General features: G+C 74.2%; 42 protein-coding genes and 1 rRNA gene (1 of these 43 running past the window's edge). 11 read left to right on the top strand and 32 right to left on the bottom strand.

The annotated features are described in order from the left end of the window. The 5 genes in view from ACFVVU_RS32805 to ACFVVU_RS32785 are tightly spaced (at most 15 nt apart) and all read right to left on the bottom strand, a layout consistent with a single transcriptional unit that may run on beyond the window. Positions 1–199: the beginning of an ATP-dependent DNA helicase gene (locus ACFVVU_RS32805; RefSeq protein WP_380684122.1), read on the bottom strand. It extends 1,934 nt beyond the left edge of the window; only the first 199 of its 2,133 coding nucleotides appear in the window; its start codon is at positions 197–199; its stop codon lies off the left edge, out of view. A gap of 12 nt (positions 200–211) precedes the next feature. Next, on the bottom strand, positions 212–2,038 hold the full coding sequence (locus ACFVVU_RS32800; protein WP_387793763.1) for an IucA/IucC family protein: 1,827 nt from the start codon (positions 2,036–2,038) through the stop codon (positions 212–214). Next, on the bottom strand, positions 2,016–3,404 hold the full coding sequence (locus tag ACFVVU_RS32795) for a lysine N(6)-hydroxylase/L-ornithine N(5)-oxygenase family protein (protein ID WP_387793762.1): 1,389 nt from the start codon (positions 3,402–3,404) through the stop codon (positions 2,016–2,018). The genes ACFVVU_RS32800 and ACFVVU_RS32795 overlap by 23 nt, the downstream gene beginning before the upstream one ends. Positions 3,405–3,419: 15 nt before the next feature. Beyond that, positions 3,420–4,034 carry a GNAT family N-acetyltransferase gene (locus ACFVVU_RS32790; RefSeq protein WP_380684125.1) on the bottom strand — a complete coding sequence of 205 codons (615 nt, stop codon included), beginning with the start codon at positions 4,032–4,034 and terminating at the stop codon, positions 3,420–3,422. Then, entirely contained in the window at positions 4,031–5,866 is a 1,836-nt protein-coding gene (locus tag ACFVVU_RS32785) for an IucA/IucC family protein (protein WP_387793761.1), read from the bottom strand. Before ACFVVU_RS32785 ends, ACFVVU_RS32790 begins: the two co-directional genes overlap by 4 nt. A gap of 329 nt (positions 5,867–6,195) precedes the next feature. Between ACFVVU_RS32785 and ACFVVU_RS32780 the strand changes: the two genes are divergently transcribed. Further along, positions 6,196–7,386, top strand: a complete 1,191-nt coding sequence (locus ACFVVU_RS32780) for a trypsin-like serine peptidase (protein WP_380684127.1) — start codon at positions 6,196–6,198, stop codon at positions 7,384–7,386. A gap of 107 nt (positions 7,387–7,493) precedes the next feature. Here the strand turns inward: ACFVVU_RS32780 and hflX are convergent, their stop codons facing one another. The 5 genes from hflX to miaA all read right to left on the bottom strand — a co-directional run bounded on the left by hflX (position 7,494) and on the right by miaA (position 14,406). Then, positions 7,494–9,002 carry a GTPase HflX gene (gene hflX, locus ACFVVU_RS32775; protein ID WP_387793760.1) on the bottom strand — a complete coding sequence of 503 codons (1,509 nt, stop codon included), beginning with the start codon at positions 9,000–9,002 and terminating at the stop codon, positions 7,494–7,496. A 151-nt stretch (positions 9,003–9,153) separates the two neighbouring features. Next, positions 9,154–11,466, bottom strand: a complete 2,313-nt coding sequence (locus ACFVVU_RS32770) for a RelA/SpoT family protein (RefSeq protein WP_387793759.1) — start codon at positions 11,464–11,466, stop codon at positions 9,154–9,156. 205 nt (positions 11,467–11,671) lie between these two features. Further along, positions 11,672–12,583, bottom strand: coding sequence for a diaminopimelate epimerase (gene dapF / locus ACFVVU_RS32765; protein ID WP_380683092.1), 912 nt, complete (start codon positions 12,581–12,583; stop codon positions 11,672–11,674). Between the two features lie 80 nt (positions 12,584–12,663). Then, positions 12,664–13,218: a hypothetical protein gene (locus ACFVVU_RS32760; RefSeq protein WP_380683093.1), complete on the bottom strand. Its 555-nt coding sequence runs from the start codon at positions 13,216–13,218 to the stop codon at positions 12,664–12,666. 228 nt (positions 13,219–13,446) lie between these two features. Then, complete coding sequence (gene miaA, locus ACFVVU_RS32755; protein WP_387793758.1) at positions 13,447–14,406, bottom strand: tRNA (adenosine(37)-N6)-dimethylallyltransferase MiaA; 960 nt, start codon at positions 14,404–14,406, stop codon at positions 13,447–13,449. A 138-nt stretch (positions 14,407–14,544) separates the two neighbouring features. Here miaA and ACFVVU_RS32750 point away from each other — a divergent pair, with 138 nt between their 5' ends. After that, positions 14,545–14,844 carry an antitoxin gene (locus tag ACFVVU_RS32750; protein ID WP_387793757.1) on the top strand — a complete coding sequence of 100 codons (300 nt, stop codon included), beginning with the start codon at positions 14,545–14,547 and terminating at the stop codon, positions 14,842–14,844. A gap of 86 nt (positions 14,845–14,930) precedes the next feature. Here the strand turns inward: ACFVVU_RS32750 and ACFVVU_RS32745 are convergent, their stop codons facing one another. Continuing rightward, positions 14,931–15,629: a class III extradiol dioxygenase subunit B-like domain-containing protein gene (locus tag ACFVVU_RS32745; RefSeq protein WP_380683096.1), complete on the bottom strand. Its 699-nt coding sequence runs from the start codon at positions 15,627–15,629 to the stop codon at positions 14,931–14,933. A 95-nt stretch (positions 15,630–15,724) separates the two neighbouring features. Further along, positions 15,725–17,227 (bottom strand): tRNA (N6-isopentenyl adenosine(37)-C2)-methylthiotransferase MiaB, encoded by a 1,503-nt coding sequence (miaB, locus tag ACFVVU_RS32740; protein WP_380683097.1) that lies wholly within the window; start codon positions 17,225–17,227, stop codon positions 15,725–15,727. A gap of 73 nt (positions 17,228–17,300) precedes the next feature. On the opposite strand from miaB, the gene ACFVVU_RS32735 reads away from it, so the two are divergent. Continuing rightward, positions 17,301–18,308, top strand: coding sequence for a TAXI family TRAP transporter solute-binding subunit (locus ACFVVU_RS32735; protein WP_380683098.1), 1,008 nt, complete (start codon positions 17,301–17,303; stop codon positions 18,306–18,308). A 10-nt stretch (positions 18,309–18,318) separates the two neighbouring features. Here ACFVVU_RS32735 and ACFVVU_RS32730 read toward each other — a convergent pair whose 3' ends face one another. Then, positions 18,319–19,755: a sensor histidine kinase gene (locus ACFVVU_RS32730; RefSeq protein WP_380683099.1), complete on the bottom strand. Its 1,437-nt coding sequence runs from the start codon at positions 19,753–19,755 to the stop codon at positions 18,319–18,321. Between the two features lie 6 nt (positions 19,756–19,761). After that, positions 19,762–20,511, bottom strand: coding sequence for a response regulator transcription factor (locus tag ACFVVU_RS32725; RefSeq protein WP_380683100.1), 750 nt, complete (start codon positions 20,509–20,511; stop codon positions 19,762–19,764). A gap of 440 nt (positions 20,512–20,951) precedes the next feature. On the opposite strand from ACFVVU_RS32725, the gene ACFVVU_RS32720 reads away from it, so the two are divergent. The 5 genes from ACFVVU_RS32720 to ACFVVU_RS32700 all read left to right on the top strand — a co-directional run bounded on the left by ACFVVU_RS32720 (position 20,952) and on the right by ACFVVU_RS32700 (position 26,200). Continuing rightward, on the top strand, positions 20,952–21,725 hold the full coding sequence (locus ACFVVU_RS32720) for an amino acid ABC transporter ATP-binding protein (RefSeq protein ID WP_380683102.1): 774 nt from the start codon (positions 20,952–20,954) through the stop codon (positions 21,723–21,725). A 140-nt stretch (positions 21,726–21,865) separates the two neighbouring features. Beyond that, on the top strand, positions 21,866–22,771 hold the full coding sequence (locus tag ACFVVU_RS32715) for a glutamate ABC transporter substrate-binding protein (RefSeq protein WP_387793756.1): 906 nt from the start codon (positions 21,866–21,868) through the stop codon (positions 22,769–22,771). A 59-nt stretch (positions 22,772–22,830) separates the two neighbouring features. Continuing rightward, the gene (locus ACFVVU_RS32710) at positions 22,831–23,481 is read left to right on the top strand and encodes an amino acid ABC transporter permease (protein ID WP_380683104.1); all 651 of its coding nucleotides are present in this window, start codon (positions 22,831–22,833) and stop codon (positions 23,479–23,481) included. Continuing rightward, on the top strand, positions 23,478–24,329 hold the full coding sequence (locus tag ACFVVU_RS32705; protein ID WP_387793755.1) for an amino acid ABC transporter permease: 852 nt from the start codon (positions 23,478–23,480) through the stop codon (positions 24,327–24,329). Before ACFVVU_RS32710 ends, ACFVVU_RS32705 begins: the two co-directional genes overlap by 4 nt. 134 nt (positions 24,330–24,463) lie before the next feature. Next, on the top strand, positions 24,464–26,200 hold the full coding sequence (locus ACFVVU_RS32700; RefSeq protein WP_380715408.1) for an FAD-dependent monooxygenase: 1,737 nt from the start codon (positions 24,464–24,466) through the stop codon (positions 26,198–26,200). A gap of 46 nt (positions 26,201–26,246) precedes the next feature. On the opposite strand, the gene rny is transcribed toward ACFVVU_RS32700, so the two are convergent. The 7 genes from rny to ACFVVU_RS32665 form a co-directional block, all read right to left on the bottom strand. Continuing rightward, complete coding sequence (gene rny, locus ACFVVU_RS32695) at positions 26,247–27,698, bottom strand: ribonuclease Y (protein ID WP_380689944.1); 1,452 nt, start codon at positions 27,696–27,698, stop codon at positions 26,247–26,249. A 220-nt stretch (positions 27,699–27,918) separates the two neighbouring features. Further along, positions 27,919–28,920 (bottom strand): recombination regulator RecX, encoded by a 1,002-nt coding sequence (recX, locus tag ACFVVU_RS32690; protein WP_387793754.1) that lies wholly within the window; start codon positions 28,918–28,920, stop codon positions 27,919–27,921. Positions 28,921–28,924: 4 nt separating this feature from the next. Further along, entirely contained in the window at positions 28,925–30,040 is a 1,116-nt protein-coding gene (recA, locus tag ACFVVU_RS32685; protein WP_380685276.1) for a recombinase RecA, read from the bottom strand. A 225-nt stretch (positions 30,041–30,265) separates the two neighbouring features. Beyond that, complete coding sequence (locus ACFVVU_RS32680) at positions 30,266–31,570, bottom strand: AI-2E family transporter (RefSeq protein ID WP_380685278.1); 1,305 nt, start codon at positions 31,568–31,570, stop codon at positions 30,266–30,268. A gap of 78 nt (positions 31,571–31,648) precedes the next feature. Continuing rightward, a complete protein-coding gene (locus ACFVVU_RS32675) occupies positions 31,649–31,843 on the bottom strand; it encodes a DUF3046 domain-containing protein (protein ID WP_380685280.1) in 195 nt (64 codons plus the stop codon). A 43-nt stretch (positions 31,844–31,886) separates the two neighbouring features. After that, positions 31,887–32,435 (bottom strand): GNAT family N-acetyltransferase, encoded by a 549-nt coding sequence (locus ACFVVU_RS32670; RefSeq protein WP_380685282.1) that lies wholly within the window; start codon positions 32,433–32,435, stop codon positions 31,887–31,889. A gap of 56 nt (positions 32,436–32,491) precedes the next feature. After that, positions 32,492–34,072, bottom strand: a complete 1,581-nt coding sequence (locus tag ACFVVU_RS32665) for a S8 family serine peptidase (protein WP_387793753.1) — start codon at positions 34,070–34,072, stop codon at positions 32,492–32,494. A 199-nt stretch (positions 34,073–34,271) separates the two neighbouring features. Between ACFVVU_RS32665 and ACFVVU_RS32660 the strand changes: the two genes are divergently transcribed. Further along, positions 34,272–39,002, top strand: a complete 4,731-nt coding sequence (locus ACFVVU_RS32660; protein ID WP_387793752.1) for an ATP-dependent helicase — start codon at positions 34,272–34,274, stop codon at positions 39,000–39,002. A 97-nt stretch (positions 39,003–39,099) separates the two neighbouring features. Here ACFVVU_RS32660 and ACFVVU_RS32655 read toward each other — a convergent pair whose 3' ends face one another. From ACFVVU_RS32655 to ACFVVU_RS32615, 9 genes are all read right to left on the bottom strand, one after another. After that, complete coding sequence (locus tag ACFVVU_RS32655; protein WP_387793751.1) at positions 39,100–39,351, bottom strand: hypothetical protein; 252 nt, start codon at positions 39,349–39,351, stop codon at positions 39,100–39,102. A gap of 103 nt (positions 39,352–39,454) precedes the next feature. Then, positions 39,455–39,823 (bottom strand): helix-turn-helix transcriptional regulator, encoded by a 369-nt coding sequence (locus ACFVVU_RS32650; protein WP_350551437.1) that lies wholly within the window; start codon positions 39,821–39,823, stop codon positions 39,455–39,457. Between the two features lie 387 nt (positions 39,824–40,210). Next, a complete protein-coding gene (locus ACFVVU_RS32645) occupies positions 40,211–40,750 on the bottom strand; it encodes a CinA family protein (protein WP_387793750.1) in 540 nt (179 codons plus the stop codon). Between the two features lie 94 nt (positions 40,751–40,844). Next, positions 40,845–41,483, bottom strand: a complete 639-nt coding sequence (gene pgsA / locus ACFVVU_RS32640) for a CDP-diacylglycerol--glycerol-3-phosphate 3-phosphatidyltransferase (RefSeq protein WP_380685692.1) — start codon at positions 41,481–41,483, stop codon at positions 40,845–40,847. After that, positions 41,480–42,952 (bottom strand): 30S ribosomal protein S12 methylthiotransferase RimO, encoded by a 1,473-nt coding sequence (gene rimO, locus ACFVVU_RS32635; protein ID WP_380685694.1) that lies wholly within the window; start codon positions 42,950–42,952, stop codon positions 41,480–41,482. The genes pgsA and rimO overlap by 4 nt, the downstream gene beginning before the upstream one ends. A 96-nt stretch (positions 42,953–43,048) precedes the next feature. After that, positions 43,049–43,921 carry a helix-turn-helix domain-containing protein gene (locus ACFVVU_RS32630; protein ID WP_380685696.1) on the bottom strand — a complete coding sequence of 291 codons (873 nt, stop codon included), beginning with the start codon at positions 43,919–43,921 and terminating at the stop codon, positions 43,049–43,051. A gap of 283 nt (positions 43,922–44,204) precedes the next feature. After that, positions 44,205–46,892 (bottom strand): DNA translocase FtsK, encoded by a 2,688-nt coding sequence (locus ACFVVU_RS32625; protein ID WP_387793749.1) that lies wholly within the window; start codon positions 46,890–46,892, stop codon positions 44,205–44,207. A 121-nt stretch (positions 46,893–47,013) separates the two neighbouring features. Continuing rightward, positions 47,014–47,652 (bottom strand): response regulator, encoded by a 639-nt coding sequence (locus ACFVVU_RS32620; RefSeq protein WP_344332370.1) that lies wholly within the window; start codon positions 47,650–47,652, stop codon positions 47,014–47,016. 344 nt (positions 47,653–47,996) lie between these two features. After that, positions 47,997–52,571 carry a HAMP domain-containing protein gene (locus ACFVVU_RS32615; protein ID WP_387793778.1) on the bottom strand — a complete coding sequence of 1,525 codons (4,575 nt, stop codon included), beginning with the start codon at positions 52,569–52,571 and terminating at the stop codon, positions 47,997–47,999. A 572-nt stretch (positions 52,572–53,143) separates the two neighbouring features. On the opposite strand from ACFVVU_RS32615, the gene ACFVVU_RS32610 reads away from it, so the two are divergent. Both ACFVVU_RS32610 and ACFVVU_RS32605 read left to right on the top strand, forming a co-directional pair. Continuing rightward, on the top strand, positions 53,144–55,702 hold the full coding sequence (locus ACFVVU_RS32610; RefSeq protein WP_387793748.1) for a SpoIIE family protein phosphatase: 2,559 nt from the start codon (positions 53,144–53,146) through the stop codon (positions 55,700–55,702). A 299-nt stretch (positions 55,703–56,001) separates the two neighbouring features. Next, positions 56,002–56,565 (top strand): acetate uptake transporter, encoded by a 564-nt coding sequence (locus ACFVVU_RS32605; RefSeq protein WP_380685960.1) that lies wholly within the window; start codon positions 56,002–56,004, stop codon positions 56,563–56,565. An 81-nt stretch (positions 56,566–56,646) separates the two neighbouring features. Here ACFVVU_RS32605 and ACFVVU_RS32600 read toward each other — a convergent pair whose 3' ends face one another. After that, entirely contained in the window at positions 56,647–57,483 is an 837-nt protein-coding gene (locus ACFVVU_RS32600) for a phosphatase PAP2 family protein (protein WP_355365239.1), read from the bottom strand. 95 nt (positions 57,484–57,578) lie between these two features. Continuing rightward, positions 57,579–57,671: ribosomal RNA gene (rrf, locus tag ACFVVU_RS32595) — 5S ribosomal RNA — on the bottom strand; the annotation flags it as partial.

Here is a 57,671-nt window from a genome sequence, read left to right as displayed (position 1 = left end):
CGTTGTTGTCGACGGCGTCGGCGACGGCCTCGGCCATCCGGAGCTGGCCGGGGCGCTCGACGCCGCCGACGGCCTCGACCGCGGCGTGCAGCAGCTCGGGGACGCGGGCACGGGGGACGGCCTCGACCGGGGCGTCCGCGGAACTCCCGGCCGGGTCGGCGTCCTCGGCGGGGAGCTGGGATTCGGAGTCGTTCGTCATGACCCTCCCACCCTACGGGGCGGGGGTGACAATCCGGTCCCGTCGGCCGGGCAGCGGCACTTTCCCGTCCGCGGCGAGCGGGTTGGGCACGGTGCCGTGCCGGGCGGCGTGCGGGCGGTGCGGGCGGTCCCCGTAGCCGTCCAGCAACAGCCGGTTGCGGTTCAGGCAGAGCCGGTCGATCCGCGGCCGGAACAGGTCGAACAGCGCGAAGCGGTCGGCGAGTTCCGGGAAACGTGCCTGGTGGCGCAGCACCTCGGCGCGCAGCAGCGCCCAGAACCGCGCCTCGGCCAGACCGGTCCGCGCCTCCAGCAGCGGCGCCAGGTAGCGGTACACGCCGATGAAGAGCCCGGAGTGCAGGAACTGGCACAGGCCCTGCGGGTCCTCGCGCAGCAGCACCGAGTCCACCTCGGCGGGCAGGCCGCGCAGCTCCGGCAGGTCCTGGTCGCTGAGGTTGACGTCGTCGACGAAGTCCTTGACCGCCAGCCGCACCGGCACGTCCCGCTCGTCGAAGACGACGATGGCGTTCTCGCCGTGCGGGGAGAACACCAGCCCGTAGCGGTAGAGGAAGTGCAGCAGCGGCGGCAGCATCGCGGCGAACAGCCGGGCGGTCCACTCGGCGGGCGCGAGCCCGGAGCGGGCGATCAGCTCGGCGGCGAGCGGCCGTCCGTCGCTGCCGGTCTGCAGCAGGGCGGCCAGGGTGCGGGCGCGCTCGCCGGGGGCCAGCGCGGGGCCGAGCGGCTCGCGCCAGATCGCGCCCAGCAGCTCCTTGTACTGGTACGGGGCCTCGGGCAGCTCGCGGTAGAGCGGGTGGTCGACGGTCACGGAGGCGATCTCGCCGAGCAGCACCACCCGGCACTCGTCGCGCAGGAACGGGTCGGCGTCGCGCAGCCCGTGGATCCAGGCGGTGACGGCGGGCGCGGCGAGCGTGCGCTCGGTGGGCAGGCCGCGCCAGACCAGGGTGTTGAGGATGGCCAGCGGCAGCTTGACGGTACAGCGCTCCGGGTGGCTCTCGTTGAAGAACGAGCGGATCGACTGCTGGGGCAGCCGCAGGTCGCCGTCGGTGCCGAGCGGGACGATCTCGCCGGAGGCGATCCACGGGGCGAACAGCGGCAGCACGGTCTCGTCCCACTGCCAGGGGTGCACCGGCAGCAGCAGGTAGTCGTCGGCGGCGGCGCCGAGCGGGGCGCGCAGCGCGTCCGGGTCGTCCAGCTCGCGGCGGTACAGCTGCGCGGGGTCGGTGAGCCCGGCCACGCCCCGGTACTCGGCGAGCCGGCGGTGCACGGCGATCCAGGGCAGCGGGCGCGGGGCGCGGGCCTCGGGCGCCCAGCGGGCGGCGTCGGCGGCGGAGAAGCCGATCCGGCCCTTGTTGGGGACGATCCACGGGTGACCGCCCTGGCGGCCCTCCAGCGCGGTGTGGCCGAGGTCGGCGAGCTCGGCGGCGGTGAGCCCGGTGGCCAGCAGATGGGCGTCGGCGGTCAGCGTGGCGGTGAGTTCGCGCAGCAGGTGGCCGGTGGTGTCGCCGCGCAGGCCGAGGGCGTGCCGGGCGTGGGTGAGGAAGCGCAGCGGGTCGGGACCCTCGGGGGCGTCGCAGCACACCGAGCCGGGGTCGACGAGCCAGCCGTCGTAGGCGCCGCGGCGGGCGGTGAAGCGGTACTCGGCCCCGGGGAGCTTGAGCACGTACCCGCCGGGGGCGCCGGTCTCGACGGGGGTGACGAGCTCCTCGTAGGCGAACTCGCCGAGCATCTTGGCCAGCAGTGCGCGGCCGGCCCGCTGCCAGTGCCCGGCGGTGAGCTGCGGCGGCAGGTACAGCGGCGGTTCAGCGGCCGGCGGTTGCGGCACGGGTCGGCTCCTGGGGTCGGGGAAGGGCTGGTGCGGGGACGGGGGCGGGCGGCGGCGCGAAGCCGGTCCAGGCGGTGCGCTCGGGCAGCCGGTGGACGGTCCGCCCGGTGACGGCGTTGAGGATCACCGCGGCGCGGTGGGCGCCGAGGCCCAGGTCGGGGGTGCCGACCCCGTGGGTGTGCAGCTCGCCGTTCTGGACGTAGAGCCCGCCGGTGACCTCGGGCAGGGTGGCCACCCGGTGGTCGAGGTCGACCCGGTAGCGGCCGGCGGCGTCCCAGTCGACGAGGTGGGCGAGCGGTTCCAGGGCGGCCGGGCGGGCGGCCCGGTAGCCGGTGGCGAGCACCACGGCGTCGGTGCGCAGCAGCCGCGCGGTGCCGGAGTCGGTGTGCCGGCAGTCGAGTTCGAGCCCGCCGCAGGGGCCGGAGCGGGCGTCGGTGACGGCGGTGCCGGGGGTGATCTCGACCGGGGCGTCGCCGACCGGCCGGCCGACGGTGCTCGCGTAGAGGTGGTCGTGGATCTCGGCGAGGGTCTCGGCGGAGGCGGCCTTGTGCAGCTGCCACTGGGCCTCGACCAGGCTGTCGCGCACCTCCCCGGGCAGGCCGTGGAAGTACCGGGTGTAGTCGGGGGTGAAGTGCTCCAGGCCGAGCTTGGAGTACTCCATCGGCGCGAGCGCCCGGGTGCGGGTGAGCCAGCGCAGCCGGACGCCGTCGCCGTCGTGGCGGCGCAGCAGGTCGAGGAAGACCTCGGCGCCGGACTGCCCGCTGCCGACGACGGTGATGTCGCGGGCGCCGGCCAGGCCGTCGCGCCGGTCGAGGTAGTCGGCGGAGTGGAAGACCCGCGGATGGCCGTCCAGGGCGGCGAAGGCTGCGGGGCGCACCGGCAGGGTGCCGACGCCGAGGACGACGTTGCGCGCCTCGACGGTGCGGGTGCGCCCGGTGGCGCTGTCGCGCAGCTCGGCGCGGTACCGGTCGCCGGCCCAGCGCAGGGCGGTGACCTCGGTGCCGAAGCGGCAGTTGGCGAGCCGCTCGGCGGCCCAGCGGCAGTAGTGGTCGTACTCGCGGCGGGTGAGCTGGAAGCGCTCGGTGAAGTAGAAGGGGAACAGCCGGTCCTGCTCGCGCAGGTGGTTGAGGAAGGACCACGGGTTGGTCGGGTCGACCAGGGAGACCAGGTCGGCGAGGAACGGCACCTGCATCCGCGCGCCGTCGACGAGCATCCCGGGGTGCCAGCGGAACTCCGGGCGCCGGTCGCAGAAGAGGGTGCGCAGGCCGGGGACGGGCTCGGCGAGCGCGGCGAGCGAGAGGTTGAACGGGCCGATGCCGACGCCGAGCAGGTCGTACGGCCCGGGCGGGGGTGCTGGGGTGTCCATGGGGCGGGTGCAGTCCTAGGCGGGGTGCGGGGTCCGGTCGCGGACCATCAGGGCGGCCCGTTTGCCGGGCAGGTCGAGTTCGGCGGCGAGCCGGAAACCGGCCCGCAGGAAGGCCCGGACGGAACGCCGGTTGCGGACGTCGGGCTCGGCGACCACCCGTTCGCAGCGCGGCCGTTCCCGCAGGACGCGGTCGGCCAGGGCGGCGAGCAGGGTGGCGCCGAGGCCCCGGCCGCGGCTGGTGGCCGGGCCGAGCAGCAGGTGGAGACCGGTGTCGTGGGGCCGGGCCGGGTAGTGCGCGGCGAGCGGGTCGAGGTCGGCGCGGTAGACCTCCCAGTAGCTCATCGGGGTGTCGTCGAGCAGGCCGAGGCAGGGCAGGCTGCTTCCGTCGCCGTCGAGTTGGCCGCGCAGGTGCCGTTCGGTGACGGCGGGCGGTCCGGCGAGCTCCCAGAAGGCGGCGACCTCGGGGTCGTTCATCCAGCCGGTGAGCAGGCCGAGGTCGGCCGGGAGCCGGGCGCGGCGCAGTCGGAACTCGCCGGCGGCGGTGGGCATGGCGCCCCAGCGGGCCGGGTCCTCGTCCGTGCCCGGCCGGGCCGGGCCGGCGGGGCCCGCGGTACGGGCGGGGCCGCTCACGCGCCGGCCACCGGGTTGGGGATGTCGACGTACACCGACTGGGTGGCGACCGGGCCGACCAGTTCGTCCAGCCCGTTGATCCGGGTGAGCAGATTGGCCTTGCAGGGCAGGGTCGGCGCGTCCAGCAGCAGGCCGGGCAGCGCGGAGCCGGTGGCGGTGGCGGCGGGCCCGGCCAGGAAGCGGCGGAGCGCGGCCAGCAGCAGGGCCTCGTCGGCGAGCTGCTGGGAGCCGAGCGCGCCGACCAGTCCGAGCACGTGGTTGATGCCCAGGTAGTAGGCGAAGTGGTGGTCGATCACCGGGTCGTCGAGGAAGGTGTCGCTGTGCGCGCCGAGGCCGGGCAGCCGGGCGGTGAGCCGGTCGGCGGCGCTCTGCCGGTAGTAGTAGCCCTGGTTGTCGCGGTAGCGGCCGCCGCGTGGCCAGCCCTCGGCGTCCAGCAGTACCAGGCTGTTCTGCTGGTGGGCCTCCAGGGCGATGCCGGCCGCGCCGTCCAGCCAGAGAACCGGCAGCACGACGGCGTCCAGGTAGCGGAGGAACCATTCGGCGGTCACCGTGGGCAGCGGGCGGCCGGTGCGGGCCGCGAGGGCGCGCAGCAGGTCGCCGAGCCGGGACGGGACGGTGTCGCCGGCACGGGCGGCGTGCGGCCGTTCGGCGACCAGTCCGGCCACGCAGTAGACGCGGTCGGCGGGCGCGAAGGGCTGGGCGCGCAGCACGGTGTCCAGGCCGCCCGGGTCGCCGAGGTCCGGGTGGTCGACGCCGATCCAGGCGGGGTCCCGGACGACGTCGAAGCCGGGGTGCACGGCCCGCCACTCGGCGCCGAGGCCGCTCTCCAGCAGCCGGTGCATCTCCAGACCGCGGTGCAGTTCCTTGCGGAGGTTCTCCCGGCGGGAGTTGGTGATCCGCAGGCCCAGTGAGAGCTTGAGCATCCAGGGGGTGCCGGGCCGGTAGACGGTGCGCACCGAGGAGGTGGGGTACCAGGGGGCGCCGGACGGACCGAGGTCGTGCAGCCGGCCCTCGGCGAGCAGTTCGGCGACGACGGGGCGGTGGGCGAGTTCGCGGGCCTGCCAGGGGTGCAGCGGCAGGGCGGCGGTGCCGGGCGGCAGCAGGGCGGGGTCGTCGAGGAACCCGGCGGTGATCCGGTCGGCGCTCCGGGCGACGGCGGAGCCGGCGGCGAGCAGCTCGCGGTCGACGGCGTACCAGTGCAGTTGGAAGGAGCCGTGCAGCTCGGGCGAGTAGGCGGCGCTCTGGGCGGGGCCGAGGCCGTCGCGGCTCTTCGGGGTGGGGTGCATCGGGTGGCCGAGCAGCAGGGACTGCTCGGCGGCGAGGAACTCCGAGCGCTCGGGTCCGCCGGGCACCGGGGCGGTGGCGGCGCGGTGGTGGACGAGGATGTCGGCGGTGCGGACCACCGAGTCGGCGACCCGGGCGGCGAGGTCGGCGACCTGGCCGGGGTCGGGCCGGTCGGCGGCCGCGGCGGCGAGCAGGGCGGCGGCGGTGACGGCGTCCACCGGGGCGTCGGCGAAGTCCCCCGCCGCGTTGGCCTCGCCGGCCGCGAGGGTGGCCGGGCCGAACCGGTGCCAGCCGGCCGGCGACCAGTGCCGGACCGGGGCGGAGAGCCGGGCGGCGCCGCCGAGGACGGCGATCCGCAGGTGGCCGTCGGGGCCGGGGGCGGCGCCGGTCTCCCGGGCCCAGCAGCGCAGCAGGGCCTCCAGGGCGGCCTGTTCGGCGGCGACGGCCGGGTCGGGATGGAGCAGAAGGTCGCAGGGGGCCGGGGCCGCGGTGGCGGCGGGGCGGCGGGCCGGGAGTCGGGGCGGGGCTCCGGTCAGGGCGGTGCTCAATGCTGCTCCTTGAAGCGCGTGGCGTGCCGACGCGCAAGGGGGTGGAGGGAACTGGCGGGCACTCGCACCCTCGCGTCAGGTAAGGGTTACCTATCCCTGAGGGGTGATCACAAGGACCGCTCACTCGTCCGGGTGAAGATCGGTGATTGTCCCGCCCGGGAGGGAACTCGGGTCCGTCGCGCGGCCGGCCCGTCCGTCCGCGCGTCACGGATCGGTGACCTTCGCCCGGAACCGGAACCCGGGGGCCGCCCGGGCCCGTCCTGCTGGCCAGTGGCAGACTCCAGGACGGCGGTCCGCCGCCGACACCGAACTACCAGGGGGACAGCACCATGCCAGCGATCCACCGGTCAGCCGCGGCGGCGCTCCTCGCCGCGGGGACCCTGCTCGCCGTCACCGCCTGCGGCCCGGACGGGCCCTCGGGCGGGGACGCCGTCGCAACGCCGCCCTCCGGCGGCCCCACCGCGTCCGCCTCCGCCACCGCCGCGGGGGGCGGCAGTGGCGTGATCGGCGGCATCACCCTGCCCTCGGGCCTGCCGACCGGTCTGCTGGAAGGCCTGCCCAAGAGCTGGGACGACCTGACGAAGTGGAAGTTCGAGGACTGGGACAACTGGGCGTCCAAGCACGTCTTCAACAACCCGATCGTCAAGGACTTCTGGAACCCGGACAAGATGGGCGACTCCAAGCCGGCCGACCCGGCGCCGCCCACCGCCAAGCCCGCCGACGACGCCGGGGTCACCGACCCCGAGCCGCCGGTGGTCAAGGCCGTGCCGGTGCCGCGCCCGTACACCAAGCAGCCCTCCGGCAAGGTCTTCTTCTCGGCCGAGGGCGGCCGCGGCAACTGCTCGGCCACCGTGATCCAGGACCCGGCGAACCCGGGCCGGAGCAACCTGGTCTGGACGGCCGGCCACTGCGTCCACCCGGGCAAGGGCGGCAGCTACTTCAAGGACCTGGTCTTCGTCCCGGCCTACAACAACTCGGGTGCCTCCAGCGGCGGCAAGAAGGCCCCGCTGTCCGAGCTGGCGCCGCTCGGCACCTGGTGGGCCAAGGACGTGGTGACCTCGCCGCAGTGGCTGGTCGAGGGCGGCGGCACCGGTGACGCGGCGAACCAGTACGACTTCGCGATCATGCGGGTGAGCAACCAGAACGACAGCGGCAAGTCGCTGGAGGAGACGGTCGGCGGGGCCGTCCCGGTCTGGTTCGACGCCCCGCGCGACAAGCTCGCGGTCGCCGCGATCGGCTACCCGCTCTACAAGCCGTTCGACGGCCAGGAGCTCTACAAGTGCGAGGGCGGGAAGCCGACCAGGCTCTCCTTCGACCCGAAGCGCCCGTCGATGCTCACCATCGGCTGCAACATGACCCAGGGCTCCAGCGGCGGCGGCTGGTTCGCGCCGATGCCGGACGGGAAGCTCGCGCTGGTGTCCAACACCTCGATCGGCACCCAGGACCACACCTCGCTGAGCGGGCCGTACCTGGAGACGGTCGCCAAGCAGGCGCTGGACTGGATCTCGAAGAAGAAGTAGCCCCCCGGCCCCGGGTCTCCCCCGGGCCTCCCGGCACCGGGCACGCGAACGGGCCCCGGTTCCCCCTCGTGAGGGGGAACCGGGGCCCGTGACCGTGCGGCGGCGGCTCAGCCCTGCGGCGTCAGCGCCACCGCGAAGTGCTCCAGCTCGGCGGCCAGCTCGGCCGCCACCTTGGCGTGCAGCAGGGTGCCCTCGCCGGTGTGCTCGGTGCCCAGCAGCTCGCCCTCGGCGTGCACCCGGGACACCAGCGCGCCCTGGGTGTACGGGACCAGCACGTGCACCTCGACCGCCGGGCGCGGCAGCTCGTCGTCGATGAGCTTGAGCAGCTCGTCGATGCCCTCGCCGGTGCGGGCCGACACCACGATGGCGTGCGGCTCGCGGCGCAGCAGGCGCTGCAGCACGTGCGGGTCGGCCGCGTCGGCCTTGTTGATCACCACGATCTCCGGCACGTTCTGCGCGTCGACCGAGACCACGACCTCGCGGACGGCGGCCAGCTGCGTCTCCGGCTCGGGGTGCGAGCCGTCCACCACGTGCAGGATGAGGTCCGCGTCGCCGACCTCCTCCATGGTGGAGCGGAACGCCTCGACCAGGTGGTGCGGCAGGTGCCGGACGAAGCCGACGGTGTCGGCCAGGGTGTAGACCCGGCCGCTCGGGGTCTGCGCCCGGCGCACGGTCGGGTCGAGGGTGGCGAACAGCGCGTTCTCCACCAGCACGCCCGCGCCGGTGAGCCGGTTGAGCAGGGAGGACTTGCCGGCGTTGGTGTAACCGGCGATGGCCACGGACGGCACCTGGTGGCGCCGGCGCTCCTGGCGCTTGGTGTCGCGGCCCTTCTTCATGTCGGCGATCTCCCTGCGGAGCTTCGCCATCTTCTCGCGGATCCGGCGCCGGTCGGTCTCGATCTTGGTCTCACCGGGACCACGGGTCGCCATGCCGCCGCCGGACGAGCCGGAGCCGCCACCACCCATCTGCCGGGAGAGCGACTGACCCCAGCCGCGCAGCCGCGGCAGCATGTACTGCATCTGCGCGAGCGAGACCTGCGCCTTGCCCTCGCGGGACTTGGCGTGCTGGGCGAAGATGTCCAGGATCAGGGCCGTCCGGTCGACGACCTTGACCTTGACCACGTCCTCCAGGTGGATCAGCTGGCCCGGGGTGAGCTCACCGTCGCAGACCACGGTGTCCGCCCCGGTGGAGGAGACGATGTCGCGCAGCTCCTGCGCCTTGCCGGAGCCGATGTAGGTGGCCGCGTCGGGCTTGTCACGGCGCTGGATGACGCCGTCCAGCACCTCGGAGCCGGCCGTCTCGGCCAGCGCGGCGAGCTCGGCCATCGAGTTCTCCGCCTCCTCCAGGGTGCCGTCCGTCCAGACGCCGACGAGCACCACGCGCTCCAGCCGGAGCTGGCGGTACTCGACCTCGGTGACGTCCTGGAGTTCGGTGGAGAGGCCGGCGACACGACGGAGCGCGGCGCGCTCGGTGCGGTCGTACTGGTCGCCGTCGTAGTGGTGGCCGAGGTCCTCGTCGATGGCCGCGAGGTCCTCGTCCATGAGGGCTTCCGCCCGCAGACCGTCCAAGCGGCGCGGGGCGTCGGCGTGGTCGCGGGTGTCGAACGTGGAGGTCATTCTGTCCTTCGGCTGCTGGAACGGGTGGCCTGTGCGCGACCGTACGGACGGTCGTGCCCGGAGTCTGCCCAGCTGCCGCCCCGTTCAGCACTCGGGCGAGGTGTGAGCTACCCCTCGGGGCCGCGGGACGGGCTGAGACTCCTCCGCCCGGTCAACGCCGCGGTCCGGCCGTGAATTCCCCATGATGGTCGCACGCCGGGGTCGTGCGGGTCACCCCGATTTCCGCCGGTGGCCCGGGCGCCTCCGCCGGGTCGCCCGCCGGAGGGGCGGCCGGGGCGGCCGGGGCGCGGCCGGGACCGCCGCCCGCCGGGGCGTACGGGCGCTCCACGTCGTACACCCCGGAGACCCGCAGCATGGCCCGCAGCACGGCGGCCAGCGCGGCCGGGTCCGGCAGCTCGACGGTGTAGGTGTGCCGCACCCGCAGCTCCTGCGGCGGCTCCACCTCGGCCGCGGCGATCCCGACGCCCTCCGCCGAGATCGCGGCCGTCAGGTCGGCCAGCAGCCGGGGCCGGTTCAGCGCCTCGGCCCGCAGGGTGGCCCGGAAGCCCGCCGCCGGGGCGCCGCCGGGCCGCCAGCGGACCTCCAGGGCGCCGCGTCCGTCGGCCCGCATCCGCTCCCCCGCCGGACAGCCGGCCCGGTGCACGGCGACCGCGCCGGCGCGGATCGGGTAGCCGACGATCTCGTCCGGCGGTACCGGGGTGCAGCAGCGGGCCAGCCGGACGGGCGCCCCGGGGCGGCCGGCCACGGTGACCGGAGCGGCCGGGCGGCCGGCGGCGACCGGGCGGTCGGGTGGTGCGGGCTGCCCGGCGGACGGGCCGGTGCGCACCACCGGACGGCGGGGCGCGTGGTCGGCCAGCCAGCGCTCGATGGCCAGCCGGGCGCCCGGGGTGCGGGCGTGCGCGAGCCACTCGGGCGCCGGGCCCGCGGCCTCCTCGGTGAGGACGGCCACCCGGTCGCCGTCGTGGAGCACGGTGGAGAGCGCGGCGAGCCGGCCGTTCACCCGGGCCCCGATGCAACGGTGGCCGGTCTCCTCGCCGAGCAGGTAGGCGGCGTCCACACAGGTGGCGCCGGCCCGGAGCTGAAGCGTTTCGCCACGCTCGGTGACCACCGTGATCTCGCGGTCCCCGGCCAGGTCGGCGGTGAGCGCGGACCAGAAGGCGTCCGGGTCCGGGGTCTCCTGCTGCCACTCCAGCAGCCGGGAGAGCCAGCCGGGCCGGGCCGGGTCGGTGCGGTCCAGCTCGTCCCGGCCCTGCTCGCCGCCGGTCCCGGGCTGCCGGGGGTCGCCGAGCGCGACCACCCCGGTCTCGGCGACCTCGTGCATCCGCCGGGTGCGCACCAGCACCTCGACCACCTCGCCGCCGGCCAGCGCCACCGCGGTGTGCAGCGACTGGTAGAGGTTGAACTTCGGCGCGGCCACGAAGTCCTTGAACTCCCCGGGCAGCGGCGTCCAGCAGGTGTGCAGCTCGCCGAGCACCGCGTAGCAGTCGGCGTTCTCCTCGACCACCACCAGCAGCCGCCCGAAGTCGGCCGGCTGCGGCCCCTGCGGCTTGCCGTCCGGCCCGGGGGCGGCGGCCCGCTTGAGCAGCACCCGGTGCAGCGACACGCAGTGCCGGGGACGGACGGTGACCTCGGCGGCGACCCCGGCCTCGGCGAGCTGGCGGGCCAGGCTGTGGGCGAACGGGGCCAGCAGGGTGTCCGGACCGGCCTCGTGCCGGCCGAGCAGGGCGCGGGTGCGGGCGTGCTCCTCGGGGTGCAGGGTGGCGAAGACGATGTCCTCCAGCTCCGCCTTGAGCACCTGGATCCCCAGCCGCTCGGCCAGCGGGATCAGCACGTCCCGGGTGACCTTGGCGATCCGCACCTGGCTGGCCGGCTTCATGTGCCGGATGGTGCGCATGTTGTGCAGCCGGTCGGCGAGCTTGATGACCATCACCCGGACGTCGTCCCCGGTGGCGACCAGCATCTTGCGGAAGGTCTCCGCCTCGGCCGCCGCGCCGAAGTCGACCTTCTCCAGCTTCGTCACCCCGTCGACCAGGTAGGCGACTTCGGGACCGAACCCCTCGGCCACCTGCTCCAGCGTCAACTCGGTGTCCTCGACCGTGTCGTGGAGCAGCGAGGCGACCAAGGTGGTCGTCCCGGCGCCGAGTTGGGCCAGGATCACGGTGACGGCCAGCGGGTGGGTGATGTACGGCTCGCCGCTCTTGCGCTTCTGGCCGCGATGGCTCGCCTCGGCCAGCCGGTAGGCGCGGCCGAGCAGGCCGAGGTCGGCCTGCGGGTGGTGCCGGCGGTGCGCCTGGACCAGCGGTTCGAGGGCGTCCGGCACCGGCGGGCGGCCGGTGGCCAGCAGCGCGGCCCGGCCGGCCCGGCCGAGCGCGGCCCGGCCCAACCCGCCGAGCGGGCGTCTGGGCCCGGCTTGCCGTGCGGACGTCGGCTGCCCCGCCAGGGGCTGCCCGGCTTCGATGGTCATCGGCACCTCCGGCAGCAGTACCGGGGGCGTGGGCCGACCCGGTGGTCCATGCTACCGAGCAGAGCACGTTCCGCGAGGCCCCGCTTCCCGTCCGTCAGGGGTATCACCCGAACGGGGGGATTTGATCCCGGACGAATTGGGGAAACGCGGGGCTGGCGCACCACCGGCCCGCCCGGCCGGGCGGGCAACGGTGGATGACGACGGGTCAGGCCTCCCGGATCAGCGCCGACCAGGCCGGGGCCAGCTCGCCGCGGGCAACGACGACCGCCGGGCCGGTCTTCTCCACCCGGCCGTCCGGGTACTCGGTGATCGTCAGCCGGCCGCCCAGCACGTCCACCGTGTACGTCACCGCCTCGCCGGTGACCGTCGGGTCCACGCCGTCCCGGCGGGCGGCCGCCACCGCGACGGCGCACGCGCCGGTGCCGCAGGAGCGGGTCTCGCCGGAGCCGCGCTCGTGCACCCGCATCGCGACGTGCCGCGGACCCCGGTCCACCACGAACTCGACGTTGACGCCCTCCGGGTAGACGCCCTCGGGGCTCACCGGCGGCGCGCTCAGCAGATCGCCGGCGTGGTCCAGGCTCTCGACGAACGCGACCGCGTGCGGATTGCCCATGTTGACGTTCAGGGCCGGCCAGCTGCGCCCGCCGACCGCCACCTCGATCGCGTCCGGACCGGGCAGCTTCGCCCGCCCCATGTCGACGGTGATCTCGCCGGGCGTGCCGTCCTCGGCGTCCTCGGCGACCCGCACGGTCCGCAGGCCGGCCCGGGTGGCCACCGGCAGCTCGCCCGGCTTCGCCAGCCCGGCCTCGACCAGGTAGCGGGCGAAGACCCGGATGCCGTTGCCGCACATCTCGCCGATCGAGCCGTCGGAGTTGCGGTAGTCCATGAACCACTCGGCACGGTCGGCCTGGTCGGCCGCCACCGGGTCGGCGGCGGAGCGCACCACGCGGAGCAGCCCGTCACCGCCGATGCCCGACCGGCGGTCGCACAGCGCGGCCACGGCCTCGGGGCCGATGGCCAGCCGGCCGTCGGGGTCGGGGACGATCACGAAGTCGTTCTGGGTGCCGTGCCCCTTGAGGAAGGGGAGGCCGACGGGCTGCGCGGAGGATGCGGTCACCCTCCCGATGGTACCGAGACGCGGTGGACCGCCGCCTTCCGGTTCCGGCCCCGGGCGGTCCCCGGCCCTCCCCCGGAGAGCTATCTCCCGGAGAGCCGGACGACCCGGTACAGGGCCAGCGCCGCGGCGGCCAGCACGATCAGCGTGTAGACCACGATCGCCTTCCAGCCGGCCCGCTCGCCGGTACCCCGGCGCGGCAGGCCGGGCCACTTGTACCCCGCGTGCCGGGCCGCCATCGCGCCCCAGCCGAGCGAGGCCGCGGTGAGCAGCAGGCCGAGCATCCCGACCATCGCCGAGCCGGTCCCGGCCGAGCCGAAGGCCAGCGGGAAGGCGAACATCAGCGAGCCGGCGGTGGCCACCAGGGCGATCGGCAGGATCTGCCACCAGCGGAGCCGGCGGCGCGGCCGGATCTCCCGCTCGTGCACCGCGCCGGCGGGGGCGCGGGTGTCCAGGGCCGGCAGCGCGACCGCGTAGGAGGTGGGCGCGTCGAGGCCGGGCAGCACCGGCAGGTCGGGCAGTGTCGAGGCGTCGAGGCCACCGGCCTGTGCCGTGGCACTGCCGCCGCCGCTGCTGCCGGGCCCGCCGCCGGCGGGCCTGGCGCTCTGGCCGGTTTCGGGGCCGGTACCCGTGGACACGCGGCCTCCCCTGACAGTTCGACACGAGTGCGGACTCGCGGCCGGGCACGGTCGGCCCGCCCGGGCCGACCCTTATGACATCGATGATGGCATGTCCAGAGGGGCGTTCCGGGCCTGACCGGGGCCGACGGGTGATCCGTGGCCATCACGTGATCCGGCCGTGACCGCCATGCCGTCCTGCACGCCCGTCTGCGCGCGCAACTGCACCACCCGATGGCCGGAAAGCGCCTACCTGACGGCGAGTTCCTGACGTTCGATCAGCTCAAGCGAGCGGTCCAGCAGCTCCACCGGGTCGGTGCCGGCCGGCCGGGCGAGCCAGTGGATCCGGTCGTCCCGGCGGAACCAGGACTCCTGCCGGCGGGCGAAGCGCTTGGTGGCCCGGACGGTCTCGGCGCGCGCCTCGTCCTCCGTGCACTCGCCGGCGAAGTGGTCCAGCACCTGCTGGTAACCGAGCGCCCGGGAGGCCGTCCGCCCCTCGCGCAGCCCCACCGCCTCCAGCTCCCGCACCTCGTCCAGCAACCCGGCCCGCCACATCCGGTCCACCCGCAGGGTGATCCGCTCGTCCAGCTCGGGGCGCGGCACGGCGACGCCGATCTGCACCGCGTCGTACACGGCGGTGTTGCTCGGCAGGCTGGCGGTGAACGGCCGCCCGGTGATCTCGATGACCTCCAGCGCGCGGACGATCCGCCGGCCGTTGCTCGTCAGGATCGCCTCCGCCGCGGCCGGGTCCAGCCCGGCCAGCCGCCCGTGCAGCGCGTACGGGCCGACCCGCTCCAGCTCCTCCTCCAGCCGGGCGCGGACCGCCGGGTCGGTGCCCGGGAACTCCATCTCGTCGATCGCCGCCCGGACGTACAGGCCGGAGCCGCCGACCAGGACGGCGGTGCGGCCGGCCGCGAGCAGCCGGTCGATCTCGGCCCGGGCCAGCCGCTGGTACTCGGCGACGCTGGCGGCCTCGGTGACGTCCCAGATGTCCATGAGGTGGTGCGGGACGCCGCCGCGCTCCTCCTCGGTGAGCTTGGCCGTCCCGATGTCCATGCCCCGGTAGAGCTGCATCGAGTCGGTGTTGATCACCTCGCCGCCAAGGGTGCGGGCCAGGGCGACGGCCAGGTCGGACTTCCCGGCGGCGGTCGCGCCGACGACCGAGACGACGCGGGGGCGGGCGGGCTGGGCGGTGGTGGAGCTGCTCACCGGTCAAGTCTGCCAGGGAACGCCGGCCGGCCGGGCGGCCCGGCCGGTTGCACCCGGTTTCCACCGGACCGTCCCGTTGCGAACGGTTCCGCCCTGACAGACGTTGTGAGAGAGACAGCAGAGGAAGGGTGAGGCGCCATGGGTCTGATGGACAACCTCAAGGGCAAGGCCGAAGAGCTCAAGGACAAGGCCAGCGAGTTCGCCGGCAAGCACAGCGACCAGATCGGGAGCGCGGTGGAGAAGGCCGGCGGCGCGATCGACAAGGCGACCAAGGGCAAGTACACGGAGAAGATCGAGCACGGCACCAGCAAGGCCAAGGGCGCCGTGGACGACTTCGCCCACAAGCCCCAGGAGCCCGGCACGGGCCCCGGTTCGGCCCCCGGTTCGGCCCCCGGCACGGATGCCGGCACCGGTTCGGGCACCACCCCGCCCGCCTGACCCCGCCCGCCTGACCCGGCCCGCCCGATCCGGCCCGGCACGGCGGTCCGGCTCGGGGAGGGCCCCGGTGAGGGCCCCGGGAGGGCTCAGCTCCAGGAGGCGACCAGGTACCCCACGCCGTACGGCGCGTCCTGGTAGCCCAGCCGCGCGGTGAGGCCGGCGCCCTCGGCGGCGCCGGCCAGCACCTGCCAGGGCGCCCGGCCCTCGGCCCGCAGCTCGGCGGCCAGCGCCACGTCCAGGGCGGCCAGCGCCGCGGTGTCCGCCGAACCCAGCGCCCGCGCGAGCCCGGCGTCGAAGCCCTCGGCGCGCTCGTCCAGGTAGCCCGGCGCCTTCAGCGACCGGCAGGCGCTGCCGTCCCCCATCACCAGCAGCCCGACCCGGTCGGCCAGCCCGGCCAGGCCCTGGCCCAGCCCGAGCATCCGGTCGGCGGGCGCGTCGGCCGGCACCGCGCAGGCGTGCGTCGGCAGCGTCACCCCGGCCCGGCCGAGCAGCCAGGCACCGACGGTCAGCGAGGGTGCCAGCTCCGGCCCCTCGGCCCGTCCGCCCGGCAGCGCGGCCACCAGCGGCACGCCGAAGCGGTGGAACGAACCGGCCCCGCCCTCGGTCCACACCTCGGGCTCCGGCCCGGTGCCGACCACCACGAGCAGTTCCGGCCCGGCCGCGAGCACCACCCCGAGCGCCTCGTCGCAGGCCGCGCGCAACGGCTCCAGCTCGGCCGCCGCCCCGGCGGCGACCTCCGGGACGAGCAGCGGCGGACAGGGGCACACGGCGGCGGCAACCAGCATGTGGATCACTCTAGCCAAGAACGCGGAACGGCCCGGCAGGACTGCGGAGTCCCACCGGGCCGTTCACGGACGAGCGGGTCGCTCCCCGCCGCGGGTCAGTCCCCGCAACAGGCGCCGCCGGCCGGGGCGGCCAACGGGAGCGCCGCCGGGGCGCCGATCGACGGCAGGCCCAGCATCACGCCGGCCGGCTTGGCGGCGGGCTTGGCCTGGCGCTTCTCCCAGGCGTCGCCCGCCCGGGTGCGGCGCACCGCGAGCGCCGGGCCCTCGGCCAGCAGGTGGTGCGGGGCGGCGTAGGTGATCTCCACCGTGACCATGTCGCCCGGGCGGACCGGCTCGGCGGGCCGGGTGAAGTGCACCAGCCGGTTGTCCGGGGCGCGGCCGGAGAGCCGGTCGGTCCGGTCGTCCTTCTTGCCCTCGCCCTCGGCGACCAGGATCTCCAGGGTGCGGCCGACCTGCTTCTTGTTCTCCTCCCAGGAGATCTCCTCCTGGAGGGCGATCAGCCGGTCGTAGCGGGCCTGGACGACCGCCTTCGGGATCTGCTCGTCCATCTCGGCGGCCGGGGTGCCGGGGCGCTTGGAGTACTGGAAGGTGAAGGCGTTGGTGAAGCGGGCCTCGCGGACGACCTTCATGGTCTCCTCGAAGTCCTCCTCGGTCTCGCCCGGGAAGCCCACGATGATGTCGGTGGAGATGGCGGCGTCGGGCATCGCCTCGCGCACCTTGCGGATGATGCCGAGGAAACGCTCCTGCCGGTACGAGCGGCGCATCGCCTTGAGGACGCGGTCGGAGCCGGACTGCAGCGGCATGTGCAGCTGGTGCATCACGCTCGGGGTCTCGGCCATCGCGGCGATCACGTCGTCGGTGAAGTCGCGCGGGTGCGGCGAGGTGAAGCGGATCCGCTCCAGGCCCTCGACCTGCCCGGCGGCGCGCAGCAGCTTGGAGAAGGCCTCGCGGTCGCCCAGGTCGGAGCCGTAGGCGTTGACGTTCTGGCCGAGCAGGGTGACCTCGATGACGCCCTCGTCGACCAGCGCCTCGATCTCGGCGAGGACGTCGCCCGGGCGGCGGTCCTCCTCCTTGCCGCGCAGCGCGGGGACGATGCAGAAGGTGCAGGTGTTGTTGCAGCCGACCGAGATCGCGACCCAGGCGGCGTAGGCGGACTCGCGGCGGGTGGGCAGCGTGGAGGGGAAGGTCTCCAGCGACTCCAGGATCTCGACCTGGGCCTTGCGCTCGACCGCGGCGCGCTCCAGCAGGGCCGGCAGGTGGCCGATGTTGTGGGTGCCGAAGACCACGTCGACCCAGGGCGCCTTGCGGACGATGGTGTCGCGGTCCTTCTGCGCCAGGCAGCCGCCGACGGCGATCTGCATGCCCTGGTGACGGCTCTTGACCGGGGCCAGCTGGCCGAGGTTGCCGTACAGCTTGTTGTCGGCGTTCTCCCGCACCGCGCAGGTGTTGAACACCACCAGGTCGGGGTCGCCGTCCTGCCCCGCCTTGACGTACCCCGCGTCCTCCAGCAGCCCGGAGAGCCGCTCGGAGTCGTGGACGTTCATCTGGCAGCCGTACGTGACGACCTTGTAGCTCTTCGATCCGCTGTCACCGCTCACCCGACCAGGGTACGGGCAGCCGCGAACGACTTTTCCCTCCCGTTCCACCGATGCGCCTGGCACTATCCCTTCCATGGCTCCCGGCACTCCCTCCCGTCTGCGCGCCGCGGCCCGCCGGCCGCTCTGGCGGATCGTGCTGGCCCTGGTGCTGGTGCTCACCGGCCTGGGCGGCTGGTGGCTGTCGGCGGGCGGCTCGGCCCGCTACCCGCGCGGCACGACCAGGCTGGCCACCGGCGTCCAGCAGGGCGTCTACGACCGCTACGGGCAGCTGCTGGTCCCCCACCTCGCCGGGACCATGCCCGGAGTGCGGCTGGAGCTGGACAACTCCGAGGGCTCGCTCGACAACCTGGCCCGGGTCACCACCGGCCGGGACGACTTCGCCATCGCCACCGCCGACGCCGTGGCCCAGTACACCGGCCCCGGCCGGGAGAAGCTGCGGGCCATCGCCCGGCTCTACGACGACTACCTGCAGCTGATCGTGCCGGCCGGCTCCCCGGTGCTCCGCGCCGCCGACCTCAAGGGCCTGCGAGTGGGCGTCGGCCAGTCGCTCTCCGGCGTGAACCTGGTGACCCGCAGGCTGCTGGCGGCGGCCGGGCTGGATCCGGACCACGACGTCAAGCCGGCGTTCCTGGGCATCGGCGACGCGGCGAACGAGCTGCGGGCCGGAAGGCTGGACGCCTTCTTCTGGTCCGGCGGACTGCCGACCAGCGCGCTCACCACGCTGTCCGAGCAGGTCCGGATCCGGATCGTGCCGCTGGGCGACCTCGCCGAGTCGATCCACCTGGTCGAGGGCGGCGGAACGGACGCCTACCGGGCGGCCACCATGCCGAAGGGCACCTACCCCGACGCCGTACCGCAGGACGCGGTCGCCACCCTCGCCGTGCCCAACCTGCTGATCACCCGGGCCGACGTGAACGACGACCTGGTCCAGGGCATGACCCGGGCGGTGATCGACAGCCGCGACCAGATCGGCGCCCAGGTGCACGCCGCCCAGCTGGTCGACCTGCGCACGGCCGTCTACACCGACCCGCTCCCGCTCCACGAGGGCGCGGCCCGCTACTACCGCTCGGTGAAGCCCTGAGGCCCACCCACTACGGCTTCTTGCGGTCCGCCCGGGGCACCGCGAGGGTGACGGCGAGGCCGGACGGGGTGGCGGTGCCGAAGGTGAGCGAGCCGCCGGCGGCCTGGAGCAGGGTGCGGGCGATGGAGAGGCCGAGCCCCGATCCGTCCACGTTCTGGTGGCGGGTGCTGCGCCAGAAGCGGTCACCGGCCCGGGCCAGTTCCTCCTCGGTGAGGCCGGGGCCCTGGTCCGAGACGGTCACCGCGGCCTCCTCGCGCCGAGCCGCGACCAGCACCCGCACCCGGCTCCCCTCGGGACCGAACTTCAGCGCGTTGTCGAGCACCGCGTCCAGCGCGCTGCCGAAGCCGATCGGGTCGGCCAGGCCGAGGGCCAGCGCCGGCCCCTCCCAGGCCAGCTCGATCCCGCGCCGGCCGGCCAGCGGGCGCCAGGCGTCCACCCGCTCCAGGCTGAGCGCGGCCAGGTCGGTGGGCTCGGGTTCGGGGCGGGCGTGCTCGGCGGTGGCCAGCCCGAGCAGGTCGTCCAGCACCCGGGCCAGCCGGGCGCCCTCCTCGCGGACCCCGCCGAGCTCCTCCTCGTGCCCCTCCGGCAGTTCCAGGCCCAGCAGCTCGACCCGCAGCAGCAGCGCGGCCAGCGGATTGCGCAGCTGGTGCGAGGCATCGGCGACGAAGGCCTTCTGCTGGTCCAGGGCGAGCACCACGTGGTCGGCCATCTCGTTGAACGAGTGGGCGAGCCGCTGAAGCTCGGGCGGCCCGCCGCCGGGCGCCACCCGGGCGTTCATCCGGCCGGTGGCGATGTCGTGGGTGGCCCGGTCCAGGGTGCGGACCGGGCGCAGCACCCACTCGGTGAGCCGGGCGGCGAGCAGCACCGCGACGATCATCGCGGCGGCCTCCCCGGCCCCGATCACCAGCCACTTGCGCACCACCCGGCCGCGCAGCGCGCCGGTCGGGGACTCGCTGAGCACCACGGCGACCACGTCGCCGTCGCGGACCACCGGGGTGGCGACGGTGAGCGTGCGGTCCGGGGTCCACGGCCAGACCTGCCGCGGATTGTGGCTGCGCCGTCCGTCCAGCGCCTCCTGGAAGGCCTGCTCGCCCCAGACGGCGGGTATCCGCCAGCCCTCCGGGGCCACCGCGATCGGCAGGCGGTCACGCTGGAAGATGCCGATCCGCACCCCGTAGAGCTCGTGGTAGCGCGCCACCTCGGCGTCCAGCGCGTGCCGCCGGCTGAGTTCGCCGGGGGCGGGCTGCGGGTCGCCCTTGAGGGCCGACTCCAGGCCGGAGAGGCCGGAGGTCGGCAGGTCCTGGGCGAACCGCGCGGCGTCGTCGAGCCGGTCGACGACCACCCGGCTCTGCTCGGCGGCCGCGAACGCCGCCGCCAGCGGCAGTCCGAACGCGGCGAGCACGCAGAGCATCAGGGCGAGCAGGATGCCGAGCAGGCGGGTGCGCACGTGCGGTCAGCGCTCCGCGCGGGCCGGGGGCGGGGTGTCGGCGGCGGGGCACTCGGGTATCAGCCGGTAGCCGACGCCCCGGACGGCCTCGACCAGGCCGGGCAGGGCGAGCTTGGTGCGCAGCGAGCCGATGTGCACCTCCAGGGTGCGGCCGTTGCCCTCCCAGCCGCTGCGCCAGACCTCGCTGAAGATCTGCTCGCGGCGGTAGACCACGCCGGGGCTCTGGGCGAGCAGCGCCAGCAGGTCGAACTCCTTGCGGGTGAGCGGCACGTCCCGGCCGTCGACGCTGACCCGGCGCCGCTCGCGGTCGATCACGATGCCGCGGGACTCCAGCGGGCCGCGCTGCTGCGGGACGGCGTCCGGCGCGGGCACGGCGACGGCGGCGGGTGCGGCGCCGCGGCGGGCCACCGCGTGGATCCGGGCGAGCAGCTCGCCCATGTCGTAGGGCTTGGTGACGTAGTCGTCGGCACCGAGGTTGAGGCCGTGGATCCGGGAGCGTATGTCGGCGCGGGCGGTCACCATGATCACCGGCACGCCGCTGCCGGCCCGGATCCGGCTGCAGACCTCGAAGCCGTCCCGGTCGGGCAGGCCGAGGTCGAGCAGCACCACCCGGTAGGGGTCGTTGCCGTCCGGCACCAGGGCGTCCAGCGCCTCGTGGCCGCTGCGCGCGTGCCGGACCTGGAATCCGTGCCGGCCCAGGACCGCGACCAGCGCGGCGGCCACGCGTTCGTCGTCCTCGACGAGCAGCAGTCGCATCTGTCTCCTTCCTCTCCCGGACGGTGCTCCGGGGGTCTCTCGCGCGGCCGTCCCGCGGTCGCGCCGGCTCCCCCTGCCGGGCAGGCCCCGGTTCTGCGCAGTATGGGCCAGGGACGGCCCGGACGCCAGGCTCGGCCGGGGACGGGGGCGGGGGCTCCGGCCCGTGCCGGTACCCCGCCGGGGTTCCGCGACGAGGCCCGCCGCGGCCGCGGACGCTGCCACTGTGCCCGGATCGGCCCTCGGTGAACAGCACCCGCCGATCGTGTGGCCGGATCGTGATCCTCAAGTTCCGCTCAGATCGGCTGACGTGGCATCGTCAGGCCTCCTATGGTCGCCCCACCGAGGGCCGCGACTCCGCCGGTCGCGGCCCCCGGATTCCTATCACCATTGCCACCCAAGGGAGTTCACTCCCGGGGGGCCGACCAGAGGGAGCCGGCGCGATGACCACGAGCCTCGACAAGGACTCCCACGCCGACGCCGCTCCGCTGGTCGTCCTGCGCAACGTGAACAAGCACTTCGGTGCGCTGCACGTGCTCCAGGACATCGACCTGGAGATCCACCAGGGCGAGGTGGTCGTCCTGATCGGCCCGTCCGGCTCCGGCAAGTCCACGCTGTGCCGGACGATCAACCGGCTGGAGACCGTCGACTCCGGAACGATCACCATCGACGGCCGCCCGCTGCCCGCCGAGGGCCGGGAGCTGGCCCGGCTGCGGGCCGAGGTCGGCATGGTGTTCCAGAGCTTCAACCTCTTCGCGCACAAGACCGTGCTGGAGAACGTGGTCCTCGGCCAGGTGAAGGTCCGCGGCATCGCCAAGGACAAGGCGGTGGCGACCGCCAAGGAGCTCCTGGACCGGGTCGGTGTCGGCGCCCAGGCCGCGAAGTACCCCGCCCAGCTGTCCGGCGGCCAGCAGCAGCGCGTGGCGATCGCCCGGGCGCTGGCGATGAACCCGAAGGTGATGCTCTTCGACGAGCCCACCTCGGCGCTCGACCCCGAGATGATCAACGAGGTGCTGGAGGTCATGCGCCGGCTGGCCGCCGACGGCATGACGATGGTGGTCGTCACCCACGAGATGGGCTTCGCCCGCTCCGCCGCCAACCGGGTGCTGTTCATGGCCGACGGCCGGATCGTCGAGCAGAACACCCCGGAGGCCTTCTTCACCGCGCCGCGCTCCGACCGCGCCAAGGACTTCCTCTCCAAGATCCTGCACCACTGATCCCCCGGGCCGGTCCCCGGCCGCGGCGGCAAGGGCGCCGCCGTACACCCGTGTGCCCGTCCGCCCGTCCGTTCCCCCTGCCTTCACCACAGCCTTCGCCGCAGCCCGGTTGACCCGTGGCCCAGCCCGAGGAGACCCTCATGAGGACCCGTCGCACCTTCGCCGTCGCGCTCTGTGCCGTCGCGCTCACCGCCACCGCCGCCTGCGGCAAGGACGGCACGCCCGGCGGCAGTGCCTCGTCCGGTGGCACCGCCGCCCCGGCGCTGCCGACCTACACCGTGAAGACCGACGTCAAGGTGGACTCGCCGGTCCTGGCCGAGGCCAAGAAGCGCGGCCAGCTGATCATCGGCGCCAAGGCCGACCAGCCGTTCCTCGGCTGGGAGGACCTCGCCAGCAACGACCGCAGCGGCTTCGACATCGAGATCGCCAAGATGGTCGCCGCCGACCTCGGCTTCACCCCGCAGCAGATCAAGTGGCAGACCCTGGTCTCCTCGCAGCGCGAGCCGGCCATCTCCAAGGGCCAGATCGACTTCTACGTCGGCACCTACAGCATCAACGACGAGCGCAAGAAGACCGTCTCCTTCGCCGGCCCGTACTACGTCGCCGGCCAGGACCTGCTGGTCAAGGCCGACAACACCGCGATCACCGGCCCGGACTCGCTCAACGGCAAGAACGTCTGCACCGCCACCGGCTCGACCTCGATCAAGAACATCGAGAAGTACTCGCCGAAGATCACCCAGTTCGACACCTACTCGGCCTGCGTCGAGAAGCTGACCTCGGGCGAGGTCGACGCGGTCACCACCGACGACGCCATCCTCAAGGGCTACGCCTCCAAGTACGCGCCCAAGCTCAAGGTCGTCGGCCGGCCCTTCACCAAGGAGAACTACGGCGTCGGCCTGAACAAGGACGACAAGGCGCTGCGTGACGCGATCAACGACGCGCTCAAGGCCCACCAGGACAACGGCGACTGGAAGAAGGCCTACGACGCCACCCTCGGCCTCTCCGGCTCCACCGCGCCGCAGCCGCCGGCCCTCGACCGCTACTGATCCGCCCGCTCCCGGGTCGACGGACCCCCGAGACCAACCCCTGAGAGGAGGGCCGCCGGATGGGCTTCCTGTTCGAGGACGGCAACTTCGCGCTGTTCCGCGACGGCTTCCTGCAGACGATCGAGCTGAGCGCGCTCAGCGCGCTGCTCGCCCTGCTGCTGGGCACCCTGCTGGCGGCCTTCCGGGTCTCCCCGATCCCGGTCCTGCGCGCCTTCGGCACAGGCTGGGTCACGCTCTTCCGCAACACCCCGCTGACCGTGCTGTTCTTCGCCGTGACCTTCGGCCTGCCCCCGCTCGGCGTGCACTTCAGCCACCTCGTCTTCGCGGTGCTGGCGCTCGGAAGCTACACCGCGGCGTTCGTCTGCGAGGTGCTGCGCTCCGGCATCAACACGGTGCCGCTCGGTCAGGCGGAGGCCGCCCGCAGCCTCGGCATGACCTTCGGACAGACCCTCACCCAGGTCGTCCTGCCGCAGGCGGCCCGGACCGTGCTGGCGCCGATGAGCAGCGTCTTCATCGCCCTGCCGAGGAACTCGGCGATCGCCGGCGCGTTCAGCGTCAGCGAGCTGTACAGCGCTCAGCAGACCTTCTCCGAGCGCGGCTACTCGATCTTCGCGATCTTCTTCTGGGTGGCCTGCGCCTATCTGGTGATCAGCGCGACCGTCGCCCTGCTGTTCCGCTTCCTGGAAGACCGACTGGCGGTGGCCCGATGAGTTCGCTGTTCACCCGCTCGACCACGGCCGGCGTCCTCTACGACGCCCCCGGCCCGCGGGCCCGCGCCCGCTACCGGATCCTCGGCGTGCTGTCGCTGCTCGGGATCGCCGGGCTGCTCTGGTACGTCTTCAGCACGCTCAGCGACAACGGCCAGTTCGACGCCGAGCTCTGGGACGCCTTCCAGTACACGGCCATCCAGCAGCGGATCGTCGACGGCCTGGTCTCCACCCTCCAGGCCTTCGGACTGGCGGCCGTCCTCTCGCTCGCCCTCGGCGCGCTGCTGGCGGCCGGTCAGCTCTCCGACCACCGGCCGGTGCGCTGGGCGGCGGTCTCCTTCGTCCAGTTCTTCCGGGCGATGCCGCTGCTGATCCTGATCGTCGCCCTCTACTACGCGTTCTTCGCCAAGCAGCCGATGTGGGCGCTGGTCCTCGGCCTCACCCTCTACAACGGCTCGGTCCAGGCGGAGATCATCCGCAGCGGCGTCAACGCGGTCCCGCGCGGCCAGGGCGAGGCGGCGTACGCGCTCGGCCTGCGCAAGACCCAGGTGATGACCACCATCCTGGTCCCGCAGGCGGTCCGCTCGATGCTGCCCTCGATGATCGGCCAGCTGGTCGTGACGCTCAAGGACACCTCGCTCGGCTTCGTCATCACCTACCACGAGCTGCTCTTCGTCGGTAAGGCCATCGCCAGCCAGCCGCTGAACGCCGCGGGCTTCCCCTACATCCCCGTCGTCCTGGTGATCGGTCCCCTGTACATCGCGATGTGCCTGCTGCTCACCGCGCTCGCCCGGTGGATCGAGGCACGTGGACGAGGCGGCGCGAACCGGCGCACTTCACCTGCTGCTTGACGGACACGCAGGTGAACTGTTGCATTGCTGTTCGTGACACCACCCGGGAGCAAGCACGCGGCATATGACGGCAGCCTGAGAGCCGACCCGGGCTCCGAGATCCACGGCACCCGTCCGTGCCCGGAGGGACCGGCATGGACCCGGTGATCGTGGTCGGGGCCGGGCCGGTCGGCCTCGCCCTGGCCCTCGCGCTCGCCCGGCACGAGGTGCCGACCGTCGTCCTCGACGAGGGCTCCGGGCTCTGCCCCGAGAGCCCGCGCAGCGTCGTCCTCGGCGCCGACACCGCCGCCTTCCTGGCCCGGATCGGCTACCCCCGGGCCGTCGCCGACGCCGCCCGCTGGGACGCCTTCACCGTCTGGCGCCGCCGCCAGGAGGTGCTCCGGATCGACCTCGCCGACGCGCCCGTCCTGCACCTGCCCCAGCACCGGCTGCAGCGCGGACTGCAGGACGCCCTCAGCGGCACCCCGCTGGTCAGGCTGGTGCCGCTCAGCCGGGTCACCGGGCTCGACCAGGACCGCGACGGCGTCAGCGTGCTCACCCGCAACCCCAAGGACGGCACCGAGACCCGGTGGCGCGGCAGCCACCTGGTCGGCTGCGACGGCGCCCGCTCGGCGGTCCGCAAACTGCTGAAGATCCGTTTCCCCGGCCGGCCCGCCGTCGACCGCAGCGCCGTCGCCACCGTCCGGGTCGACCTGCCGTTCACCGAGGCCCGGCTGCACCGCGAGCCGCCGTGGCGCGGTGACCGCGAGGCCACCGCCCGCCCGCTGCCGCACGGCGTCTGGCGGCTCGACTGGCGGCTGCCCCCGGGCCGGCCGGCGGTCACCGAGCCGGTCGACCCGCACGCCACCTGGCCCGGCATCGTCACCGGCGACACCCTGCTCACCCGGGTCACCGCCACCCTCACCGGCTGGTGCGGGGAGCTGCCGCGGTTCGACCTGCTCGCCGCCGCCGACCACACCGCCCAGCAGCGACTGGCCGCCCGGTTCCGCAGCGGCCGCTGCTTCCTGGCCGGCGACGCCGCCCATCTGCACGGCGCCCTCGGCATGCAGAACCTGACCGACGGCCTGCGCGACGCCGACAACCTCGCCTGGCGGCTCGCCCTCGCCTGGCACTTCCACTCCGGCGGCCCGCAGCCCGGCGGCTCCCTGCTCGACGGCTACGAGGCCGAGCGGCGCGGCGCGGTGGGCGCCCGGCTGCGCGCCGTCGACCAGTCCATGCCGCTGCTGCGCCCGCTGCGCGGCTGGGCGCAGACCCGGCGCTCGCTGTTCACCGGCTCCTTCCGCAAGCATGCGCCGCTGCTCGCCGACGGCCACCTCGGCACCGGACGGTTCGGCGGCGCCCCGGCGTACCCGGCCGCCCCCTCCGGCGGGCCCGGGCGGGTGCCGGTCCAGCGCGGGACGCGCAGCGCCACCTCGCTCAGCGAACTGCTGCCCGCCACCGCGCCCGGCGTGCTCGTCCCGGACCTGCCGGTGCTGGCCACCGACGGCACCCCGGACCAGCTGCACGCCCGGCTCGGCGCGGGCTTCCTGCTGCTGCTGGTCGCACCCGGCACCGCCGTCTGGTCCGCGGAGCACTGGCTGGGCGCGGGGCTGATGCCCCGGCTGGCCGAGGTCGCGGCCGCGCTGCCGGTTCCGGCCGAGGTCCTGGTCACCGAGGCCTACCCCGGCGCCGGCCCGCACACCGTGCTGCTGATCCGGCCCGACGGCCACCTGGTCGGCGTGACCCAGGGCGCGGACGCCGAGGACCTCCAGGCGCTGGCCGACCGGGCCCGCGGCGGACCGGCCTCGCTGACCGGCGGGCCCGAGCCGGAGCCCCCGGCCGCCCGGTCGGCCGGCCGGCCGGCGGACGCCCAGGGCGCCGACGCTCCGTAGGGACCGGAGCGTCGCAGGGACGGATGCGCCGCCGGGGCGGAGCCGCTTAGCGGGCCACCTCGGTGACCCGGCTCTCCCGGACCACCGTGACCCGGATCTGGCCCGGATAGGTCAGCTCCTCGGCGACCTGCTTGGCGACCTCGCGGGCGATCACCTGCGCCCCGAGGTCGTCCACCACCTCCGGGCGGACCATCACCCGGACCTCCCGGCCGGCCTGCATCGCGTAGACGTCGGCCACGCCGTCGTGCGCCCGGGCGATCTCCTCCAGCCGCTCCAGCCTGCGCACGTACGCCTCCAGCGACTCCTTGCGCGCGCCCGGCCGGCCGCCCGAGCAGGCGTCGGCGGCCTGCACCAGCACCGCCTCCACGGTCCGCGGCTCCACCTCGCCGTGGTGCGCGGCGATCGCGTGCACCACGTCCGCCGACTCGTCGTGCCGCCGGGCGAAGTCCGCGCCGACCGCCGCGTGGCTGCCCTCGACCTCGTGGGTCAGCGCCTTGCCGATGTCGTGCAGCAGCGCCGCGCGCCGCACCGGCTCCGGGTCCACCCCGAGCTCGGCGGCCATCATCCCGGCCAGGTGCGCCGACTCCACCAGGTGCCCGAGCACGTTCTGTCCGTAGGAGGCCCGGTAGCGCAGGGTGCCCAGGGTGCGGACCAGCTCCGGGTGCATGCCGCCGACCCGGACGGCGAGCAGCGCGTCCTCGCCGGCCCGCACGCAGCGGCGTTCGACCTCTTCGCGGCTGCGGGCGTGGACGTGCTCGATCCGCAGCGGGTGGATCCGGCCGTCCTCGACCAGCTGTTCCAGGGTGAGCCGGGCGGTCTCCCGGCGGACCGGGTCGAAGCAGGAGAGCTGCACCACCGCCGGGGTGTCATCGATGATCAGATTGACGCCGGTGACGGCCTCGAAGGTCTTGATGTTGCGGCCCTCGCGCCCGATCACCCGGCCCTTCATCTCCTCGGTGGGCAGCCGGAACACCGACACCGCGGTCTCGGCGGTCTGCTCGGCCGCCAGGCGCTGGATCGCCCCGGCCACGATGCCCCGGGCCCGCTGCTCACCCTCCTCGCGGGCGGCGCGCTCGATCTCCCGGACGGTGACCGCCGCCTCCCGGCGGGCCTGCGCCTCGGCCTCGCGGACGACTTCGGCGCGGGCCTGCGCCGCGGAGAGCCCGGCGGTCCGTTCCAACTCGGCCGCCCGGTGCCGGACCAGCTCCTCCGCCTCGACCCTGGAACGCTTCACCTCGGCCGTCCGCTCGGCCAGTTCGCCCTCGCGGGCCCGCAGCCGGTCCAGCTCCCCGGCCAACCACTCCTCGCGCCGGTCGAGTTCGGCGCGCAGCCGGTCCGCCTGCCGCTCGGCCTGCCGCCGTGCCCGCTCGGTCTCGGCGGCGGCCCGGCGCTGCGCGCCGCGGAACCGCCGGGCCAGCAGCCAGGCCGTCACCAGGGCCGCCAGCACGGCCACCGCCAGCAGGGAGGCGGCCGATCCGGCGCTCACCGCGGTCCTCATGCTGCCCACTCCCCGTCCCGCCGCGGCACGCCGCCCGGGACCGTCGCGCGACCGGCCCGGAACCACCCGGTCGCGGGCGCGGCCGGGAGCGCGGCCGGGGGTGGCCGAGGGATGATCGACGTGCTCCCGCACTGAGTGCGAGGCTAGGCGCGGGTTACGAAACGGTCAAGACTGGCCAGGCAGTTGACCAACCCTCGGGTAACCCCGGGTGGCCCGGGCCTCAGTCCTCGTACGCCGTGTCCCCGTACGCCCCGTCCCACTCCCCGGCGCCGCTCTCCTCCTCGTCCAGCGCCTCCCGGACGACCCGGAAGGCCAGCCCTTCGGAGTAGCCGCGCCGGGCGAGCATGCCGACCAGCCGGCGGGTGCGGGTCTGTCGCTCCAGGCCCCGGGTGGTCCGCAGCCGGCGCTCGACCAGGGCGCGGGCCGCCTCGGTCTCGTCGTCCGGGTCGAGCTGGGCGAGGGCCTGCTCGGCGAGCTCGCCGGTGACCCCCTTGGTCCGCAGCTCCTGGGCCAGCGCTCGCCGGGACAGGCCGCGCACGCTGTGCCGGGACTCCACCCAGGCCCGGGCGAAGGCCGCGTCGTCGATCAGCCCGACCTCCTCCAGCCGGGTCAGCACCTCCTCGGCGACCTCGTCCGGGATCTCCCGCTTGCGCAGGGCGTCGGCGAGCTGCTTGCGCGTCTTGGCCGCGCCGGTGAGCAGCCGCAGGCAGATGTCCCGGGCCCGGGACTCGGGATCGGCCGGCTCCTCGGCCCGGCCGCGCCGTACCCCTCCGCCGGACCGCTCGTCCGCGCCCGCACCGCCGTCGTCGCCGCCTCCGGCACCCTCCCCGGTCCCGGCTCGCCGGGTACGGCCGGAGCGCCGCCTCGGCCGTTCCGCGGGGAACGCCGGGGCGGGGGCGGCCGCACCCCCGTGACCGGCCGCCCCCGCTCCGGCGCCCCCGTCGGCCCCCTCGCCCTCACCGGCCGACCGACCGGGGGGCTGCTCCGCGACCAGCGCCGAGCGGCGCCGACGCCGTCCGGCCGGCAGCTCGGAGGCGGAGACGAGCCCGAGCTCGCCGGCGTCCGCCGGGCGCCCCGCAGGCCGCCGCGCGGACCGGACGCGCCCCGCCGCGCGCTCGGGCGCGGGCTCCGGAGCGGGTTCCGGTTCGGCCACGGCCGCGAACCAGTCCGGCGGCCCGTAGTCGTCGTCCTCCGGGCCGGTCGGCCCACTGTGCTGCGTCAACGGCTCAGGCCTTGGCGGCCGCCGCCGTCTTCTTCGCCGCGGCCGTCTTGGCGGCGGTCGCGGTGATCGGCTTGGCCGCGCCCTCGGCGGCACCCGCCGCCTCGGTCCCGGCCGGCTCCTCGACCTTCGGGCCGATGCCCAGCTTGCCCTTGATCTTGCGCTCGATCTCGTCGGCCAGCTGCGGGTTGTCCCGCAGGAAGTTGCGGGCGTTCTCCTTGCCCTGGCCGAGCTGGTCGCCCTCGTAGGTGTACCAGGCGCCCGACTTGCGGATGAAGCCGTGCTCGACGCCCATGTCGATCAGGCCGCCCTCGCGGCTGATGCCCACGCCGTAGAGGATGTCGAACTCGGCCTGCTTGAACGGCGCGGCGACCTTGTTCTTGACGACCTTGACGCGGGTGCGGTTGCCGACCGCCTCGGTCCCGTCCTTCAGGGTCTCGATCCGGCGGATGTCCAGACGCACCGAGGCGTAGAACTTCAGCGCCCGGCCACCGGTCGTGGTCTCCGGCGAGCCGAACATCACGCCGATCTTCTCGCGCAGCTGGTTGATGAAGATCGCGGTGGTGTTCGACTGGTTCAGCGCACCGGCGATCTTCCGCAGCGCCTGGCTCATCAGACGGGCCTGCAGACCGACGTGCGAGTCGCCCATCTCGCCCTCGATCTCCGCGCGCGGGACCAGCGCCGCCACGGAGTCGATGATCACCAGGTCGATCGCGCCGGAGCGGATCAGCATGTCGGTGATCTCCAGGGCCTGCTCACCGGTGTCCGGCTGGCTGACCAGCAGGGCGTCGGTGTCCACGCCGAGCTTCTTGGCGTACTCCGGGTCGAGCGCGTGCTCCGCGTCGACGAAGGCGACCGTGCCACCGGCCTTCTGGGCGTTGGCCGCCAGGTGCAGGGTCAGCGTGGTCTTTCCGGAGGACTCGGGGCCGTAGATCTCGATCACTCGGCCGCGCGGGATGCCGCCGACCCCGAGGGCGACGTCCAGGGCGGTGGACCCGGTGGAGATCACCTCGACGGGCTCGTTGGCCTTCTCGCCGAGGCGCATCACCGAGCCCTTGCCGAACTGCCGCTCGATCTGGGCGAGCGCCGTCTCAAGGGCCTTCTCGCGGTCCGTACCTGCCATGGCTTCCACCCTCGGGTTCTGTGCTGTGCGCTTCATCGTCCTCGACGCTAGCGCGTCCCACCGACAATCGGCTCCGACCGGGCTCAGCCTGGGGAGAACTCTGCGCCGGAGAGTACAAAGAACAAGTGTTCGAATCAAGCCGGGGCCGTTCGAGCCGTCGGTCCGGCCCCGGCTCCGGGCCCCGTTCCGGCCCGCGCTCCGGATCCGTTCGAGCCCGTTCGAGCCCTATCGCCGCTCCGTCCCCCCGGCGTCGCCGGAGTCCCGGGAGTCCGCGCCGACCATCCGGCGCAGCCTGCGCGCCGCCTCCCGGCGCAGCTCCCGCCGCTGCCGGCGCTGCTCGCCGCGGTCGATCCGCGGGTCGGTCACCTCGTACCGCCGCACGTACGTGCCGACGAAGCCCTGCAGGGTGGCCGCCGCCGGGATGGCGATCAGCGCGCCGACCCCGCCCAGCAGCGCCGCGCCCGCGATCACCGCGCCGAACGCCACCGCCGGGTGCACGTCGACCGTCTTCGCGGTGATCCGCGGGTGCAGCAGGTAGTTCTCGATCTGCTGGTAGACCGTCACGAAGACCAGCACCCACAGCGCGTCCATCGGCTGGTCGGTGGTGAGCGCCACCAGGACCGGCAGCGCCCCCGCCAGATAGGTGCCGATGGTCGGCACGAACTGCGACATGACGCCGACCCAGACCGCCTGCGCCGCCGCGTACGGCAGGTCCAGCAGTGCGAACATCACCCAGTGCGCGAGCGCCGACGCGACCGCGAGCAGGGCCCGGGAGTAGAGGTAGCCGCCGGTCTTGGCCAGCGCGATCTCCCAGGCACGCAGCACCTCGGCCTGCTTGGCGGGCGGCAGCATCGAGCAGACGGTCCGCCGCACCCGGGGGCCGTCGGCGGTGAAGTAGAAGGTGAACAGGCCGACCGTGAACGCCTGGAACAGTCCGCCGATCAGGGTCGAGGAGACGCCCCAGACGTTGTCCGCGGCCTGCTGCGCGTAGCTCTCGATCGCGCCGGAGTCCTTGAGCAGCTTCTTCTGCAGCTCGTCCAGCGAGAGGTCCTGGTGGAAGGTGCTGTTGATCCAGGTGATCAGGTTGTCGAGCAGGTGCGGGAGGTCGCTCGCGATCTTCGCCACCTGGTCGACCAGCAGGGTGCCGAGCGCGGTCAGGAAGCCGCCGACTGCGATCGCCACCGCGACGAAGACCAGGAAGGTACCCACCCCGCGGCGCACCCCGCGCGCGGCCATCCGGTCCACCGCCGGCTCCAGCGCCAGCGACAGGAAGAAGGAGACCAGCAGCATCACGAAGAGGTCGATCAGCTCGTGGAAGGCCCAGTCGGCGAGCTGGAAGAGCCCGACCATGACCAGCGCCAGCACCATCGCCCGGGGCAGCCACCGCGGCATCCCGGAACCCCAGAGGCCGTCCCCCGCGGTGCGGGCCGGGGCCGGCCCGGAGGGCGGGGAGGCGGGCGTAGGGCCCGCGACCTCGTCGACGACCTGCGCCGACCTGTCCGAATTCTGCTGTTCTGCACTGCTTGCCACCCGCACAGTCTGACCCATGACCGACGTGTGTTCGAGCATCGGACGCCGACCGCGGGCGGTGTCCGGGACCGGACCGGGTCAGCGGAGCACCGGGGAGACGCCCTGGGTGTCGCAGACCACCCGCCAGACGTCCTTGGCCTCCCAGCCCGCCTCCAGCGCCTGGCGGACCGTCCGCCCGCCGAGCTCGCTCATCACGTGGTCGCTCGCGAAGGACTCCGCGTACGCCTCGCCGAAGTGCTCGTACATCCGCCGCCAGAACTCCGTCAGCCTCATGCCCACCAGTATCCCGGACCGCCGGGCGGCCCCGCCGACCCTCCTACGGGTGCCAGTCGGCCGCGGTCAGGGCGTACTCGACCTCGCCGTGCTCGCTGCCCGGGATCGCCTCCGGGTAGTCCTCGTGGAAGGTCCGCACGTACGAGAGGCCGGCCTTCTCCATCACCCGCCGCGAGCCGCGGTTGACCGCCATGGTGTACGCCACCACCCGTTCCACGCCGAGCCCGGTGAAGCCCCGGCGGATCAGCGCCCGGGCGCCCTCGGTGGCGTAGCCCCGCCCCCAGGCCGGGCGGCGCAGCCGGTAGCCCAGCTCGACCTCGGTGCGGCCGTCCAGCGGCCGGAACTCGAACCAGCCGAGGAAGGCCCCGCCCTCCCGTTCCTCGGCGGCCCACCAGCCGAGGTCGCCGTGGCGGCGGTAGTGCTCGAAGTAGAGCGGGAGCAGTGCGGACTCGACCACCTCCCGCGGGGTGGGCCGCCCGCCGGTGAGGTAGCGGGTGACCTCCGGGTCGGAGTCCAGTTCGACCAGCGCGTCCACGTCGGCGGCGGTGAAGCGGCGCAGCACCAGCCGCTCGGTGGTGAGGAAGACGTCCATCCCCCGATCGTCGCCCGTCCGCCCCGGGCCGTCACCCGGTTTTCCGGGCCGCCCGCTCAGCGCGGCAGGACCAGCGCCCCGGCACCGTAGTACTCGCGGTCGCCGCAGGCGTGCGGGCCGGGCGGGCAGGCGGCGTCCGCGGTGGCGGCCAGCAGGGCGGCGAGCCGGTCGGAGTCCCAGTCCGGGTGCAGCGCGGCGGCCACCGCGACCGCGCCGCTGACGTGCGCGGCGGCCATCGAGGTGCCGGCCAGCGCGGCGTACCGGCCGCCGGGCCAGTCGGAGACCACCGCGCCCTGGACGCCGCCGTCGGGATTCCCGCCGGGGGCGGCCAGCGAGACCCGGCCGCGCCCGTGGTTGGTGTAGGCGGACGGGCGGCCGTCCCGGTCGAGGGCGGTCACGGTGACCACCCCGGGCAGCTCGCCGGGCAGCCGGACGCACTCGGGGCCGAGGGAGCGGGACATCGGCGGCCCGCCGGTGCGGTCGTTGGGGCTGCGCTCGTCGGTGCGGCCGGCGCCGAGGTCCTGCGCGTCGTTGCCGGCCGAGGCGACCACCACCGCGCCCCGCCGGCGGGCGTAGTCGACGGCCCGGCCGACGGCGGCGGTCAGCGCCGCCTGGTCGGGGTCGTCGGGGCAGTTGTACTTCCACGGGTCGGCGAAGTAGCTGTTGTTGATCGCCCGGGCGCCGTGGTCGGCGGCCCAGAGCATGCCGCAGACGATGTTCTCGGCGTAGTACTGGCCGAGCGGGCCGAGCAGCCGGACGGCGGCGATCCGCACGCCGGGCGCGACCCCGCTGACGCCGCGGCCGTCCCGGGCGGCGCCGACGATCCCGGCGACATGGGTGCCGTGGCCGCTCTCGCCGACCCCGGCGTCGGGGCGCCAGGAGCCGGTGCGGGCGTCGGGGCGGCCGTCGGTGCAGGAGGCGGAGCTCTTCGGGTCGACGGCGGCGCGCAGGTCGGGGTGGGTGTCGTCGACGCCGGAGTCGAGGACGGCGACCAGCACCTTGCGCAGGGCGTCGGCGCCGGGGGTGTCCGGGCCGTGCGGCGGGCGGGTGGTGTCCGCGTCCGCGCCGGGGGCGGCGCCGAGCAGCGCGAGGTTCCAGGCGTCGCGCTCGCCGGGGTCGGGGACCGTGACGGTGGTGTCGGCCTCGCCGACCCCGCCCTCGACGCCGTCGCCCGTGCCGTCGCCCGTGCCGTCTCCTGCACCGCCACCGGTCCGGAAGTCGCCGGCGCCGTCCACCGACCGGGGAGGGCCGGGTACCGGCGCGGTGCGGGTGGCGCCGACGGCGGCCACCCCGGGCCGCCCGCGCACCCTCTCGGCGAAGCCCCCGGCGGCGTACGCCAGCACCACCCCGATCTGCGGGTACTCCTGGACGACCTGCCCGCCGGCCGCCCGGGCCTGCTCCGCCGCCCGGCCCGCCCCCTCGGCGTCCGCCCGCTCGGCGAGGACCAGGTAGCTGAGGTAGGCCCGCCCCGGCCCGGCGACGTACGGCACGGCGCCGCCGGCGACCAGCGCGGTGAGCAGCATCACGAGCAGGACCCGCAGCGGCCCCCGGCCCCGGCGCCGGGCGCCCCCGGCCGGCCCGGCCACCCGGACGGGGACCGGGACGGGACGGGAGCCGGACGGGTCCGCCTGCGCCATGGCACGGCCTCCGCTCGTCGGTCCCGGCGGCCGCACCGGGGCGGCCGGCCACCGGAGGGCTGGTCTTCACAGGAGCATCACAACGACTGAATCATCACGATATGAGCCGATTGTCAGCTCCGCCTTCCCGGTTGCCCCGAACGGCCACCGTCCCCGGCGGACCCGCCCCCTTGTCGGTGCCACCGGGCACCATGGGGACATGGCGACCGCGCACCCGACCCCGTCCCCGGCCGACCCGCTGGCCGGCTTCGCCCCCGCCACCCGGGCCTGGTTCGGCGGCGCCTTCTCCGCGCCCACCACCGCCCAGGCCGAGGCCTGGCGCGCCATCGCCCGGGACACCGACGTCCTGGTGGTCGCCCCCACCGGCTCCGGCAAGACCCTCGCGGCCTTCCTGTCCGCCCTGGACCGGCTCAGCAGCACCCCGCCCCCCGCCGAGCCCAAGCGCCGCTGCCGGGTCCTCTACATCTCCCCGCTCAAGGCCCTCGCGGTCGACGTCGAGCGCAACCTCCGCGCCCCGCTGGCCGGCCTGCGCCAGGCCGCCGTCCGGCTCGGCCTGCCCGAACCCGACGTCCAGGTCGCCATCCGCTCCGGCGACACACCCGCCGCCGACCGCCGCCGCTTCGCCACCCACCCGCCGGACATCCTCATCACCACCCCCGAGTCGCTCTTCCTGCTGCTCACCTCCGCCTCCCGGGACGCCCTGCGCGGCATCGACACGGTGATCCTGGACGAGGTGCACGCGGTCGCCGGCACCAAGCGCGGCGCCCACCTCGCGCTCTCCCTGGAGCGGCTGGACGAGCTGCTCGACCGCCCGGCCCGCCGGATCGGCCTGTCCGCCACCGTCCGGCCGGTCGAGGAGGTGGCCCGCTTCCTCAGCCCCGGGCGCGGCGCCGAGGTGGTCCAGCCGCCCGCCGCCAAGGAGTTCGACCTCTCCGTGGTCGTCCCCGTCCCCGACCTCGACGACCTGCCCGCCGCCCCCGCCCTCGGCGGCGCGGCCGAGAGCGACCCGCAGCGTCAGGCCTCGATCTGGCCGCACGTCGAGGAACGGATCGTCGACCTCGTCCAGTCCCACCGCTCGACCATCGTCTTCGCCAACTCCCGCCGCCTCGCCGAGCGGCTCTGCAACCGGCTGAACGAGATCGCCCACGAACGCGCCACCGGCACCGCCCTGCCCGAGGCGCACGCCCCCGCCCAGCTGATGGGCGGCTCCGGCGCCGCCAAGGGCGCCCCGGCGGTGATCGCCCGCGCCCACCACGGCTCGGTCTCCAAGGAGCAGCGGGCCCTGGTCGAGGAGGACCTCAAGGCCGGCCGACTGCCCGCCGTGGTCGCCACCTCCAGCCTGGAGCTCGGCATCGACATGGGCGCCGTCGAACTGGTGGTCCAGGTCGAGTCCCCGCCCTCGGTCGCCTCCGGCCTCCAGCGGGTCGGCCGGGCCGGCCACCAGGTCGGGGCGGTCTCCACCGGCGTGGTCTTCCCCAAGTACCGGGGCGACCTGGTGCAGTCCGCGGTGGTCACCGAGCGGATGCGGGCCGGGCGGATCGAGGCGCTGCGCATCCCGCGCAACCCGCTCGACGTGCTCGCCCAGCAGCTGGTCGCGATGACCGCGATGGACACCTGGCAGGTCGACGAGCTGCTCACCGCCGTCCGCCGGGCCGCGCCGTTCGCCACCCTCCCGCAGTCCGCCTTCGACGCGGTGCTCGACATGCTGGCCGGCCGCTACCCCTCGGACGCCTTCGCCGAGCTGCGCCCCCGCCTGGTCTGGGACCGGGTGGCCGGCACCGTCAGCGGACGCCCCGGCGCCCAGCGGCTCGCCGTCACCTCCGGCGGAACCATCCCCGACCGGGGCCTGTTCGGCGTCTTCATCGCCGGCACGGACCCCAAGAAGGGTGCTGGCGGGCGACGGGTGGGAGAGCTGGACGAGGAGATGGTCTACGAGTCCCGGGTCGGTGACGTCTTCACCCTCGGCACCACCTCCTGGCGGATCGAGGAGATCACCCACGACAAGGTGATGGTCACCCCCGCCCCCGGCATCCCCGGCCGGCTCCCGTTCTGGAAGGGCGACAGCCTCGGCCGCCCGCTCGAACTCGGCCGCGCCCTCGGCGCCTTCACCCGCGAACTCGGCGCGCTCGACCCGCGGACCGCCACCGTCCGGCTGAAGCGGGCCGGCCTGGACGACTGGGCCGCCGGCAACCTGCTCGACTACCTCGCCGAGCAGCGCGCCGCCTGCGGCCACCTCCCCGACGACCGCACCATCGTGGTCGAGCGCTTCCGCGACGAGCTCGGCGACTGGCGGATCGTCGTGCACTCCCCCTTCGGCGCCCAGGTGCACGCCCCCTGGGCGCTCGCCCTCGCCGCCCGGCTGCGCGAGAAGCACGGCCTCGACCCGCAGGTCATGCACGCCGACGACGGCATCGTGCTCCGGCTCCCGGACGCCGACCTGCTCGACTTCCCCTCCCCCGAGCCCGCCGAGCCGGTCACCGACGACGCCCCGGTCGGCGCCGACGCCACCCTGTTCGACCCGCAGGAGATCGAACAGCTGGTCACCGACCAGGTCGGCGGCTCCGCCCTGTTCGCCTCCCGCTTCCGCGAGTGCGCCGGCCGCGCCCTGCTGCTCCCGCGCCGCAACCCCGGCAAGCGCACCCCGCTCTGGCAGCAGCGCCGGCGCGCCGCCCAACTGCTGGAGGTCGCCGCCGAGTACGGCTCCTTCCCGATCGTGCTGGAGGCCGTCCGCGAATGCCTCCAGGACGTCTTCGACGTCCCCGGCCTGGTCGAGCTGATGGGGGACCTCGAATCCCGCGCCGTCCGGCTGGTCGAGGTCACCACCCCCGAGCCCTCCCCGTTCGCCCGCTCACTGCTCTTCGGCTACGTCGCCCAGTTCCTCTACGAGGGCGACTCCCCGCTCGCCGAACGCCGCGCCGCCGCCCTCTCGCTGGACTCCCGGCTGCTGTCCGAACTCCTCGGCCAGGCCGAGCTGCGCGAACTGCTCGACCCGCAGGTCCTCGCCGAGCTGGAGGCCGAACTCCAGCGGCTCACCCCCGAACGCCGGATCAAGGACGCCGAGGGCGTCGCCGACGCGCTGCGCCTGCTCGGCCCGCTCAGCGAGGCCGAACTGACCGCCCGCGGCGCCGAGCCGCTCTGGGCCCTCGAACTGGAGGCCGCCCGCCGGGTGATCCAGGTCCGGATCGGCGGCGAGCGGCGCTGGGCCGCCGTCGAGGACGCCGGCCGGCTGCGCGACGCCCTCGGCACCCCGCTGCCGGTCGGCGTGCCCGAGGCGTTCACCGAACCGGTCAAGGACCCGCTGGGCGACCTGCTCGCCCGGCACGCCCGCACCCACGGCCCGTTCACCGCCGCCGAGGCCGCCGCCCGCTACGGCCTGGGCACCGCCGTGGTCACCGGCACCCTGCACCGCCTGACCGCCACCGGCCGCCTGGTCCAGGGCGAGTTCACCCCGCCCGTCGCCCACCACCACCCTTCTTCGGAAGGGCTTCGCGCCGCCCCTCTAGAGGGCCACACCGCCACCGTCGAGTGGTGCGACGCCGAGGTCCTGCGCCGGCTGCGCCGCCGTTCACTGGCCGCCCTGCGCCAGGAGGTCGAACCCGTCCCGCCGCGCGCCCTGGCCGCCTTCCTGCCCCAGTGGCAGCACCTGGCCGGCCACCGGCTGCGCGGCCCGGACGGCCTGCTCCGGGTGGTCGAACAGCTCCAGGGCACCGCCCTGCCCGCCTCCGCCCTGGAGAAGCTGATCCTCCCGGCCCGGCTCGCCGACTACTCCCCCGGTCTGCTCGACGAGCTGATGGCGGCCGGCGAGATCGGCTGGGCCGGCGCCGGCGCGCTACCCGGCAAGGACGGCTGGATCAGCCTGCACCTGGCCGAGAACGCCCACCTGCTGCGCCCCGAACCGGTGCCGCCCACCGTCACCCCGGTGCACACCGCCCTGCTGGAGGCCCTGACCGGCGGCTACGGACTGTTCTTCCGCCAACTGACCGCCCACCTCCCGGAGACGCCCGAGCCGGAGGTCGTCGAGGCCCTGTGGGACCTCGTCTGGGCCGGTTACGTCAGCAACGACACCCTCGCCCCGCTGCGCGCCCTGCTCGGCTCCGGCCGGACGGCCGGCGCCACCGCCCACCGGGCGCCCCGGGCCACCCCGCGCGGCCGCTTCGGCGGCGCCGGGCGCCCCTTCGGCCGGGTCGGCGGCGCGCTGCGCAGCGGCCCCCCGACGGTCGGCGGCCGGTGGTCGCTGCTGCCCGCGTTCGCCGCCGACCCGACCGTCCGGGCCACCGCCCGGGCGCAGAACCTGCTGGACCGGCACGGCCTGCTCACCCGGGGCACGGTCGCCGCCGAGCGGATCCCGGGCGGCTTCGCCGGGGTCTACCGGGTGCTCGCCGCCATGGAGGAGCGCGGCCGGACCCGCCGGGGCTACTTCGTGGAGGGGCTGGGCGGCGCCCAGTTCGCCATGGAGGGCGCGGCCGACCGGCTGCGCTCGGTCAGCGGCCGGCTGGAGCGGGCGCGGGGCGCCGAGTGGCCGGCCGCCCCGTCCGCCGAGCCGCCACAGGCCCTCGTGCTGGCCGCCGCCGACCCGGCCAACGCCTACGGCGCCGCGCTGGCCTGGCCCGAGCCTCCCGCCGGGTCCACCGAGGCGGCGGGCAAGACGCACCGGCCGGGCCGGAAGGCCGGCGCCCTGGTGGTGCTGGTCGACGGCGAGCTGTGCCTGTACGTGGAGCGCGGCGGGAAGTCGCTGCTGGCCTGGGCGCAGGAGGAGGCCACCCTGGCCGCGGCGGCGCAGGCGCTGGCCGGGGCGGCCCGGGCCGGGGCGCTGGGCAGCGTCACCGTCGAACGGGCCAACGGCGAACCGGCCCTCGGGTCCGCACTCGGCGCCGCCCTGGAGCAGGCGGGCTTCCACGCCACCCCGCGCGGTCTGCGGCTGCGCCCCTGAGCCGGGAACGCCCGCAGACCGGAAGGCGACCAGCGGCCGGACGGACGACGAGGGCCGCGGGACCGGATCGGTCCCGCGGCCCTCGTCCGCGTCTTGTTCACCCCGTCCGGGGAGCCTCCCACCGGGTCTCCGCCAAGGCGTCCGGCTCGTCCGTCCGCTGCCGCGACGGCCCGGTGGACCGCCAGTCGGCGTGGACCGGGATCAGCCCGAGCCCCCAGCCGCCGGCCGCCAGCAGGCCGAGCGCCGCACCGCCGGGCAGCGACCCGGAGCCGTCCGCCAGCCACCAGCCGAACCCGCCGGCCAGGACCGCCAGCAGCGCCAGGCCCGAGCGGACCGGCCGGAACCGCACCCACCGGGACCGTATTCGGGCCCCGGCACACGTCACCGCCGCACTGCGCACGACCGCCTCCTTCGCTCAACCCGGGCCGGATGGGGCCCGTACCGAGGCCAGGTCAGGCGGCGACCACGTCCATCGCGGCGGCCTTGGGCGACATGTTCGCCCGGTCGGTGCCGGGAGCCGGCAGCGGAACCGGTTCGAGTACCGGCCTCAGCAGTTCACCTTCGGAGAGGGTGGCCATCGCCGCAAGTTCGGCGAGCGACAGTTCGTCGCTGACCTCGCGCATGACCTCGGACATCCGGACGTCGAGCGCGTCGCAGATGGCGGAGAGCAGCTCCGAGGAGGCCTCCTTCTGTCCCCGCTCGACCTCGGAGAGGTATCCGAGCGAAACCCTGGCGGCCGCCGACACCTCGCGGAGTGTGCGGCCCTGGCGCTGGCGCTGCCGACGCAGTACATCGCCCAGTAGGCGACGGAGCAGGATCATCGGTGCCTCCCTCCTCGGACTGCGGATCGAGATGTCACGCCCCCACCGTACCGCCTTGCCCGCTTCGCGTGCGGGGACCATGGTCGTGTTCACTCTGGGCTGCAAGGCTGTCCCCTCCCCTGTTTCGGTGTCGCACCCGGGTCGGCGGGCACGTCGCCGTACCCTCCGGGCGGCACTCGGCCACCGCTACGCCACTCGCTCGCCACCTGGTTTCTGCCCAACCAGGCACTCCGATGTAACACGATCCTCCAGATGTGCGATGCCCGCACGCCGGTTCGACAGGTCCCGGTTCGGTCGGGATCCCGGCGTACGGCCCCCGGCGAGGACCGGGGCCGGGGGTGACGGGTGGCCGGTGGGACGGACGGTGACAGAGGTGCGGACGACGGTTCAGTGCGCGGGCGTACCGGACGGGAGCCGCCCGACGAGCAGCTCCAGAGCGGCGGTCACCGCCCCGTGACGGATTGTGGCACGCTCTCCGGACAACCGTGGCGAACTGACCATAGTTCCCCCCGGACCGGCGACCGCGAGGTGCACCGTGCCGACCGGCCGGCCGTCCTGCGGCTCCGGGCCGGCCACCCCGGTCGTCGCGACCCCGTAGGTCGCCCCGAGCAGTTTGCGCACTCCCTCGGCCATCTGCCGGGCCACCACCGGGTGGACCGGGCCGTGGACGTCCAGCAGCCCCTCGTCGACGCCGAGCAGCGAGGCCTTCAGTTCGGTCGCGTAGGCGGTCACCGAGCCCCGGAAGGTCGCCGACGCCCCGGGGACGTCCACCAGCGCGGCCGCCAGCAGCCCGCCGGTCAGCGACTCCGCGACGGCCACCGTGCCGCCCTGGGCCCGCAGCGCGGTGTGCGCCCGCTCGGCCAGCCGGTAGTCGGCGGCCCCGGTCCCCGCGGCCTCGGTCCCCGCGGCCTCGGCTGCACCACTCATCCCGACGTCCCTCCCTCGCGCTCCCCCGGGCCCGTCCCGGAGTACCCGCCATTCTGGGGCCCGGGGAGCGGCCGGGGCCCGGATCCGCGCCGTGTCACCCGCGCGGGCGTTGCGCCGCCAGGCCCTCCCGGCGCAGCCGCACGGCCTGCCCCACGTAGTCCAGCGCGGTGCCGACGGTCAGCAGCACCGCGACGCCCATCAGCAGGGCCCGGGCGGTGGCCATCCAACCGGTCAGCTCCAGGACGTACATGCCGACCGCGATGCCCTGGGTGAGCGTCTTGAGCTTGCCGCCCCGGCTGGCCGGGATCACCCCGAAGCGGATCACCCAGAACCGCATCAGCGTGATGCCGAGCTCGCGGGCCAGGATCACCACGGTGATCCACCACGGCAGGTCGCCCAGCACCGAGAGGCCGATCAGCGCCGCACCCATGATCGCCTTGTCGGCGATCGGGTCGGCGATCTTGCCGAAGTCGGTGACCAGGCCCTTGCGCCGGGCCAGCTCGCCGTCGAACAGGTCGGTGATCATCGCGATCGCGAAGGAGGCCCACGCCACCGAGCGCCACTTGGGGTCGTGGCCGCCCTCGGCGAAGAGCAGCGCGACGAAGACCGGGACCAGCAGCAGCCGGACCATGGTCAGCACGTTCGCGATGTTCCAGATCCCCGGCGCCGGGGGCACCGCGGCCGCCGGCCTGCCCGGGTGGGCCGCGGTCGGGGCGCCGGGCCCCTGGGTCATTCCCCGGCTCCCGGTGCCCGGAGGACCCGCACCTGCTCCAGCGCCTCGGCGACCAGGTCGACGCCCTCGCTGGCGACGACCTTGGCCCGGTAGAACCGCCCGACCTCGGGGTCCTCGACGCCGACGAGCGTGGTGAGGCCGTCCGTCTCGGGCGCCTGGTGGGCGGCGCGGCCCTCCACCAGGTCGCCGTCGACCGACTCGACCAGCACCTCGACCTCGGTGCCGATCCGCTGCTCGGCCCGCTGGGCGGTCATCTCCTCGGCGAGCCGGCTGAGCCGGGCCAGCCGGTCGGCCACCACGTCCTCGGGCAGCTTGTCGCCGTAGGTGGCGGCCTCGGTGCCCTCCTCGTCGGAGTAGCCGAAGACGCCGATCGCGTCCAGCCCGGCGTGCGTGACGAACCGTTCCAGCTCGGCGAAGTCCTCCTCGGTCTCACCGGGGAAGCCCACGATGAAGTTGGACCGGGCACCGGCCTGCGGGGCCTTGCCGCGGATGGTGCCGAGCAGCTCCAGGAACTGGTCGGTGGAGCCGAAGCGGCGCATCCGGCGCAGCACGGCCGGCGCGGAGTGCTGGAACGACAGGTCGAAGTAGGGCAGCACGCCCTCGGTGCCGGTCATCGCCTCGATCAGCCCGGGGCGCATCTCGGCGGGCTGCAGGTAGGAGACCCGGACCCGCTCGACGCCGTCGATCGCGGCGACCTCGCCGAGCAGGGTCTCCAGCAGCCGGATGTCGCCGAGGTCCTTGCCGTACGAGGTGTTGTTCTCGCTGACCAGCACGACCTCGCGGACGCCCTGCTCGGCCAGCCACTGGGCCTCGTGCAGCACGTCGGAGGGGCGGCGGGAGATGAACGAGCCGCGGAAGGCCGGGATGGCACAGAACGAGCAGCGCCGGTCGCAGCCGGAGGCGAGCTTGACGGAGGCGACCGGGCTGTCGTCCAGGCGCTTGCGCAGGGTGCGCGGCCCGGAGGCGGGCGCGACGCCCTCCGGCAGGTCCTCGGGGGCGCCGTGGCCCGGCACGGCGACCTCGGCAGCGGCGGCCTGGCGCTCGACGGGGCTCAGCGGCAGCAGCTTGCGGCGGTCGCGCGGGATGTGCGGCGCGTGGTGGCCGCCGGACAGGATGGTCTGCAGACGGTCGGAGATGTCGGCGTAGTCGTCGAAGCCGAGCACTCCGTCGGCCTCGGGCAGCGCCTCGGCCAGCTCCTTGCCGTAGCGCTCGGCCATGCAGCCGACCGCGACCACGGCCTGGGTGCGACCGTGGTCCTTGAGGTCGTTCGCCTCCAGCAGGGCGTCGACGGAGTCCTTCTTGGCGGCTTCGACGAAGCCACAGGTGTTGACGACGGCGACGTCGGCTTCGGCGGCGTCGTCCACGAGCAACCAGCCGTCGGCCTCCAGTCGCCCGGCGAGTTCCTCGGAGTCCACCTCGTTGCGGGCGCATCCGAGCGTGACAAGGGCGACAGTACGGCGTTCAGGCATAGGGCCAAGATTAACGCGCGACCGCCGGAGCCGTTCGCCCCGGAGGCCGCGCGCCCCGTTCGGCCGGTTCCGCCCCGGGGCGGCCGACCCCCGCGATCAGCCCGCCTGCGGGTCGCCGGGGGTGTACGTGACGTGCACCACCTGGCCGTTCTTGCCCGCCGGTCCGAGGTCCTTGCCGTTGACGTACACGTGCACGGCGCCCGCGTTGCCGATCACCAGCTTGATCTGCTTGGGGTCGGTGAAGGTCTGGTCCTGGCCTTCCTCGATGTTGTTCTGGAACAGCGACTTCCCGGTGCCGTCCACCGCCGAGACCCAGCTGGTGTCCTTCTCGGCGACCAGCTTCACGGTGACCTTGTCGGCGGGGGCGGCGGCGATCGCGGGGGCGCTGGGCGCCGGCGCGGGCGGCTGCACGGCCGGGGTGGACGCGGGGGCCGCCGGGGCGACCGAGCCGGTGCCGGAGCCGGAGGGCAGCGGGGCGCTGGCCGAGCCGGTGGTGCCGGGGACGGTCTTCCCGTTCACCAGGTTGAAGCCGATGATCCCGACCACCGCGACGATCGCGGCGACCATCGCCACCGTCCAGTTCGGCCGGCCCCGGCCGGGGACCTTGATCGGGCCGCTCTCGATCAGCTCGGTGGGCCGCTTGGAGGCCGGCGAGCCGCCGTGCGCGTCGTCGTAGCGGGCGACCAGCGCCTCGCCGTCGACGCCGACCAGCTGGGCGATCGCGCGGATGTGGCCGCGGGCGTAGAAGTCGCCACCGCACCGGCCGAAGTCGTCCTCCTCGATGGAGTGCACGATCGGCACCCGGACCCGGGTGGCACTGCTCACCTGGTCCACCGTGAGTCCGGCCTCGATCCGGGCGGCGGACAGCACCCGGCCGATGCTCGGGGCATCGGCCGCCTGTTCCGCGGCGCCGGCGGGCTGGGCGGAGGACGGGGCGTTCTCGCGGTCGGGGGACTTGCCGATGGTCACGGTGCACGCCTTTCGAGCGGTTGGCCACCTGCTGGGGAACAGTCTAGGGGCGTGGGCGGATCGTTTCTCAAGCGGAACAGGCCCGAATGCGCTCGGCCGCCCCGGCCCGGGGCCGGGCGTGCACTGACCGCCCGTCAGTGCGGGGGCCGCCGTCCCCGGGACCCCCGCACCGCCGCCCGCGCGTCCGGTGTCGATCGTGGGACGCGGTGCCCACCCGATCGGTTCCGCACCGCCCGCCTACCCCCGTCCCAACGGGTGAACACCCGTCAGTGCCGGGCCGCTCTCAGCCACGGATGGTGACGATCACCGCGTCCAGCTCGTCCGGCTTCACCAGAACGTCGCGGGCCTTGGAGCCCTCGCTCGGTCCGACGATGCCGCGCGACTCCATGAGGTCCATCAGCCGCCCGGCCTTGGCGAAGCCGACCCGCAGCTTGCGCTGGAGCATCGAGGTGGAGCCGAACTGGGTGGAGACGACCAGCTCGGCCGCCTGGATCAGCAGCTCCAGGTCGTCGCCGATCTCCTCGTCGATCTCCTTCTTGGGCCCGCCGCCGACCATCACGTCGTCCCGGTAGACGGCGGACAGCTGCTCCTTGCAGTGCTTCACCACGGCGGCGATCTCGGCCTCGGTGACAAACGCGCCCTGCATGCGGATCGGCTTGCTGGCGCCCATCGGCAGGAACAGGGCGTCGCCCTTGCCGATCAGCTTCTCGGCCCCGGGCTGGTCCAGGATGACCCGGGAGTCGGCCATCGCCGAGGTGGCGAAGGCGAGCCGGGACGGCACATTGGCCTTGATCAGACCGGTGACCACGTCGACCGAGGGCCGCTGGGTGGCCAGCACCAGGTGGATGCCGGCCGCGCGGGCGAGCTGGGTGATCCGGACCACCGAGTCCTCGACGTCGCGCGGGGCGACCATCATGAGGTCGGCCAGCTCGTCGACGATCACCAGCAGGTACGGGTACGGCGTGAGCTCGCGCTCGCTCCCCAGCGGCGGGGTGACGGTGCCGGCCCGGACCGCCGCGTTGAAGTCGTCGACGTGCCGGAAGCCGAACGCGGCGAGGTCGTCGTAGCGCATGTCCATCTCGCGGACCACCCACTGGAGGGCCTCCGCGGCCTTCTTGGGGTTGGTGATGATCGGCGTGATGAGATGCGGGATGCCCTCGTAGGCGGTCAGCTCGACCCGCTTGGGGTCGACCAGCACCATCCGCACCTCGTCCGGGGTGGACCGGGCGAGGATCGAGGTGATCAGGCAGTTGATGCAGGAGGACTTGCCCGCGCCGGTCGCGCCGGCCACCAGGATGTGCGGCATCTTGGCGAGGTTGGCCATCACGGTGTGGCCCTCGACGTCCTTGCCCATGCCGACGACCATCGGATGGGTGTCCTCGGCGGCGGTGCGCGAGCGCAGCAGGTCGCCGAGGTTGACCATCTCGCGGTCCCGGTTCGGGATCTCGATGCCGACCGCGGACTTGCCCGGGATCGGGCTGATGATCCGCACGTCCGGGCTGGCCACCGCGTACGCGATGTTCTTCGCGAGCGCGGTGATCCGCTCGACCTTGACCGCGGGGCCGAGCTCGACCTCGTAGCGGGTGACCGTCGGGCCGCGGGTGAAGCCGGTCACCCGGGCGTCCACCTTGAACTCGGAGAAGGTGGACGTGAGCTGGGCCACCACCTCGTCGTTGAGGGCGCTGCGGGCCTTGGCCGGGCCGCCGCGCTCCAGCAGGTCGAGCGGGGGCAGGGCGTAGCTGAGGCCCGCCGCGAGCTGGAGCTGCTCCATCCGGACCGGCGCGGGGCCGTGCTCGTCCGGGGCGCCGCCGTCCGATCCGCCGGTGCGGGCCGCCGGGACGGCGGGCTCCTCCGGCGGGGCGGTGCGGTCCTGCACCTGGTGCATCATGTCGGCCACCGCCGAGGAGGCGGGCACGCCGTAGACCAGCGCGCCGTCCAGGTCGGCGGCGGCGCCGGCGGCGAGGTTGCGGGTGGTGTACGGGTCCAGCGGCTCCTTGGCGAACATGTCCGGCTCGGCGGCGGGCTCCTCGTCGGGCGCCTTGCGCTTGCGGCGGCGCCGGCGGGCGGCCACCTCGTCCGAGGGGTCGTCACTGTCCGTGTCCACCGTGTAGGGCAGCGCGGAGGGATCGGCGTCCTCGGGAGGCTCGTTGGAGAGTTCGCGCTCCGGCGTGCGCCCCCCGGCCTCGTCCAGCGGACCGGGTTCGACCACACCCAGCCGGACGCCCACCGCGCGCATCCGCTCCGGGATCCGGTTGACCGGGGTGGCGGTGGTGACCAGCAGGCCGAAGAAGGCCAGCAGCAGGAGCAGCGGCACCGCGAGGGCCGGTCCGGCGGCGGCCATCATCGGCGTGGAGGCGGCCCAGCCGATGATCCCGCCGGCCGTCCTTATCCGGGTCGCGCCGCTGCCCATCACGGGCGCGCCGCAGCCGATGTGGACCAGGCCGAGCACACCGACCAGCAGGGTGGTCAGGCCGATCATGATCCGGCCGTTGGCCTCCGGCAGCTCCGGGTGGCGCATCAGCCGGACCGCGACGGCGGCCAGCAGGAACGGGACCAGCACGTCGAGCCGGCCGAACAGGCCGGAGACCACGTTGGTGGCCGCCTCGCCCAGCCAGCCCTGCGGGCTGAACCAGGTGCCGGCGGCGGTGACCAGGGCCAGCGCGAGCAGCAGCAGGCCGATGCCGTCCTTGCGGTGCGCCGGGTCCATGTTCTTGGCGCCGTCGCCGAAGCCCCGGAAGACCGCGCCGATGCCGTGCGCCATGCCGAGCCAGACGGCGCGCACGGCGCGGAAGAGTATCGGCCGGGGCGCGGGGGCCGGGGCGGGCGCCTTGGCCGCCGTCTTCTTCGCCGGGGCGGCCTTCTTCGCGGCCGCCTTCTTGGCGGGCGGCTTGGCCGGAGCCTTCGCCGCGGCCTTCTTGGACGGTCCCGGACTCGAGTTGCGTGCCGCGCTTCCGGGCGTACGTGTGGCCATGGGTCAGCAGCCTACCGGGGCGCACGACCTGTGCCCACGTCGTGCGTCCGGGCCCCGGGACGTGTCGCCGACACACCGTCACCCCGTTCTGGTTCACCCGGACGGGCGAGTGGGACCGCGCTCAGTCCGTGCCGGGGCGCAACGCGTCCAGCGCGCGCCGCAGGCCCGCCAGCTTGCGCTCCAGGTGCGCCGCGGTGGCCGCCACCCCGCCGTCCTCGGTGCCGTCCAGCTGCTTGGTGAGCGACTCCGCCTGCTCCTCGACCGCCGCCAGCCGGGCCGACAGCTCGCCGAGCAGCGCGCCGCCGATGGCCGGCTCGGCACCGCTCGCCTCCAGCTGCAGCCGCAGCAGCGCGGCCTGCTCCTTGAGCTGGCAGTTCTTCATGTAGAGGTCGACGAAGACCGAGACCTTGGCGCGCAGCACCCAGGGGTCGAACGGCTTGGAGATGTAGTCCACCGCGCCGGCCGCGTAGCCGCGGAAGGTGTGGTGCGGGCCGTGGTTGATCGCGGTGAGGAAGATGATCGGGATGTCCCGGGTGCGCTCGCGGCGCTTGATGTGGGCGGCGGTCTCGAAGCCGTCCATCCCGGGCATCTGGACGTCCAGCAGGATCACCGCGAAGTCGTCCGTGAGCAGCGCCTTGAGCGCCTCCTCACCCGACGCCGCCCGGACCAGGGTCTGGTCCAGCGCCGAGAGGATCGCCTCCAGCGCGAGCAGGTTCTCCGGCCGGTCGTCGACCAGGAGGATCTTCGCCTTCTGCATCACGACGCGCCCTCCTGTCGCCTGCCTACCTGGGGAAGGCACCCGCGTGCTGCCCACCACTACCCCGGTCATGCTAGCCGCACCCCCTCGCCCGGCACATCGCTCCGTCGCGTCCGGATCCGGAGCGGCGCGCAGTCGGTGCCCCGGCGTACGCTCACCAGCGAGTCGTCACTCGGTCACTGTTCGCAACGATCGGTGACCCTACCCGGTTCCCGGCCCTCCCCGCCAGCAAACCGCGCGCCCCATCGGCGTGAATCCCGGAGCGTACTCCGGGATTCACGCCCCCGTCATCCGATCGGTCCCCACTCGGGCGGGTCGGCGGCCCGCTGGACACCGGTTCCGGCCCCTCAGGGCCTCCGGACGGTGAGCCATTCGTGCATCACCGACAGCAGGTGGTCGGTCTCCACCGGCTTGGTGATGTGGTCGGTGGCGCCGGCCTCCAGGGACTTCTCCTTGTCGCCCTTCATCGCCTTGGCGGTCAGCGCGATGATCGGCAGCCCGGCGAACTGGGGCATCCGGCGGATCGCCTCGGTGGTCGCGTAGCCGTCCATCTCCGGCATCATGATGTCCATCAGGACCAGCGCGACGTTCTCGTGCTGCTCCAGCATCTCGATGCCCTCGCGGCCGTTCTCGGCGTACAGCACCGTCAGGCCGTGCTGCTCCAGCACGCTGGTGAGGGCGAACACGTTGCGGACGTCGTCGTCGACGATCAGCACCTGCTCGCCGTCGAAGCGGGTGTCGTTGCGCCCGGACGGGCGGGCCGCCGGGGCTGCCTCGGGCATCCGCCCCTCCGCCGCCCGGCCCCCGGCCACGCGCCCCTCGGCGGGGCCGCCGACGGCCCCGCGGGCCCCGGCCGCGCGGTCGTCCGCCGCCGGCGCGTCCAGGGCCGCCGTACGGCGGCGCTCGACCGCGCCCCGGCGGCGGACCTCGACCAGCTCGCGCACCTCCTGGGCCCAGTGGTCGGCCGGGCTCTCGCCCACCGGCACCGGGGTCCCGGCCGGGGTGACCCCGACCGAGGCGCGCAGCGCGGCGGCGGCCTGCCCGGCGGCGTCCGGCGCCTCGGCGCGCAGCGGCAGGTACAGGGTGAACGTCGAGCCCTTGCCCAGCTCGCTCTCGGCGTGGATCTCGCCGCCGAGCAGCCGGGCGATCTCCCGGCTGATCGACAGCCCGAGGCCGGTGCCGCCGTACTTGCGGCTGGTGGTGCCGTCGGCCTGCCGGAACGGTTCGAAGATCTCCCGCAGCTTGTTGCCGGGAATGCCGATCCCGGTGTCGGAGACCGTGAAGGCGATCAGCGGGTCGTCCGGGTCCTGGATCGCGCCCGCCTCCAGCAGCTGCTCGCGCACGTGCTGCGGCGCGCCCTTCCCGGCCGGGCTGATCGAGAAGTCGACGGCGCCGGTGTCGGTGAACTTCACCGCGTTGGAGATGAGGTTGCGCAGCACCTGCTGGAGCCGCTGCTCGTCGGTGTGCAGGGTGACCGGCAGGGCCGGCGAGACCCGCACGCCGAACTCCAGGTTCTTGTCCAGCGCGACCGGCTGGAAGGTCGCCTCGACGTAGTCCACCAGCTGGACCAGGGCGATCCGGGCCGGCCGGACGTCCATCTTGCCCGCCTCGACCTTGGACAGGTCCAGGATGTCGTTGATCAGCTGGAGCAGGTCGGAACCGGCACCGTGGATGGTGTCGGCGAACTCGACCTGCTTGGGCGACAGGTTGCCCTCGTTGTTGTCGGACAGCAGCTTGGCCAGGATCAGCAGCGAGTTCAGCGGGGTGCGCAGCTCGTGCGACATGTTGGCCAGGAACTCGCTCTTGTACCGGGAGGCCAGCGCGAGTTGCTCGGCGCGCTCCTCCAGGACCTGCCGGGCCTCCTCGATCTCGCTGTTCTTGATCTCGATGTCCCGGTTCTGCTGCGCGAGTTGCTCGGCCTTCTCCTGCAACTCCTCGTTGGTGCGCTCCAGTTCCTCCTGGCGCGCCTCCAGCTCGGCCGACCGCATCGAGAGCTCGGCGGTCAGCCGCTGGGACTCCAGCAGCAGGCCCTCGGTCTTGGTGTTGACGCTGATGGTGTTGACGGTGACGCCGATCAGGTCGGCGATCTGGTTGAGGAAGTCCAGCGCGACGGTGGTGAACGAGCTGAAGGTGGCCAGCTCGATCACGCCCAGCAGCCGGCCCTCGAACAGCACCGGCAGCACCACGATGTGGGCCGGCGAGGCCTCGCCCAGCCCGGAGGCGATCTTCAGGTACCCGGGCGGCGCCTCCTTGAGGATGATCGCCCGCTTCTCCACCGCCGCCTGGCCGATCAGCGACTCGCCGGGCCGGAAGGTGGTCGGCATCGCCCGCCGCTGGTAGCCGTAGCTGCCGATCAGCCGCAGCACGGTGTCGTTCTCGTCGTCGTCCTCGGTGATCAGCTCGGCGGTGCGGCCGGCCGGCTGGGCGAGGAAGAAGGCGCCGTGCTGCGCCGAGACCACCGGGGTGAGCTCGGTCATGATCAGCGAGGCCACCGCCTCCAGGTCGCGCCGGCCCTGCAGCAGGCCGGAGATCCGCGCCAGGTTGGTCTTCAGCCAGTCCTGCTCCTGGTTGGTGCGGGTGGTCTCGCGCAGGTTGGCGATCATCTGGTTGATGTTGTCCTTGAGCTCGTCGAGCTCGCCGGCGGCGTCCACGTCGATCCGCAGCGACAGGTCGCCCCTGGTCACGGCGGTGGCGACCTGCGCGATCGCACGCACCTGCCGGGTGAGGTTGTTGGCCAGCTCGTTGACGGACTCGGTGAGGTCCTGCCAGGTGCCGTCCACGCCGGGCACCCGCGCCTGACCGCCGAGCCGCCCGTCGGTGCCCACCTCACGGGCGACCCGGGTGACCTCGTCGGCGAACGCCGACAGCTGGTCGACCATGGTGTTGATGCTGGTCTTGAGCTCCAGGAACTCACCGCGCGCGTCGACGTCGATCTTCTGCGACAGGTCGCCGCGGGCCACCGCCGTGATCACCAGCGCGATGTTCCGCACCTGACCGGTGAGGTTGTTGGCCATCAGGTTGACGTTGTCGGTCAGGTCCTTCCAGATCCCGGCCACGCCGGGCACGCTCGCCTGGCCGCCCAGGGTGCCGTCGGTGCCCACCTCGCGGGCCACCCTGGTCACCTCGACCGCGAACGCCGACAGCTGGTCGACCATGGTGTTGAGCGTTCCGGCCAGCCCCGCGACCTCGCCCTGGGCCTCGATGGTGATCTTCTTGGAGAGGTCGCCGGAGGCCACCGCGGCCGCCACCTCGGCGATGTTCCGCACCTGGCTGGTGAGGTTCGACGCCATGAAGTTGACGTTGTCGGTCAGGTCCTTCCAGATGCCCGACACCCCGCGCACCCGGGCCTGGCCGCCCAGGTTCCCCTCGGTGCCGACCTCGCGCGCCACCCGGGTGACCTCGTCGGCGAACGCCGACAGCTGGTCCACCATGGTGTTCACGGTGGTGACCAGCTCCAGGATCTCACCCCGGGCGTCGACGGTGATCTTCTTCGAGACGTCGCCCCGGGCCACCGCCGTGGTGACCTCGGCGATACTGCGGACCTGACTGGTCAGGTTGTTGGCCATCAGGTTGACGCTGTTGGTCAGGTCCTTCCAGGTGCCGGACACCCCCGGCACGCTCGCCTGGCCGCCGAGGATGCCCTCGGTGCCGACGTCCCGGGCCACCCGGGTCACCTCGTCCGCGAAGGCGCCCAGCTGGTCGACCATCGTGTTGATGGTGTTCTTCAGCTCCAGGATCTCCCCGAGCGCGTCGACCTGGATCTTCTGCGAGAGGTCGCCGCGGGCGACGGCGGTGGTCACCTGCGCGATGTTGCGCACCTGATCGGTGAGATTGTTCGCCATGAAGTTGACGTTGTCGGTGAGGTCCCGCCAGACGCCGGCCGCCCACGGCACCTGCGCCTGCCCGCCGAGCCGGCCCTCGGTGCCCACCTGACGGGCCACCCGGGTCACCTGCTCGGCGAAGCCGGAGAGCTGGTCGACCATCGTGTTGATGGTGTTCTTCAGCTCCAGGATCTCCCCGCGGGCGTCCACCTCGATCTTCTGCGAGAGGTCGCCGCGCGCCACCGCCGTGGTCACCTGGGCGATGCTGCGGACCTGGCCCGTCAGGTTGTCCGCCATGAAGTTCACCGAATCGGTGAGGTCGCGCCAGACGCCGGCGACGCCCGGCACCTGTGCCTGACCGCCCAGCCTGCCCTCGGTGCCCACGTCCCTGGCCACGCTGGTCACCTGTGCCGCGAAGCCGTTCAGCTGGTCCACCATCGTGTTGACGGTGTTCTTCAGCTCCAGCATCTCGCCGGCCACCTCGACCGTCACCTTGCGGGACAGGTCGCCCTTGGCCACCGCGGTGGTCACCTGCGCGATGTTGCGCACCTGCGCGGTCAGCCGGCCGGCCATGGTGTTGACCGAGTCCCCGAGGTCCTTCCAGCTGCCGGAGACGCTGCGGACCTTCGCCTGGCCGCCCAGCTTGCCCTCGGTGCCGACCTCGCGGGCCACCCGGGTCACCTCGTCGGTGAACTCCGACAGCTGGTCCACCAGCCCGTTGACGGTCCGGCCGATCTTCAGGTACTCGCCGCGCAGCGGGTGGCTCACCCCGTTGCTGTGCAGCGAGCGCAGCTCCATCTTCTGGTCGAGGTCGCCCTCGGCGATCGACGTCAGCACCCGGCCCACCTCGGCCATCGGCCGCGCCAGGTCGTCGATCAGCGCGTTGCAGTTGTCGACCGCCGCCATCCAGGCACCCTCACCGGCACCCGTCTCCAGCCGCTCGTTCAACCGCCCCTCGCGGCCCACCGCCCGCCGCACCCGGGCCAGCTCGCCCGTGAGGTGCTGGTTGCGCTCGGCCACCTCGTTGAACACCGCGGCGATCTCCGCCAGCGGACCGTCCCCGGGCACCGTCAGCCGGCGCCGGAAGTTTCCGTCCCGCATCGCCGTCAACGCGGCCAGCAGCTTGCGCAGCTCGGCCGGCTCGGCGCCGCGGCTGTGGTTGACACGCCGGCCGGCCGCGCTCCGCGGCGCGGCCCCGGGGCGCCCGCCCCGCTGAGCGGGCGGCGTCGTACCGGTTGCGTCCTTGGTGGCCGAACTCAACGGGCCCCTCCCAGATCGTGAACTGTCCGGCGCCCGCGGCCGCGCCCATCGGGGCCCGCCGCGCAGCACCGTCCCGGCGCTACCGTCCCGACGGCCGGTCCGGCCCACCGGGACCCACGACGACGGTACTGCTCGGACCGGACATCGCGGACCCCCCAGTCTGGCAGCACTCGCGCCCGGTACAAGCGCGGTTGCACTCGGTTGGCACCGGCCCGTCCGAAACGGGTGGGCAGAATCACCCTCCGGTGCCTGTTTCGACTCCCCGCCCCCACGGGGAACCAAGCGGAAAGTAGGGTGGAGCGCTGCACCGGGCCACAACCGCCCCCGGCGCCGCCGCCCACGCCGTCGGCGCGCACCAGGGACGCGGCGCCACCCCCGGACAGCCAGGGCCAGAGCAGAGGAGACGTGGCAACGTGGTCACCGCGCGCGCAGCCGCCACCTTCGAACCCGTGGGTCGGTCGGCCGGTGCCGCCCGTTCCTTCGTCCGGGACGCCCTACTGGGGTGGGGCCTGCCCGAGGTCGTCGACGACGCCGTGGTCCTGGTCAGCGAACTCGTCACCAACGCGGTCGTGCACGCCGGAACCGCCGCCGAGGTGTGCTGCCTGCGCGAGGACGGCACCGTCCGGATCGAGGTCACCGACCACCACCCCGAACGCGGCCTGCCCAGCTTCGCCGACGTCCCCACCACCGCCTCCGACCACTACGCCGACGCCGACGGCGAGGGCGGCCGCGGCCTGCTGATGTGCGCCGCGCTCGCCGAGCGCTGGGGCGTCGAGTACGGCTCCGGCCGCAAGACCGTCTGGTTCCGGCTCGCCCTGCCCGCGCACACCGCCGGCACCCGCTACGCCCTGCCCGCCACCCCCGGTGGCGAACTGCCGCGCAGCAACGGCCCGGTCCACGTCGCCGTCGTCCAGCTCGACGACGACGGCCGGGTGCTCGCCTGGAACCCCGACGCCGAAGCCCTCTTCCAGCACCCCGCCGACACCGTGCTCGGCCGCCCCTGGGCCGACCTCGCCCTCTGGCCGCAGCCCGCCGACGGCGGCCTCGGCCTCTCCGCCGTCCTGCGGCTCGCCCGCTGGGAGGGCGGCTACGCGCTGCGCCGCGCCGACGGCACCGCCGTCGACGTCTACGGCGTCCAGGTCCGCTTGCGCGACACCGACGGAACCCCCAGCACGCTCTGCCTGCTCGTCCTCGACGAGGACCGCGCCGTCCTGCGCTCCCCCGCCCGCGCCCTGCCCGGCGACCGCGGCGAACCCGGCACCCGGCTCGACCTGCTGGCAGGCCTCGGCACCGGCGAGGACCTCGACACCCTGCTGCAGCACACCGTCGAACGCGCCCGCGACCTCCTCGACGCCGACGCCGCCTACCTGCTGCTCACCACCGAGGACGAGGCCGAGTTCGAACTGCGCGCCAGCACCGGCCTGCCCGCCGCACCGCGCCCGCACAGCCGCTTCCCGGTCGACACCGGCAACCGCTACGACTCACCCCGCCTCCCCTCCGTGCACGAGGACCTCGCCACCCGGCCCACCGGCCTGCCCGTCCTCGACGGCAGCGGACTGCGCTCCCTGCTCACCGTGCCGCTCAAGGTCGAGGGCCGGCTGATCGGCTCGCTCGGCATCGCCACCGGCGCCCCCGGCCGCTACGACAACGAGGACGCGCTGCGCCTCCAGTTCGCCGCCGACCGGCTCGCCCTGGCCGTCGAGTCCACCCGGCTCGCCGAACTCGAACGGCTGCGCCGGGGCTCGCTCTCCTTCCTCGTCGAGGCCTCCGACCTGCTGGCCGGCACCCTCGAACACGAGCAGACGCTCGCCCTGATGGCCCAGATGGCCGTCCCCACCCTCGCCTCCTGGTGCGCCGTCTACACCAACGGCGACCACGGCGCCCCCGCCTCGCTCGCCTTCGTCCTGCACGAGGACGAGGACCTCATCGACCCGCTGCGCGCCCTGCTGGACAAGACGCCCGCCCCGGAGTCCGGCCCCACCCACGGCACCCGCTTCTGGGACGCTCCGTCCGACACCGCCGACGGCAACGGCTTCACCGACCAACCCGGCCTCACCGGCCTGCTCGGCGAGACCGTCGTCCTGCCGCTGACCGCCCGCAACCGGGTGATCGGCCTGCTCGCCCTCGGCACCGCGGCCGGCGTGCGGTTCCGTCAGGAGGTCCTGGAGCTCGCCGAGGACCTCTCCCGCCGGGCCGCCCTCGCCCTCGACAACTCGCGCCTCTACTCCGAGCGCACCGCCACCAGCCAGGCCCTGCAGCGCAGCCTGCTGCCCCCGGACCTGCCCGACATCCCCGGCGTCGAGGTGGACGTCTTCTACCAGGCCGCCGGGGAGGGCAACGAGGTCGGCGGCGACTTCTACGACCTCTTCCCGATCCGCGAGGGCACCTACGGCTTCGCCATCGGCGACGTCTGCGGCACCGGCCCGGAAGCCGCCTCGGTCACCGGCCTCGCCCGGCACTCGCTGCGGCTGCTCGCCCGCGAGGGCCTGGACGCCCCGCAGGTCCTCAGCCGGCTCAACACCGCCATCCTGGACGAGGGTGCCCGCAGCCGCTTCCTCACCCTGCTGTACGGGGAACTGACACCCCGTCCGGACGGCAGTACCGAACTCTCCCTGGTCTGCGCCGGCCATCCGCTGCCGCTGCGCCTGCGCACCGACGGCCAGGTCGACCGGGCCGCCACCCCGCAGCCGCTGCTCGGTGTCATGGACGACCTCGACCTCACCGCCGAGCGCCTGGTGCTCAACCCCGGCGAGGTCCTGCTCTGCGTCACCGACGGCGTCACCGAACGCCGCGAGGGCCGCCGGATGCTGGGCGACGACGGCCTCGCCGAGGTGCTCACCGGCTGCACCGGACTCACCGCCGGAGCGGTCGCACTGCGCGTGCAGCGGGCGGTCGAGCGGTTCGCCCCGGAGCCGCCCTCCGACGACATGGCGATCCTCACCCTGCGGGTGCCGGCCCAACGAACCGTCTGAGCACATCGGTGCGACCGCTGTCGCTCCGGCTGTCCGAGCCTGACCGAACCATGTCGGACGCCGTCACAAAATGTGCTATTCACAAGGGTACAAGCCCGCTCACCCTGGGTACACCGATCTCACCGGGGAATCCCCCGGCGGGGACGTGACCAGCGGCTCTCCCGCTGGCCCAGCATTCGGACCGCAGCCGTCGCACGCTCCAGCCGTGCGCGCCCGGAGCGGTCACGCGCCTTCACTTCATCGACACTCACCCGCGTTCACTGCGCCCTGCGCGCGCCCATGAGTGAAAGGAGCCTCCGGTGAGCAACGAAGCTACCGGGGCACTGAACGCCCGCTCCACCGGCGCCGACGCGGGTAACCTCGGTTACCTCGCACTCGGCCTGACCCTCCTCGCCTACGGTCTGCTCTCGACCGGCATTCTCAGCGGCACCGCCGCCGGGAACTCGGCCCACCTCGCCCACATCCTCGGCGGCCTGACCCTGTTCATCGCGGGCCTCTGGCAGTTCCGCGGCGGCGAGGGCTTCACCGGCACCGCCTTCACCGGCCTCGGCGCCTTCTGGGCCACCTGGTCCACGGCCTCCGGCGCCGGCAAGAACGCGGCCGGCCTCTTCCTGCTCCTGTGGGCCCTGCTCGCCCTCACCCTGACCGCGGCCAGTTGGAACGCGGGCCTGTTCAGCCGTGCCGTCTACGGCCTGCTGACGCTCTCCCTGGTGCTCTCCGCGATCGCGACCTTCAGCACCTCCGGCGGCCTCGCCAAGACGGCCGGCTGGATCGCCGCCGCCTCCGGCCTGGCGGCCTGGTACTGGGCCACCGCGTCGCTGACCAACAGCGCGTGGGGCCGCGAAGCCCTGCCGGTCAAGTAACGGCAGGCAGACCGGTGGGCCGGACCCTACCCCCACGGGGCCCGGCCCACCGGCATGCCGTGCACCGGTCCCCCGCACCCCTCAGCCGCGAACGGCCAGCCGCTCCTGCTCCTCCGCCGGCCGGACGTCCCCCGCACGCCGGGCCCGCCACCGGGCGACGCCGCTCTGCGCCGCGTAGGCCAGCAGCAGGATCGCCACCGCGACCAGACCGTCCGCCCAGAAGTGGTTGGCCGTCACCACCACCACCGTGATCGTCAGCACCGGGTGCAGCACGATCAGCCAGCGCAGCGGACTCCTCGACACCCGCACCACCGCGACCGCCACCAGCACGCACCAGGCCACGTGCACCGACGGCATCGCCGACAGCTGCGCCGCCTTGACCACCCCGCCGACCGCGTTGCCGTACACCGACTGCCCGTACTCCGCCGCCACGTCGACGAACCCGTTCTCCGGCAGCATCCGGGGCGGCGCCACCGGCAGGAACTGGACGGCCAGGCAGACCGCCGTCGTGACGACCACCGTGGTCCGCACCCACGCGTACCGCTCGCGATGTCTCAGGAAGACCCAGAGCAGCACCGCGATCATCACCGTGAAGTGCATGGACGCGTAGTAGTAGTTCGCCAGCTTCACCAGCGCCGGGTACGGCGTCACCGCGGCCTGCCAGGAGGCCTCGTCGGGCAGCCCGACCGCCAACTCCGTCCGGTGGATCCAGCGCGCCCGGTCCAGCGCGTGCTCGGTGCTCATCAGCGAGAGCCGCCCGACGAGCTGCCAGAGCGCGAACAGTGCCAGCAGGGTGCCGGCCTCCCGCAGGATCGCCGAGAGACCCGTCCGCCGCACCCGGGCGGCCGCGTACGCGCCGCCGTAGAGAGCGACAGCGGTACCCCCGGCGGACTGCCAGGTCAGGGTCAGGTTCTGCAACGGTTCGCGCCTCTCCACCGAGCTCCGATGTGGTGGGGAGACGTTAACGCAAAAAGACCCCCTCCTGAACCGGAGGGGGTCTTTTTGGAATGATTGTTCGGCGGCGTCCTACTCTCCCACAGGGTCCCCCCTGCAGTACCATCGGCGCTGTGAGGCTTAGCTTCCGGGTTCGGAATGTAACCGGGCGT

The sequence above is a fragment of the Kitasatospora sp. NPDC057965 genome, assembly GCF_042887135.1.
In the GTDB taxonomy this organism is placed as follows: Bacteria; Actinomycetota; Actinomycetes; order Streptomycetales; family Streptomycetaceae; genus Kitasatospora.
The sequence above is the reverse complement of the archived record's forward strand: the minus strand, read 5'-3'. Positions and strand labels throughout refer to the sequence as shown.

Excerpts from the sequence above, each read along its gene's own strand:
- ACFVVU_RS32705 (WP_387793755.1), top strand. The coding sequence starts at position 23,478 with ATGAGTTCGCTGTTCACCCGCTCGACCACGGCCGGCGTCCTCTACGAC.
- ACFVVU_RS32700 (WP_380715408.1), top strand. The coding sequence starts at position 24,464 with ATGGACCCGGTGATCGTGGTCGGGGCCGGGCCGGTCGGCCTCGCCCTG.
- ACFVVU_RS32725 (WP_380683100.1), bottom strand. The coding sequence starts at position 20,511 with ATGCGACTGCTGCTCGTCGAGGACGACGAACGCGTGGCCGCCGCGCTG.
- recA (WP_380685276.1), bottom strand. The coding sequence starts at position 30,040 with ATGGCAGGTACGGACCGCGAGAAGGCCCTTGAGACGGCGCTCGCCCAG.
- ACFVVU_RS32660 (WP_387793752.1), top strand. The coding sequence starts at position 34,272 with ATGGCGACCGCGCACCCGACCCCGTCCCCGGCCGACCCGCTGGCCGGC.
- ACFVVU_RS32645 (WP_387793750.1), bottom strand. The coding sequence starts at position 40,750 with ATGAGTGGTGCAGCCGAGGCCGCGGGGACCGAGGCCGCGGGGACCGGG.
- ACFVVU_RS32665 (WP_387793753.1), bottom strand. The coding sequence starts at position 34,072 with ATGGCGCAGGCGGACCCGTCCGGCTCCCGTCCCGTCCCGGTCCCCGTC.
- ACFVVU_RS32720 (WP_380683102.1), top strand. The coding sequence starts at position 20,952 with ATGACCACGAGCCTCGACAAGGACTCCCACGCCGACGCCGCTCCGCTG.
- ACFVVU_RS32710 (WP_380683104.1), top strand. The coding sequence starts at position 22,831 with ATGGGCTTCCTGTTCGAGGACGGCAACTTCGCGCTGTTCCGCGACGGC.
- pgsA (WP_380685692.1), bottom strand. The coding sequence starts at position 41,483 with ATGACCCAGGGGCCCGGCGCCCCGACCGCGGCCCACCCGGGCAGGCCG.
- rny (WP_380689944.1), bottom strand. The coding sequence starts at position 27,698 with ATGAGGACCGCGGTGAGCGCCGGATCGGCCGCCTCCCTGCTGGCGGTG.
- hflX (WP_387793760.1), bottom strand. The coding sequence starts at position 9,002 with ATGACCTCCACGTTCGACACCCGCGACCACGCCGACGCCCCGCGCCGC.
- ACFVVU_RS32615 (WP_387793778.1), bottom strand. The coding sequence starts at position 52,571 with ATGCGGGACGGAAACTTCCGGCGCCGGCTGACGGTGCCCGGGGACGGT.
- ACFVVU_RS32745 (WP_380683096.1), bottom strand. The coding sequence starts at position 15,629 with ATGCTGGTTGCCGCCGCCGTGTGCCCCTGTCCGCCGCTGCTCGTCCCG.
- ACFVVU_RS32670 (WP_380685282.1), bottom strand. The coding sequence starts at position 32,435 with ATGGACGTCTTCCTCACCACCGAGCGGCTGGTGCTGCGCCGCTTCACC.
- ACFVVU_RS32625 (WP_387793749.1), bottom strand. The coding sequence starts at position 46,892 with ATGGCCACACGTACGCCCGGAAGCGCGGCACGCAACTCGAGTCCGGGA.
- ACFVVU_RS32770 (WP_387793759.1), bottom strand. The coding sequence starts at position 11,466 with ATGACCATCGAAGCCGGGCAGCCCCTGGCGGGGCAGCCGACGTCCGCA.
- ACFVVU_RS32650 (WP_350551437.1), bottom strand. The coding sequence starts at position 39,823 with ATGATCCTGCTCCGTCGCCTACTGGGCGATGTACTGCGTCGGCAGCGC.
- ACFVVU_RS32780 (WP_380684127.1), top strand. The coding sequence starts at position 6,196 with ATGCCAGCGATCCACCGGTCAGCCGCGGCGGCGCTCCTCGCCGCGGGG.
- rimO (WP_380685694.1), bottom strand. The coding sequence starts at position 42,952 with ATGCCTGAACGCCGTACTGTCGCCCTTGTCACGCTCGGATGCGCCCGC.
- ACFVVU_RS32715 (WP_387793756.1), top strand. The coding sequence starts at position 21,866 with ATGAGGACCCGTCGCACCTTCGCCGTCGCGCTCTGTGCCGTCGCGCTC.
- ACFVVU_RS32735 (WP_380683098.1), top strand. The coding sequence starts at position 17,301 with ATGGCTCCCGGCACTCCCTCCCGTCTGCGCGCCGCGGCCCGCCGGCCG.
- ACFVVU_RS32750 (WP_387793757.1), top strand. The coding sequence starts at position 14,545 with ATGGGTCTGATGGACAACCTCAAGGGCAAGGCCGAAGAGCTCAAGGAC.
- ACFVVU_RS32795 (WP_387793762.1), bottom strand. The coding sequence starts at position 3,404 with ATGGACACCCCAGCACCCCCGCCCGGGCCGTACGACCTGCTCGGCGTC.
- ACFVVU_RS32675 (WP_380685280.1), bottom strand. The coding sequence starts at position 31,843 with ATGAGGCTGACGGAGTTCTGGCGGCGGATGTACGAGCACTTCGGCGAG.